Source organism: Micromonospora fiedleri, from assembly GCF_016774385.1.
GTDB lineage: Bacteria > Actinomycetota > Actinomycetes > Mycobacteriales > Micromonosporaceae > Micromonospora > Micromonospora gifhornensis.
This window is the reverse complement of the sequence record NZ_JAETXL010000009.1, coordinates 1-57671: the sequence shown is the minus strand read 5'-3', so window position 1 is coordinate 57671 and position 57671 is coordinate 1. Positions and strand designations below refer to the sequence as shown.

General features: G+C 69.2%; 45 protein-coding genes (1 of these 45 running past the window's edge). 20 read left to right on the top strand and 25 right to left on the bottom strand.

Annotation, left to right across the window (positions count from 1 at the left end; genetic code table 11):
- On the bottom strand, positions 1-103 hold the 5' portion of the coding sequence (locus JMF97_RS23705; RefSeq protein ID WP_203223519.1) for a dihydrolipoyl dehydrogenase family protein. Its footprint begins 1319 nt before the window's first position; the window shows 103 of its 1422 coding nt (coding positions 1-103); its start codon is at positions 101-103; its stop codon lies beyond the left edge, outside the window.
- Between the two features lie 229 nt (positions 104-332).
- A complete protein-coding gene (locus tag JMF97_RS23700; RefSeq protein WP_013733277.1) occupies positions 333-536 on the bottom strand; it encodes a cold-shock protein in 204 nt (67 codons plus the stop codon).
- Between the two features lie 444 nt (positions 537-980).
- Between JMF97_RS23700 and JMF97_RS23695 the strand changes: the two genes are divergently transcribed.
- Positions 981-1274 carry a hypothetical protein gene (locus tag JMF97_RS23695; protein WP_203223518.1) on the top strand — a complete coding sequence of 98 codons (294 nt, stop codon included), beginning with the start codon at positions 981-983 and terminating at the stop codon, positions 1272-1274.
- A gap of 163 nt (positions 1275-1437) precedes the next feature.
- The gene (locus JMF97_RS23690) at positions 1438-1989 is read left to right on the top strand and encodes a hypothetical protein (RefSeq protein ID WP_203223517.1); all 552 of its coding nucleotides are present in this window, start codon (positions 1438-1440) and stop codon (positions 1987-1989) included.
- Positions 1990-2029: 40 nt separating this feature from the next.
- On the opposite strand, the gene JMF97_RS23685 is transcribed toward JMF97_RS23690, so the two are convergent.
- Together JMF97_RS23685 and JMF97_RS23680 are read right to left on the bottom strand one after the other, a co-directional pair.
- Entirely contained in the window at positions 2030-3223 is a 1194-nt protein-coding gene (locus JMF97_RS23685) for an ARPP-2 domain-containing protein (RefSeq protein ID WP_203223516.1), read from the bottom strand.
- Positions 3220-4647, bottom strand: a complete 1428-nt coding sequence (locus JMF97_RS23680; protein WP_203223515.1) for a hypothetical protein — start codon at positions 4645-4647, stop codon at positions 3220-3222. The genes JMF97_RS23685 and JMF97_RS23680 overlap by 4 nt, the downstream gene beginning before the upstream one ends.
- 245 nt (positions 4648-4892) lie before the next feature.
- Here JMF97_RS23680 and JMF97_RS23675 point away from each other — a divergent pair, with 245 nt between their 5' ends.
- Together JMF97_RS23675 and JMF97_RS23670 are read left to right on the top strand one after the other, a co-directional pair.
- On the top strand, positions 4893-5486 hold the full coding sequence (locus tag JMF97_RS23675; protein WP_203223514.1) for an MOSC domain-containing protein: 594 nt from the start codon (positions 4893-4895) through the stop codon (positions 5484-5486).
- The gene (locus tag JMF97_RS23670) at positions 5425-6057 is read left to right on the top strand and encodes an RBBP9/YdeN family alpha/beta hydrolase (RefSeq protein ID WP_307817084.1); all 633 of its coding nucleotides are present in this window, start codon (positions 5425-5427) and stop codon (positions 6055-6057) included. The genes JMF97_RS23675 and JMF97_RS23670 overlap by 62 nt, the downstream gene beginning before the upstream one ends.
- Positions 6058-6196: 139 nt before the next feature.
- On the opposite strand, the gene JMF97_RS23665 is transcribed toward JMF97_RS23670, so the two are convergent.
- Together JMF97_RS23665 and JMF97_RS23660 are read right to left on the bottom strand one after the other, a co-directional pair.
- Positions 6197-7420 carry a serine hydrolase domain-containing protein gene (locus JMF97_RS23665; RefSeq protein ID WP_203223715.1) on the bottom strand — a complete coding sequence of 408 codons (1224 nt, stop codon included), beginning with the start codon at positions 7418-7420 and terminating at the stop codon, positions 6197-6199.
- A gap of 79 nt (positions 7421-7499) precedes the next feature.
- Entirely contained in the window at positions 7500-9152 is a 1653-nt protein-coding gene (locus JMF97_RS23660) for a sugar ABC transporter permease (protein ID WP_203223512.1), read from the bottom strand.
- Positions 9153-9444: 292 nt separating this feature from the next.
- On the opposite strand from JMF97_RS23660, the gene JMF97_RS23655 reads away from it, so the two are divergent.
- Positions 9445-10668, top strand: coding sequence for a DUF2786 domain-containing protein (locus JMF97_RS23655; protein ID WP_307817083.1), 1224 nt, complete (start codon positions 9445-9447; stop codon positions 10666-10668).
- 234 nt (positions 10669-10902) lie between these two features.
- Here the strand turns inward: JMF97_RS23655 and JMF97_RS23650 are convergent, their stop codons facing one another.
- The gene (locus tag JMF97_RS23650; RefSeq protein ID WP_203223511.1) at positions 10903-11373 is read right to left on the bottom strand and encodes a DUF6223 family protein; all 471 of its coding nucleotides are present in this window, start codon (positions 11371-11373) and stop codon (positions 10903-10905) included.
- A gap of 297 nt (positions 11374-11670) precedes the next feature.
- Between JMF97_RS23650 and JMF97_RS23645 the strand changes: the two genes are divergently transcribed.
- Complete coding sequence (locus JMF97_RS23645; protein WP_203223510.1) at positions 11671-12879, top strand: sensor histidine kinase; 1209 nt, start codon at positions 11671-11673, stop codon at positions 12877-12879.
- Positions 12876-13556 (top strand): response regulator, encoded by a 681-nt coding sequence (locus tag JMF97_RS23640; RefSeq protein WP_203223509.1) that lies wholly within the window; start codon positions 12876-12878, stop codon positions 13554-13556. The genes JMF97_RS23645 and JMF97_RS23640 overlap by 4 nt, the downstream gene beginning before the upstream one ends.
- On the opposite strand, the gene JMF97_RS23635 is transcribed toward JMF97_RS23640, so the two are convergent.
- The 3 genes from JMF97_RS23635 to JMF97_RS23625 form a co-directional block, all read right to left on the bottom strand.
- Positions 13540-14676 (bottom strand): Gfo/Idh/MocA family protein, encoded by a 1137-nt coding sequence (locus JMF97_RS23635; RefSeq protein WP_203223508.1) that lies wholly within the window; start codon positions 14674-14676, stop codon positions 13540-13542. The genes JMF97_RS23640 and JMF97_RS23635 overlap by 17 nt on opposite strands.
- Positions 14646-15356, bottom strand: coding sequence for a ThuA domain-containing protein (locus JMF97_RS23630; RefSeq protein WP_203223507.1), 711 nt, complete (start codon positions 15354-15356; stop codon positions 14646-14648). The genes JMF97_RS23635 and JMF97_RS23630 overlap by 31 nt, the downstream gene beginning before the upstream one ends.
- 265 nt (positions 15357-15621) lie before the next feature.
- Complete coding sequence (locus tag JMF97_RS23625; protein ID WP_203223506.1) at positions 15622-16320, bottom strand: alpha/beta fold hydrolase; 699 nt, start codon at positions 16318-16320, stop codon at positions 15622-15624.
- Positions 16321-16788: 468 nt separating this feature from the next.
- Between JMF97_RS23625 and JMF97_RS23620 the strand changes: the two genes are divergently transcribed.
- A complete protein-coding gene (locus JMF97_RS23620) occupies positions 16789-17022 on the top strand; it encodes an ATP-binding protein (RefSeq protein ID WP_307817082.1) in 234 nt (77 codons plus the stop codon).
- Positions 17023-17129: 107 nt separating this feature from the next.
- Here JMF97_RS23620 and JMF97_RS23615 read toward each other — a convergent pair whose 3' ends face one another.
- On the bottom strand, positions 17130-17594 hold the full coding sequence (locus tag JMF97_RS23615) for a hypothetical protein (protein WP_203223505.1): 465 nt from the start codon (positions 17592-17594) through the stop codon (positions 17130-17132).
- A gap of 474 nt (positions 17595-18068) precedes the next feature.
- Between JMF97_RS23615 and JMF97_RS23610 the strand changes: the two genes are divergently transcribed.
- Positions 18069-19727 (top strand): family 43 glycosylhydrolase, encoded by a 1659-nt coding sequence (locus tag JMF97_RS23610; RefSeq protein ID WP_203223504.1) that lies wholly within the window; start codon positions 18069-18071, stop codon positions 19725-19727.
- 104 nt (positions 19728-19831) lie between these two features.
- Here the strand turns inward: JMF97_RS23610 and JMF97_RS23605 are convergent, their stop codons facing one another.
- On the bottom strand, positions 19832-22732 hold the full coding sequence (locus JMF97_RS23605) for an immunoglobulin-like domain-containing protein (protein WP_203223503.1): 2901 nt from the start codon (positions 22730-22732) through the stop codon (positions 19832-19834).
- Between the two features lie 332 nt (positions 22733-23064).
- Here JMF97_RS23605 and JMF97_RS23600 point away from each other — a divergent pair, with 332 nt between their 5' ends.
- Positions 23065-24384, top strand: coding sequence for a serine/threonine-protein kinase (locus JMF97_RS23600; RefSeq protein ID WP_238360014.1), 1320 nt, complete (start codon positions 23065-23067; stop codon positions 24382-24384).
- On the opposite strand, the gene JMF97_RS23595 is transcribed toward JMF97_RS23600, so the two are convergent.
- Complete coding sequence (locus JMF97_RS23595) at positions 24323-24979, bottom strand: hypothetical protein (protein WP_307817080.1); 657 nt, start codon at positions 24977-24979, stop codon at positions 24323-24325. The two genes, JMF97_RS23600 and JMF97_RS23595, sit on opposite strands and share 62 nt — an antisense overlap.
- A gap of 362 nt (positions 24980-25341) precedes the next feature.
- On the opposite strand from JMF97_RS23595, the gene JMF97_RS23590 reads away from it, so the two are divergent.
- Positions 25342-27477 (top strand): N-6 DNA methylase, encoded by a 2136-nt coding sequence (locus tag JMF97_RS23590; RefSeq protein ID WP_307817078.1) that lies wholly within the window; start codon positions 25342-25344, stop codon positions 27475-27477.
- A gap of 103 nt (positions 27478-27580) precedes the next feature.
- Here JMF97_RS23590 and JMF97_RS23585 read toward each other — a convergent pair whose 3' ends face one another.
- From JMF97_RS23585 to JMF97_RS23570, 4 genes are all read right to left on the bottom strand, one after another.
- Positions 27581-28816, bottom strand: a complete 1236-nt coding sequence (locus JMF97_RS23585; RefSeq protein WP_203223502.1) for an RCC1 domain-containing protein — start codon at positions 28814-28816, stop codon at positions 27581-27583.
- A 407-nt stretch (positions 28817-29223) separates the two neighbouring features.
- On the bottom strand, positions 29224-30045 hold the full coding sequence (locus JMF97_RS23580; protein ID WP_203223501.1) for an alpha/beta fold hydrolase: 822 nt from the start codon (positions 30043-30045) through the stop codon (positions 29224-29226).
- Positions 30046-30061: 16 nt separating this feature from the next.
- Entirely contained in the window at positions 30062-30625 is a 564-nt protein-coding gene (locus tag JMF97_RS23575) for a DJ-1/PfpI family protein (RefSeq protein ID WP_102657526.1), read from the bottom strand.
- Positions 30626-30713: 88 nt separating this feature from the next.
- On the bottom strand, positions 30714-31457 hold the full coding sequence (locus tag JMF97_RS23570; protein ID WP_013733248.1) for a GntR family transcriptional regulator: 744 nt from the start codon (positions 31455-31457) through the stop codon (positions 30714-30716).
- A gap of 322 nt (positions 31458-31779) precedes the next feature.
- Between JMF97_RS23570 and JMF97_RS23565 the strand changes: the two genes are divergently transcribed.
- The 7 genes from JMF97_RS23565 to JMF97_RS23535 all read left to right on the top strand — a co-directional run bounded on the left by JMF97_RS23565 (position 31780) and on the right by JMF97_RS23535 (position 40055).
- Positions 31780-33195, top strand: coding sequence for a sugar ABC transporter substrate-binding protein (locus JMF97_RS23565; protein ID WP_238360012.1), 1416 nt, complete (start codon positions 31780-31782; stop codon positions 33193-33195).
- A 14-nt stretch (positions 33196-33209) separates the two neighbouring features.
- Positions 33210-34139, top strand: coding sequence for a carbohydrate ABC transporter permease (locus JMF97_RS23560; RefSeq protein WP_307817076.1), 930 nt, complete (start codon positions 33210-33212; stop codon positions 34137-34139).
- Positions 34139-35050, top strand: coding sequence for a carbohydrate ABC transporter permease (locus tag JMF97_RS23555; RefSeq protein ID WP_203223498.1), 912 nt, complete (start codon positions 34139-34141; stop codon positions 35048-35050). Before JMF97_RS23560 ends, JMF97_RS23555 begins: the two co-directional genes overlap by 1 nt.
- The gene (locus JMF97_RS23550; RefSeq protein WP_203223497.1) at positions 35050-36117 is read left to right on the top strand and encodes an ABC transporter ATP-binding protein; all 1068 of its coding nucleotides are present in this window, start codon (positions 35050-35052) and stop codon (positions 36115-36117) included. Before JMF97_RS23555 ends, JMF97_RS23550 begins: the two co-directional genes overlap by 1 nt.
- Complete coding sequence (locus JMF97_RS23545) at positions 36117-37193, top strand: ABC transporter ATP-binding protein (RefSeq protein ID WP_203223496.1); 1077 nt, start codon at positions 36117-36119, stop codon at positions 37191-37193. Before JMF97_RS23550 ends, JMF97_RS23545 begins: the two co-directional genes overlap by 1 nt.
- A 57-nt stretch (positions 37194-37250) precedes the next feature.
- A complete protein-coding gene (locus JMF97_RS23540; RefSeq protein WP_203223495.1) occupies positions 37251-38711 on the top strand; it encodes an NAD-dependent succinate-semialdehyde dehydrogenase in 1461 nt (486 codons plus the stop codon).
- A gap of 126 nt (positions 38712-38837) precedes the next feature.
- A complete protein-coding gene (locus JMF97_RS23535; RefSeq protein ID WP_203223494.1) occupies positions 38838-40055 on the top strand; it encodes an iron-containing alcohol dehydrogenase in 1218 nt (405 codons plus the stop codon).
- Between the two features lie 65 nt (positions 40056-40120).
- Here the strand turns inward: JMF97_RS23535 and JMF97_RS23530 are convergent, their stop codons facing one another.
- The 3 genes from JMF97_RS23530 to JMF97_RS23520 all read right to left on the bottom strand — a co-directional run bounded on the left by JMF97_RS23530 (position 40121) and on the right by JMF97_RS23520 (position 48706).
- Positions 40121-43396 carry a hypothetical protein gene (locus JMF97_RS23530; protein ID WP_203223493.1) on the bottom strand — a complete coding sequence of 1092 codons (3276 nt, stop codon included), beginning with the start codon at positions 43394-43396 and terminating at the stop codon, positions 40121-40123.
- A 181-nt stretch (positions 43397-43577) separates the two neighbouring features.
- Positions 43578-44348, bottom strand: coding sequence for a TIGR02452 family protein (locus JMF97_RS23525; RefSeq protein WP_203223492.1), 771 nt, complete (start codon positions 44346-44348; stop codon positions 43578-43580).
- A gap of 143 nt (positions 44349-44491) precedes the next feature.
- Positions 44492-48706, bottom strand: coding sequence for a HEAT repeat domain-containing protein (locus JMF97_RS23520; protein ID WP_203223491.1), 4215 nt, complete (start codon positions 48704-48706; stop codon positions 44492-44494).
- A 275-nt stretch (positions 48707-48981) separates the two neighbouring features.
- Here JMF97_RS23520 and JMF97_RS23515 point away from each other — a divergent pair, with 275 nt between their 5' ends.
- On the top strand, positions 48982-49938 hold the full coding sequence (locus JMF97_RS23515) for an SCO2521 family protein (RefSeq protein ID WP_203223490.1): 957 nt from the start codon (positions 48982-48984) through the stop codon (positions 49936-49938).
- A gap of 6 nt (positions 49939-49944) precedes the next feature.
- Here the strand turns inward: JMF97_RS23515 and JMF97_RS23510 are convergent, their stop codons facing one another.
- The 5 genes from JMF97_RS23510 to JMF97_RS23490 form a co-directional block, all read right to left on the bottom strand.
- Entirely contained in the window at positions 49945-50922 is a 978-nt protein-coding gene (locus JMF97_RS23510) for an SCO2522 family protein (RefSeq protein ID WP_238360011.1), read from the bottom strand.
- Entirely contained in the window at positions 50907-51836 is a 930-nt protein-coding gene (locus tag JMF97_RS23505; RefSeq protein ID WP_013733235.1) for an SCO2523 family variant P-loop protein, read from the bottom strand. The genes JMF97_RS23510 and JMF97_RS23505 overlap by 16 nt, the downstream gene beginning before the upstream one ends.
- A complete protein-coding gene (locus JMF97_RS23500; protein ID WP_203223489.1) occupies positions 51836-53677 on the bottom strand; it encodes an SCO2524 family protein in 1842 nt (613 codons plus the stop codon). The genes JMF97_RS23505 and JMF97_RS23500 overlap by 1 nt, the downstream gene beginning before the upstream one ends.
- 229 nt (positions 53678-53906) lie before the next feature.
- On the bottom strand, positions 53907-54623 hold the full coding sequence (locus JMF97_RS23495; RefSeq protein ID WP_203223488.1) for an SCO2525 family SAM-dependent methyltransferase: 717 nt from the start codon (positions 54621-54623) through the stop codon (positions 53907-53909).
- 388 nt (positions 54624-55011) lie between these two features.
- A complete protein-coding gene (locus JMF97_RS23490; protein ID WP_102657511.1) occupies positions 55012-55920 on the bottom strand; it encodes a hypothetical protein in 909 nt (302 codons plus the stop codon).
- 204 nt (positions 55921-56124) lie between these two features.
- Between JMF97_RS23490 and JMF97_RS23485 the strand changes: the two genes are divergently transcribed.
- Complete coding sequence (locus tag JMF97_RS23485; protein WP_102659786.1) at positions 56125-57522, top strand: IS1380 family transposase; 1398 nt, start codon at positions 56125-56127, stop codon at positions 57520-57522.
- The last annotated feature ends 149 nt before the right edge of the window (positions 57523-57671 follow it).

Here is a 57671-nt window from a genome sequence, read left to right as displayed (position 1 = left end):
CGACGATGGCGGCGGTCAGGCCACCCTGCACGACCCGGTCGGCGACGTTCTCCCCGACCGGTCCCGCGCCGATCACGACGACGTCGTACGCCAGCTCGGTCATGTCAGCTCCCCTTCGCAGCACGGCCGAGGCGGATCGCCGCGACGAGGAAGAAGATAGCGCCCGGGATGGCGTAGCCGACCGCATTGATCAACGACGGATCGCCCGCGGTAGCGTCGGCGATGAAGGATCCCGCGGCCAGGGTGGCAGGAACGAACCTGGACAGGTGACGCAGGAAACGCCGAACGGCGGCCTGCTGAACCAGTCAGGCCGCCGTTTGACGAAGCGTGAATCAGAGCGAGCGGATGTCCGACGCCTGCGGGCCCTTCGGGCCCTGGGTGATCTCGAACTGGACGCGCTGGTTCTCATCGAGGCTGCGGAAGCCGCTCGCCGAGATCGCCGAGAAATGGGCGAAAACGTCGGCGCCGCCGTCGTCCTGGCTGATGAAACCGAAGCCCTTGTCACCGTTGAACCACTTCACGGTACCAGTAGCCATGTCTGCTCCTTCGCAGGCTGTGGGAGACCGCACTGTGCGGTCTCGCGTGCCGCTGCGTTGATGACCCGCGTCGGGAACGACACGAAAAACGAAAAAAGCACCTGGACGGGTTTTGGTTAACCCATCAGGCGCCGAGACGTCAACGGAAATCAAAACTGCAACGAGGCAACCGTAGCACAGAATTTGACGACGTGCGGGCGACTGGCCGTTGGAGCCAGTGAGGTGGGGACGGCTGACGTGACGGTGGCACCGCGTGGTGCGCGTACAGTGGAGCGGTGGGTCACCGTTTGTGTCCGCGCCCACCGGCACTTCGGACGTGCCGACGGATAACGGCACGTTGCGGGCGGTGACCAGCGTTGTCGTGAGGCAACCCATCGGAGGTCTGGCTGACCTCCAGTCTCGGGTGCTGCTATTTCGGGCGGCCCTCCGGCACAGGAGCAGGACATGACTTTCGCACTGGCCCCATCGGCGGTCTCTTCACCGGAGCCGCGCAGGCCCATCAAGAATCTTCGCGAAAAAGGGGCGGAAAGCTTTCACTCTGTGCTCGCCAAGGTCCTGACCACGGCCCTGGAGAATGCCCTGGAATCAGGCGACCACCCGAGAGCGATCAGCATCATCAATCGCGGTTTCGCGGAAGGAAGCCCTCAGTTGGGCTGCGATCTCCTCTGCCGGGCGATCGCCGTCGTCGGAACCGCCCGGACCTGGACCGTGCAGCTCGCACCCCTACGTTCACCGTAAGTTCCCGGGTCAGAGCATCGACCTGGCGGCGAGGGATCTTCGGTCGGTGCACCGTCTACCTGACCTGCCGGAGCCGACAACGGGAAAGGCTTGACGCGGGAACACCGATCGAGCATCGTCGATCTGGAATCGACCTCAGGGATACTCGACACGGGGAGATCCGATGAAGACCTTCGTCACTCTCGCCTCTGCTGCCCTGCTCCTGCTGACCACGGCCAGCGCACCCCACCGCCCCCCGACAGCCGATGCGCCCTGCCGGGGGCAGATCCACCCGAACCCGGGCTTCGAGCGCGGCACCACCGGTTGGACCGCCGGCCCCCGCATCGTCGTACTCGGCGACACAGCCCGGCCCGCCCACACCGGCCGCGCGTACGCCACCTTCGCCGGGTTGGACGTCAACCGGACCGACCTGCTGCGTACCGACGTGACGGTGCCGGCGAACTGCGACCTGACGGTCCGGTTCTGGGTCCGGACCCTCACCACGGAGACCAGCCGCGGCGACTACCTGAACGTCGGGCTGGCGGTCACCGGGATCCCCCCGAAGACGAGGTTCTCGCTGGCCTTCGACGGCGGGTCGCAGTGGCGGGAGCACACCATGGCCACCGGGACGGCGACGACCGAGCGCACCGCGACGGTCAGCTTCCTCGCCAGCGAGACGGCCGGCAACGGTGTCACCGCCTTCGACGTCGACGACGTGACCTTCACATTGAGCTGACCAGGGACCGGCGGACCGGATCGCCGGCGCAGGCTGCCGATCACTGCCGCCGGTCGCCGGCCGTCGGCGCGCCCCGCGACTGCCGGGCGCGCCTGCGGCAGGCGTCGATGATGTCGGGGCGCAGCAGGTGGCCGAAACCGGCCCGGTCGAGACGCTGGACCACCCCGTCGCGGTCGGTACGCAGGACGGTGGCGGTGCTGTCGAGGTTCCAGTCGTGGGCGGCGAGCTGGGACAGCAGATGCCCGCGGCGGGTCTGCGCAGCCGACAGCCGGAACGTCTTGAGGTAGGCCAACCGGCCGGTCTCGTCGGTGATGACCTCGCCGATGTGGTTGTCGGTATCGGGGTCGAAGGCGGGCAGGAACCGGGCCAGGGTGAAGCGGCCCATCCGGTGCACCGGGGTGACGGTGAGCCGTCCGGCGGCGAGCAGCCCACCGGCCAGCAGGGCGTGGAAGCCCTGCCACTCGGCGTCCACCCGGGCGAGCTGGGCGCGCAGGTCGGCGACGCTGGTGATGGCCGTGTCGTCGAGCCGGACGGTGAAATCCGGTACGGCCGGATACAGGTGGGCGTAGTGGAACAGCAAATCGCCGTAGAAGTCCTGCAGCAGCGTGGGATGCAGGGCGCGGTAGTCGTCCGGGTGCGGGACGACGAACGCGGCGGTGAGCGCGTCGGCGACGTAGAGCACCATGCCGCACTGGTCGGGGTGGATCTCGAAGACGCGCAGCGCGTCGTCGAGGCCGGCGATGGCGGCACCGGTGTAGCCGGCCTCCACCCGGGGGGACAGGCCACGGGTGACGGCCTGGCGGGTCCATTCCTGCCAGGCGATGGGCGGGCCGCCGAACTGCAGCGCCAGGTAACCCTCCATGGCCAGGTGCAGCGGCAGGAAACGCAGCCGCTGCCGGTCCTCCCGGCGCGCCATGCGGCGGCGGAACACCAGCCGGATCCCCTCCGACACCTCGGTGTCGGCGCTGTCGCGCAGCTGGGTGCCGTAGGCGGCGGCCGGGGTGCTGTCGGTGGTCCAGGTGGCGACGAACGCGTGCGGGATGAACGAGATGTACGCCGTACGCGGTGCGGTCTGGACGATCGACAGGGCGTCGGGGGCGTGGAGCCGGGCGTGCAGGCGCAGGTCGGTGACGGGGTCGCGGCGCAGGAGTGGGACGAGGCGGATCGCGCCCCACGTCTGGGCGGGGCCGGCGGTCAGCCCGGTCAGGTCGATGCCCTCGATGACGGTGCTCACGACACTGCCTCCTGGTCGTCGAGGAACCGCTCGACCCGGTCGGCGAGGTGGCGGCGCAGCTCGTCGAAGCCGGCGCGGCCGGTGGCGAAGCGGGCCAGTTCGACGAGCGCGGCGGCGTCCTCGGCGTCGCGGACCCCGACGGTGGCCACCCCGTCGGCCAGGCGGCGTACGTCGAAGGTGTCGGCGTCGTAGACCGGGTTGAGGTGCACGATGCTGGTGTGCTGGTCGGGGTCGAGGCGGGTGCGCCAGATCCGCAGCACCTCGGCGGCCTGTCCGGGTGGGGCGTTGTCCCAGCCGTCGGAGACGATGACGAGCCGGTCGGGACGACGTTCGAGCGCGTCGAGGAGGCGCACGCCCAGCCCGGTGGCCCCGACGGGGTGGACCAGCAGCGGATCGCCACGGTGGTGCAGCCACAGCCCGGTGAAGTCGGCGGCGAGGGCCTCCAGCAGATAGTGGGTGGCCAGGGCGACGGCGAGTGGCCGGCGACGTTTGGTCCCGGAGCCGGCGGCGGAGTAGCTGTCGTCGAGGACGGCCACCACCCGGCCCCAGGTGCCCGCCTGCCGGCGGGCGGCGCGACGCGCGGCGGCCCGAAGCGCACCGGTCAGCTCGTCGCGACGCCGGAGCCGTTCCGGACGCGGCAGTGACAGCGCGTAGCTCGCCAGCCGGGTCAGGGGTGCCGTGGCGAGGTCCGTCGCGACGCCGTCGACCTTGTGCCGTACGGCGGCACCCTGCAACCGCAGCCGTTCACCGGCGGTGAGCCGGGGTGCGATGCCGGACAGGAACCGGGCCCGGTCGATGCCGTGCTGGGCGGCCAGTCCCTCGGCGACGGTGTACGGCAGCTCGTACAGGGCCCGCTGGTCGTAATGGGCGCGCCGCCACGCCTCCAGGATCGGTGTCTCGTAGCGCCTGGGTCGACGCCAGTCGAACAGCACCGTGCCGACCTCGCCGGGAAGTGGCAGGTGGGCGTGCCGGGCGGCGACGGACAACGAGCGGCGGTACTTGACCGCGTCGAAGGCCGGGTCGGGCCGGGCCGCCACCCAGTCACGGACGATGGCGCGGGTACGCCGGTTGTTGATTCCCAGCCGGCGCAGGTCGCGGAACACTCCGTACACCCGTTGTGGTGGCAGGGTCCGCAGCCGTGCCGCGATCAGTCGCCCCTCCCGCGCGCGCTGCTCGCGGCTGGCCTCCCCGGCGGTGCGCAGCAGGTTCGTCACGACCAGGGCGGCGTTGAGCTGGTTGACGTCCAGGGCGAGGGTCGCGGCGTACAGGTCGCGGTAGTTGCCCAGGACGTACTCGTGGAGGAAGTCCAACGACAGGCGCTGCGCGGCGGCGGTGGAGCGGAACTCGCGCTGGGCCGTCGAGGTGATCGCGGCGTTGACGAACATGACCACGTCCTCGCACGCGATCCGATCCGCCCGCGACATGACTGCGACTGCACCTTCTCTCGTCACCTGGGTGCCGGCCGGGGAATGGGGGCACGAACTGCGAAGCATCGCTTCAGAGGCGGGTTCCGGAAGTCGCACCGAAGTCCCGCGGCCGGCCCGGCCACGATACCGGTCACGATCAACTCGTCGCGGGGGCGTGGATTGGTGACGAGGTGCCTGCGGGCGGGGTCTCGGGTGGCGAAACTGTTTGGACGTCGTGGATGCGCATGAGGGACAGTCGAACGATGGAGAACTCTGTCGCCGTACGTCATCGCTCGATGGACGAGATCATGGCGGGGCTGCACCTGGTGCGGCAGTCACCCCGGGAGTCCGGCACCCTGGCGTTGGCCGTACGCCGGCCGGCCGTCGACGCCCGCGAGGTGCTGTCGGAGGCCGAACTGGACGCGGGCGTCGGGCTGCTCGGCGACAGCTGGGGTCAACGACCCAGCAAACGCACACCCGATCGGTCACCGCACCCCGACATGCAGCTCAACGTCATCAACTCCCGGTTCATCGAGCTGATCGCCGGCGCCGATCGCGACGCCTGGGCGCTGGCCGGGGATCAGCTCTACGTCGATCTGGACCTGAGCGTCGAGGCGCTGCCGGCCGGTACGCGCCTGGCGATCGGCGACCGGGCGGTCATCGAGGTGACCGACCAGCCGCACAACGGTTGCGCCAAGTTCGCCGCCCGGTTCGGACGCGACGCCCACAAGGTCGTGTGGACGGAGGAAGGTCAGCGACTGCGGTTGCGCGGCCTCAACGCCCGGGTGGTCGTCGGTGCGACGATCCGGGTGGGCGACGCCATCCGGCAGCTCCCGCCCGGGCAGCTGCTGCCATGACCTCGGGAAACGGCTGCCGAGCGTGACGCGTCACCTGGTTGTGCCCGGTCGAGGTGTGCCGGCGCCCGACCACTGGTCGCGCAGGTGGGTCAGGGACCGTCCGGAGTTCCAGTGGGCGCCGGAACCGCCCGGGCCGCCGTACGTCGCCGCCGAACGGGTCGCCGCGCTGCACGCTGCCATCAGCGCTGATCCGGAGCCGGTGATCCTGGTGGCGCACAGCGCGGGATGTCTGACCGTCGCCGTCTGGGCCCGCCGGCACATCGGTCCCGTCCGGGCCGCTCTGCTTGTCACACCGCCGTACCTGGATCCGGACTGGAGACCCGGCCCGGGCGAGAGCGTCGATGTCGTCATCGACCACGTGCCACGCGAGCCCCTGCCCTTCCGCTCGATCCTGGTCGCCAGCCGCACCGATCCGAACGCCACCTTCGCGCAGTTCGAGGCGTACGCGCGGGACTGGGGTTCGGAGCTGTTCGACGCGGGCGCGGTCGGGCACCTGGATTCCAAGACCGGGTTCGGTCCGTGGCCCGACGGCGAGGAACTGCTCCGGTCGCTGGCCGCGGTGCCGGGCTGACCCGGGTCGGTCGGGCTGCTCGACGAGGTGGAGCGGCGCAGCCGACGTATCTCACCGCCGAGCTGGCCGACGGCCGACTGGACGCCGTCACCCTGCACGAGGTGACGCCGTCCAGCCGCCCGCAACGCCGTCAGTCGCCCTAGGGCGCCGCCACCGGCGCGTCGTTGCCCGGCATCCGGGTCACGCTCGGCAGTTGCGGCACCGCTTCCGCTGACCGGCTGCTCACGTCGCTGGTCGGGCACATCGCGGTGAGCAGGAAGGTCTGCCAGGCGATGTCGAACGGGTGCGGGTCGGGAAGACCGACCTGGTAGTGGCTGATGTTGATACCGGAGGACACCTGGCGGGTGCCGTCGCGGCGGTGCAGCGAGTAGGTCAGGTGACCGAACACCGCACCGTCGTGCCCCACGAACTCGCCGCACGGGGTGGGCAGCGAGTAGATGCCGAGACCGTAGGTGCCGGCCTCGGGCAGCCCCGGCAGCATCGGCACCCCGTCGAGCATCTGCTTGAGGGTGGCGGGGCTGAGCAGGTCTCCGTCGAGCAGCGCGCGGAAGAAGGTGTTCAGGTCCGCCATGGTGGAGATCATCTCGCCGGCCGTCCAACCCCAGCTCATGTTGAACTCGCTGAGGTCACGTGCGCCGAACGGGGCGAAATAGGCGCCGCTGTGCGGACCACGGATCGTCGGATCGGTGCCCGGGAAGCTCGTCCCGGTGAGCTTGAGCGGCCGCAGGATGCGCCGCTGCACCTCGGCCGGGGCGTCGTTGCCGGTGACCGCCTCGATCAGCAGTCCGGCCAGGACGTAGTTGGTGTTGGAGTAGCTGAACGTCGCACCGGGCGCGCCGGTCGGCGGCATGGCCAGGCCGGTGGCGACCAGGTCCGCCGGGGCGTACGTGGTGACCTGCATCTGGTTGATCGACGCGTACGAGTCGATCATGGCGTTGGTGTAGTTGCCGATGCCGCTGGTGTGGTTCAGCAGCATCCGGACGGTGACCTGGTCGCCGCGCTCCCCCGGCACGGTGTCGGGGAGCCATGTGCCGATCGGGTCGTCGAGGCCCAACCGTCCCTCGTCGACGAGTTGCAGCACGGTGGTGGCGACGAAGGTCTTGGTGATGCTGCCGATGCGGTGGCGCATCTGTGGCTGCATCGGTCGAGGTTTGGTCAGATACGCCTGGCCGGCGGCGCCTCGCCAGTCGTGCCGACCCTCGCGCACCTCGGTCAGGACGCCGGGCACGCCGGCTTCGGGTACTGCGGTGAGCGCGGCGCGTAACTCGGCGCGGTCCGGCCTGTCGGCGGACGGTCCGGGCTGCGCTGCGGCGGATGCGGGTACGACAGCGATCGTGGCCGCCAGCATCACGCCGGCGGCCACGATCTTCCGTGTCCGAAGAGTACTGAACATAGCTACATGGTCGTCGTGTCCCCGGAGAAACGCACCCTTCGCCGGGAAATCATCGCCCGACTCGTACGGCCAACCGGTCGAGGTACTTCACCTGCAGCCACCCGAACGCGACCAGGAAGATCAGCATCATCGGTAGCGGCAGAACCGCGCCGAGCGCCAACTCGTCGCTGGCCATTCCCCATCGGGCGTACACCATGAGGGCCTCCAGCGGCGCCGGTCGAAGCGTCGGGGTCGACGCCACGAGCGTCGGCCAGAGCACCTGTCCGGCGGTGACCAGCCAGGTGACCAGCCCGACCAGCACGATCATTGGCGCCGCCGGGGCGAGCATGGCGCGCCCGAACCCGGCGCCCGCCCGCCACCGGGGTTCCAGCCCACGGAACAGCACGGTGAACAGGAACAACGCGGGAATGCTGACCCAGCCCGGCGGCACCAGCCCGAGGAAGGTGTTGAGCTGGTCGAAGTCGCGGGCCCGCAGGTAGGACTCGATGGCCAGCGGCCCGGTGCCGACGAACAGCCACGGCGCGAAGGGCAGCAGGAGCAGCTCGCTGAACCGACCGAGGGGACGCAGTCCCCCGATGGCGAAGCCGGCGGCCGCCGCTACCGCGACCGTGACCACCGCCGACAGCAGGGTCGGCAGCCAGGTCGCCGTCAGCATGCCGCTCAGGTCGGGGGACGGCATCGGCACGGTCTCGTTGGTGAACCGCAGGCTGCGGCGCAGCCACGGCCAGGCCACCCACAGCATGACGGCGACCACGATCGCCCCCGCGACCGCCAGCCCGATCCGGGCCTGCCGGTCACCGGTCGACTCGAGGGCCGGAGCGGACTCGGTGACCGGACCGGACTTGCTGACCGCGCCGTACGGCTGCTCGCCGTGGGTGACAGCCTTGTCGACCACCTCGATGCGGACCCTGGTGAGCAGCAGCAGGGCCGTCGCGGCCAGGCCCAGCAGGGCCAGCGGGAGCAGCAGCAGCACCGCTGCGGCGGAGCCGCCGCCCAGGTTCATCTGCTGCAGGGACTGCAGGACCACGTACGTCAGGGGGGTACGGCTGTTGCCCGTGATCAGCGTCGGGGTGAAGGTCTGGAGGGTGGCCGCGATGATGCCGAGCACCAGCAGACCGGCGACGGTCAGCGCGGCCGGCAGGGCGTCGCGGCGGTGCGGCCGGCCGCGGAGGGTGCTGAGGAAGGCCGTGGTGGCGACCGCCACGACCAGTCCGGCGCCAGTGACCGCGGTGAACTCCACCAGGGTCGCGAGGGGACGGTCCAGCATCGTGCCGGGTTCCATCCGGTCGAGGCGCCAGCCGATGAGCAGCGCCACGGGCGCGTACCCGGCGACCGGGAGCACGACCAGGGCCCGCAGCGCCAGCCGGGCCGGGCGTCCGGCGCGGTCGGCGAGCAGCGCCAGCACCGGGGCGACCAGCAGGGCCAACAGCAACGGCACCAGCGCCAGGAGCAGGGCCGAGCCCAGGTCACCGAGGAATCCCCGGGTGAAGAGTTGCTCGTAGTTGGCAGCACCCACACCCTCCGCCGGGCCGAGCAGTTGATCACGCTGCGTCGAGCGCCACACGGCCTGCACGGTGGGGAGCAGGTACGACCAGGCGAGAGCGAGTAGGGCGGGAAGCAGCAGGACGAATCCGATACCGATCCGGGTACCGCTACTCGGTCCGGTACGGCCTGCCGTCATCGTGGGTGCTGCCAGGCTCATGGTGCTCCTCGTCTCGTCGGACTCCTTGGCCGGGCCTGACGATAGGGGCAGCGATCAAGCCTTCGCCACCTGACGAACGGGTGCAGTTCATCGATGTCGCCGCCGTTGAGTACGGGTACGTCGGCATAGCTGAGTACGGATACTCAGTGCGGGCAGATCGCGCCGCTCGGGGGCGTCTCCGGGCGGCGGGCGACAGCGCCGTCGGGTGTTGTCGCGCTCGGGGTGAAGTGACCACCGTCGCTGATCCGGCCACTGGCCGGAAGGCCCGGCCCGGACTCCGTAGCCTGGGCTGGTGACATCGGTGCGGGAGCGGATCAGGGCGGTTCTCGCCGGGGCGATCGACTACGAATCAGGGCTGGACGCCCTGGCCGTGACGCGGTCGACCGAGGTCGATCCGGAGCTGGTGGCCGCGAAGGACGAGGCGTGCGCGCGGCTGTGGCGGGGCGGGTGGCAGCCGGCCGAGGTGCACCGGGTGGTCGCCCGACGGGGTCAGCCACGCCAGGCCGAACTGGTGACCGACGCGGTCGCCGCGCACCTGCGACAGTTTCCCCGCGACGCCGTCGACGGGCGGTGGCTGGCGCAGGCGGACGCTCTCGGCGCGCAGGTCTGGTGGACCGGCGACGCGACGTACGTCGACGAGCTTGCCGCCCGCTGGCGGCTCGACCGGGTGGCCGTACTCGATCTGCTGTTGGGTCTGCTCGTCATCCTGGCCGCGCTCCCGCCGATCGAGGTGCTCGTGCCCCCGCCCGGGTCCGCTCCCCCGCCGGTCGGCGGGTCGGGCGGTGCCGGGTCTTCCCGGATCGACGCCCGACTGCTGGACCGGGTACGCGCCCTGCTCGCCAAGGCCGAGTCCACGACCTTCCCGGCCGAGGCGGAGACGTACACCGCCAAGGCCCAGGAGTTGGTCACCCGGCACAGCCTGGACGAGGCCCTGCTGGCCGCCCGGGGCGGTGACGCGACGCCGGTGGTGCCGTACGCGCGGCGCATCGGCGTGGATCATCCGCACGAGCGGGAGAAGGCGTCCCTGCTGGATGTCGTCGCCCGAGCCAACCGCTGCCACACGGTGTCGTCACCGGACCTGGCGTTCAGCACCGTCTTCGGTTTCGACACCGACATCGACGCGGTCGACCTGCTCTACACCTCCCTGCTGGTGCAGGCGCACCGAGCGATGGCCCGGGCCGAGCCACCGGGCGGCAAGGCCGGCCGGAACCGCCTGAAAGCGTTCCGGCAGTCCTTCCTGGTGGCGTTCGCCGTCCGGATCGACGAACGGCTGACCGACGCGGCACAGCGCGCGTTGGCCCAGGTCACCGCCGGGAGCGGCGGAACGGGGGTGAGCGACCCGGCCGACCTGCTGCCGGTGCTCGCCTCCCGCGACGAGCAGATCCGCGAGACCATGCGGCAGGTCTTCCCGCACACCGTGCGCGCCCGGGCCAGCCGGGTCGACAGCCACGAGGGCTGGGAGTCCGGCCGCCAGGCCGCCGACCGCGCCACCCTACCGACCGACACCCAGCCGTGACGCGCGCCGTTTCGCGCGCCGTTTCGCCGAAACGGTGGTTTCCCGCCGCCCCGCATTCCGCCGTTACGGCGAAACGGAGTCGATCACAGGCCTGCCGCAGCGAAGGACCGCCGATGACAGGGCGCTACGACGGCATCCACACCAGGACCTACCCCGACGGGTACGACATCAGCCGACTCGGCCCACCGGACACTCCCGCGCCCGAGCCGCCCACCCGATGAGCGGTGCTGCCGTTCACCGCGACCCCTGCGACTCACCGGCACGCCGGGAGCGCGCCATGGCCAGCCCGCCGAGTCCCAGGCTTGCCACACCCACCACCAGGGCCACGACGCCGCCGACGATTCCGTAGCCGGTGCCGGGTCCACCCTCGGCGGCGGCCACCACGTATCCGCCGAGGACCACCCCGATCAGCCCCGCCACCAGGGCGATGGTGGCCCCGAGCTGCCCGGTGCCGGTGCCGATGCGGCTGCGGGGGCGGGTCACGGCCAGCCCGCCGACGACCACACCAGCCAGCGCTGCCAGTGCGCCCACCAGGCCCACGAGTCGCCCGCTGGTCAGGTCGTACGCGTCGATGGCTGCCGCCGGTCCGTCGGCGGCGGCCGGGCCGCCGAGCCCGGTCGCGCCGAGCAGTACGGCGAGTGCGACGACTCCGATCACGGCGGCAGCGGTGACGGTCAGCACCTGTCGAATCCTCGATGAGCTCATGTCGTTCTCCTGATCAGCTTGACGGCGATACGGATGTTGTCCGGGTCCGGTGGCCGGGGCGTACCGCCCGGTGGTCGTGCTGGTGCGGCGCCACCGCAGTCGGTGTGTGGCCGACGCAGTCGGCTCCGGGGGACGTTCCGATCGTCGCGGCGGTGCGGGTGCCGTGGCCTCCGGCGACGGATGGCACCGGCTACGCAGGTGGGCGTAGCCGGTTCGGGGCTTGCTACGCCGGTCGTCGTAGCCGGTCGCGCGGTTGTGCGCAGTGATGACCATGCGTGCCGGCGGTAGGTTCACGGAATGGAACACCGAGCCGGGTCGCGTCCCCTGCGGATGGTGGCGCATGACGTGGTGCTCGCGCTCTTCGTCACCGTGATGCAGGTGCAGGGCACGGTCGCCAAGGTCGCCGTCGAGGGTGCGCCACGGCCGCTCACCGACTTCGGGAACCTCGGATACGCGCTGCTGGTGGTCAGTGGTCTGGTCCTGGTCGTGCGCCGCCGGTGGCCGGTGGCCGTGTTCGTCACCGCGGCGCTGGCCAGCCTGGTGTACTACGGTCTCGACTTCCCGGACGCGCCCGGGTGGCTGGGGTTGTTCGTCGCCCTGTACACGCTGGCCGCCTATGGTGACGGACGTCGGTCGTTGGTGATCACCGGTGTGGGTGTCACGGTGCTCGCCGTCGGGTGGTTGGTCGCGGCGGCGGACATCGAGCCGCGGGCCGCCATCGGGTGGGTGTTCTTCCGCATCGGCGCGTCGGTGATGAGCGCGGCGCTCGGTGAATCCGTCCGGTCCCGGCGGGTCATCGCCGCCGACGCCCAGCGGCGTGCGGAGCTGGCCGAACGCAGCCGTGAGGAGGCAGCGCGGGCGCGGGTCGACGCCGAGCGGCTGCGGATCGCCCGGGAGGTGCACGACACCGTGGCGCACGCCATCGCCATCATCAACGTCCAGTCCGGAGTCACCGCGCACGTGTTGGACAAGAGACCGGAGCAGGCCCGGGAGGCGTTGCGGGCCATCGAGCTGACCAGCGCCCGGGCGCTGCGGGAGATGCGGACCATTCTCGGCGTACTGCGTGACGACCACGACGGTCGGGTGCCGCAGGCGGGCCTGGAGCAGGTCGACGAGCTTGCCGCCAAGGCCCGCGAGGCCGGACTCGACGTCACGGTCGAGGCGGCCTCACCCGTTTCGTCGTTGCCGAGCGCGGTGGACAGTGCCGCCTACCGCATCCTTCAGGAGGCGTTCACCAACGTGATCCGTCATGTCGGTCCGACGCGGGTGACGGTCGTGTTGAGCGCCGAGGTCGACGCCCTGGAGGTTCGGGTGACCGACGAGGGCCGCCGCACCCCTCCGCCGGGTGACGGTACGGACATGGCGGCCGAGCCTGGGCGCGGGATCGTGGGCATGCGTGAGCGTTGCCAGCTGCTCGGCGGGGAACTCGACGCCGCGCCGACGCCGCGCGGAGGTTTCGAGGTCCGGGCCCGGCTGCCCCTCGCACCGGACGGGTCACGCCGGTGAACACGGCAGAGTCGCAGATCAAGGTGCTGCTCGCCGACGACGAGAAGCTGGTGCGTTCCGGGTTCAAGCTGCTGCTCGACCTGGAGGACGACATCACCGTGGTCGGTGAGGCGACGAACGGCGCCGAAGCCGTGGAGGCTGCCCGCCGCGCCCGCCCGGACGTCGTCGTGATGGACATCCGGATGCCGAAGCTGGACGGTATCGGGGCCACGACCCAGATCAGCCGGATGCGTGGGCTGGAGCGGGTACGGATCCTCATCCTCACCACCTACGACACCGACGCCAACGTCTTCGACGCTCTACAGGCCGGTGCCAGTGGCTTCCTGCTCAAGGACGCCGGACCGGCCGAACTCCTGCACGCCATCCGGGTGGTCGCCGCAGGGGAGGCGCTGCTCGCACCACGGATCACCCGACGTCTCATCGGCCAGTTCACGGCACGGCGAACGGCCGCCGACTCGGGCCGGGAGCGGCTCGCGGTGCTCACCGACCGGGAACGGGAGGTGCTGGCGCTGGTGGGGCGGGGTCTGAACAACGACGAGATCGGTGGCGAGTTGTTCCTCAGCCCGGCGACCGCGCGTACCCATGTCAGCCGGGCGATGGCGAAGCTGGGTGCCCGTGACCGGGCCCAACTTGTCGTCATCGCCTACCAGACCGGGCTGGTCAGCCCCGACATGTGACCGCCTGTCGACGTTCGGGGGCGGAGAGCCAGTCCTCGGTCGGGGTGAGCGGGACGGGTGTGGGGCGCTCGACCGTCGTCGTCAGTTCGATCCGTCGGCCCTCGGTGGCCGACCGGAGCACGGCGGTCATGATGTCGAGTACGTGCAGCGCCATGTCACCGCTGGCCCGTGGTGGGCGTGTCTCGTCGGCCCGGATCAGGTCGATCAGGCCGACCCCTCGGGAGCCGGCGACGTAGCCGGCCTGCGGTGCGAGGGCACGCCACTCGGGGTCGCCGAGCGCGCGACGGCGGACGGTGCCGTCGAAGTTGTTGGGATCGGGTACGGCGAGGGTGCCGGCATCCCCGTGCACCTCGATCGGTGCGGCTGTCGTGGCGACGCCGTCGAAGCTGGTCGTGAGCGTGGTCAGGACACCGCCGACGTGTTCCAGCACCCCTGTCACGTGGGTCGGCACCTCGACCGGGATCCGCTGCCCGAGGCGGGGGCCCGAGCCGATGGTCCGGGAGTCACGCAGTTGGCTGGCGGCCCCGATCACCGCCCGGACCGGCCCGAGCAGGTGGACCAGCGCCGAGATGTAGTAGGGCCCCATGTCCAGCAGTGGGCCGCCGCCGGGGGCGTAGTAGAAGTCGGGATGCGGGTGCCAGCGCTCGTGTCCGGGGGTGACCATGACGGCCGATGCGGCAAGTGGGCGGCCGATCAGTCCAGCGTCGATCGCCGCTCGGGCGGTCTGCGTACCGGTGCCCAGGACGGTGTCCGGCGCGCACCCGATGCGTACGCCGGCCGACGCCGCCCGGTCGATGATCGACCGGCCCTGCGGGAAGGTGGCGGTGAGGGGTTTCTCGACGAAGACGTTGCGGCCGGCGTCGATCGCCGCGCCCGAGACCTCGGCGTGCGCCGCCGGGATGGTCAGGTTGAGCACCGTCGTCACGTCGGGGTGGTGGAGCAGCCGCTCGACACTGAGCGCCTCGGCGTCGGGAATCGTGGCGGCGGCAGCGACGGCCCGCGCCGCGTCGATGTCGGCCACCGCGACGATGCGCACGGCGGGATGGTCGGCGAGGGTGCTGAGGTACGCGCGGGAGATGAACCCGAGACCTACGATGCCGACGCCGTGCGGGTCGCCCACACCATTCCCCTTTCGATGACGGCCCGCACGCACGGGTGTTCCAGCACGTCGAGGCTGTGTCCGGGGGTGGTCACGACGATCCGCCCGGCGCCCCAGTGTCGGGTCCAGATCGCCGGTGAGGTGACCGGCCGGTGCCACGGCTGCCATTCCCGGGTCGGGTGGGTGGTGGTGGCCAGGACGTCGATCAGGTCGTCGTGCAGCACCCAGTACTGCTCGGTGACCAGGTCGAAGTCCTCGATCCCGGCGGTGATCGGGTGCTGCCGCCCCTGGTCGGTGATGGTGATCGAGTGGGGCAGAAAGGCGTCCTGTTCTCCGCCGCGCCGATCGCACGGCGGGACGCTCGGATGGGTGGCGAACTGGCCGCCCACCAGGTGCAGGTAGTCCGAGCAGGCGCGGAAGGAGTCGACGATGCCGCCGTGCCAGCCGGTGAACCCCGTTCCGGCGGCGACCGCCGCGGCCAGGCCGGCCACCTGGTCGCCGGTGATCTGCGACATCGTCATGCACTGCACGATGAGGTCGGTGTCGGCCAGTGCGGTGGCGTCGGCGTAGATCTCCGTCGACCCCTCCACCCGTACCGTGTATCCGTTGCCTTCGAGGAACGGGATGAACAGGTCCGTCGCCTCGACCGGCCGGTGTCCCTCCCAGCCGCCTCGGACCACCAGGGCTCTGCGCCGCGTCACACCCGCTCCTTCCCCGCTGCATCGCTGTCGCCCGGCCGACGCCCCGCGCCGTCCGGCCATCGACAACCGTACCCGCCGCCTCTGACGGCGCTACCCCGTACGGTGGTGGCGCCTTGCGGGGGCCGCGGTGGCGTCGTCGGCGCCTTGGAGGCCGCCGAGTCCCGCGACGAAGAGCCCGGGCGTGACGGACATGCGGTCGCACTCCGAGCTGCTCGGGGCCGGCGCACGTCGCGTGTGAGCCGGCCCGGGGTGACGTGGTCCGGGGTCAGCCGGCGTGCTGTGCGGCGGTCACGATGACGTCGGCGACGACGGCGGGCTGCGTCATGAACACGGCGTGGCTGGCCGGGACGTTGGTGATCTCGGCGCCGATGCGCTTGGCCATGTGCTGCAGCATCGCCTGGTCGAAGGCCTTGTCGTCGGTGGCGATGACGGCCCAGCTCGGCTTGTCGCGCCAGGCGGCGTGCTTGACCGGCGTCCCGAAGGCCGACATGTTGATCGGCACCTGCGTGTCGCGGAGGAAGGCGGCGTCGGCATCGCTGGCGTCGGCGGCGAAGCCGGCCTGGAACGTGTCGTGGTTGAGGAAGCCGTAGCCGTCGTTGCCGACGTCGATGATGAAGTCGGGCGTCGGGGCGAATCCCTCGTACTGCATGGTGGTGTTCTCGCCGGCGTCGGGTGCCAGTGCCGAGACGTAGACGAGTCCGGCGACCGTCGGGTGTAGGCCCGCTTCGGTGATGACGGTGCCACCCCAGGAGTGGGCGACGAGGATCGTCGGGCCGTCCTGCAGGTCGAGCACGCGGGTGGTCGCGGCGACGTCGTCCTCCAGTGAGGTGAGCGGGTTCTGCACGATCGTGACCCGGTAGCCGCGGGCCGTGAGGTTGTCGTACACGCCCCGCCAGCCGGAGCCGTCGGCGAACGCGCCGTGCACCAGTACGACGTTCTTGATTTCCTGCCCGGTGGTGTTCATGAGGTTTGTCCTTTCGTTGCCGCGCCGGCGTGGCTGGAACGGATCGGGTGAGTCGGCGATCGTGGCGGGCCGCGGCGCTGGTGAACCGTCGACGTCCCGGCCGGCTCCATGCTCGGCCGGCACAGGTCGACGTCGAATCAGTCATTTGCCTGCCGATCCGGCGGGGCGGCTGCCCGTGGGAAGCGCGGTCACGGGCCGCGGCAGCCCCGACCGCCCCTGCCCGGCAATGACAACAGGCCGGACACCGCACCGTCGATGGTCGGTCGCTTGTAGGTCATTCGACCGATGTCGCCGCCCCGCCGCGGACCGACCGGTGGGTGGTGGGTCGCCTTGCGCCGCAGACCTGACGACGGTGCGGCCGCCACGAGAGGGTGGTTGCGCCTGAACACCGAAGAGAGATCATCACGCATGCTCGACGCCTCGCCCGAGGGCGACGGACCCCGTCGACGGTTTCCACTCCGCAACTGCGTGGGTCGTGATCGGGAACTGGTGGCGCTTCGCAGCGCGGTGTCCCGGCCGCCGGCGATCGTGCTGGTGGAGGGCGAGGCGGGGATCGGGAAGAGCCGGCTGCTGCGGGAGTGGCTGGCCGCGCCGGATGAGCGCAGCGCCCTGGTGTCGGTGTGCCCGCCGCTTCGCGAGTCGCTGACGTTGGGGCAGATCGTCGACGCGTTCCGTGGGATCGACCGGGATCCGCGCCTGTGAGGTAGCCGTCCAGGGTCGCCAGTAGGGGTCAGGGCCTCCGCGGAACGGTTCCGCCGTGGAGGCCCTGACCCGCGACCGTGTGCGGGTCTGGGCGGTCACCGGGTCGGTCAGTCGTTGCTGGGGCTGGAGATCCCTCGTGTCGCGAACGACGCTGCCACCTCGTCGAAGATCCGCGCGGCACGCTCCGGTTGCGCGGCGGCGTCCGACAGCGGCAGTTGCACCTGGGGGTCGTATCCGGGTAGGCCCGTGGCCGTCTGAACAGCTGCGCCGAGGTGGTACATCGCCGTGACGACCGCGCGCGCCTCGGCGCCCCGGTACCAGTACGGCACCGTGATCGCCGCCTCTGCGGCGTAGTAGGTGACCTGGATGCCCGTCGGGTCATGGGTCAACTCGTAGTTGTGGGTCCCCTCGAAGACGGACACCTCACCGAGCAGCTGCCGTGCTGCCGCCAGCAGTCGGGCCCACGCGTCGTCGCTGGGACGCTCGTCGCTGTCGGTCTCCCCTGCGGTGTCGAGCACGTCGTCCCAGGACTGGTCGTCGCCGCGGGGCACGAAGATCAGATCGTAGCTCATGACGGAGGACCGTATCCCCGCCTGTCTGCCCGTGGTGGACTGTCGGCGTGGCGGGCATGACCGGGCAGACGCGCCGCAATCGCCACAAAGGTCAACACCCCACTCAGATGACATTGACGCTCTTGACATTCTCCAGATTGCATAGTTAACATTGCCGAAATCTTGTTAACGCTAACAGCTCGTCTAATCCGAGGAAACAGCATCGGATACTACCGAGCACAATGCTCGCGCACCCGCGAACCGGCCCTGCGGGATCCCTCTCGATTACCTTTGAAGGTCGCCTCACCACCGACTAGTCACACCACAGGCCGGTCAACCAGAAAATCGGACTCTTCCGCTCGCTGTTAGCGCTAACTCCATCGAACGGAAGGTTGGGGAATCATGGCTGACGAAAGGGCCGGGAAGCGACGTCGAGGCATAGCGGCTATTGGCCTCGCTCTCGCGGTAGGCGTAGGGATAGGCCAACTGACACCGGTGGCGCCGGCAGCAGCGGAAAAGCCCGAGAAGCCGGGGGCGCAGGGCGTCGGGCCCAGGACGCAGCTCGCCAAGGTGCCGCTGAGCGGCGTCGACATGACACAGACGTACGTGAACCCGATCAACCTGCCGGGGATGGCGGTACGCAACATCGTCGGGACGATGCCGCCCACGGACGCGAATGTCGCAAACACCTCGCAGATTCCCGCCAGCTTGAACCTGCCGACGTGGACGGCTGCGTCCGGACGCACCCTGTCGAGCCGATCCAGCGTCGGATTCACCAGGATCTCGGAGAACTCAGCGCGCACCGGGGCGGACTGGTCCGCGGTGAACGTCGACGGGACCATCTACCTCTACGCCTCCGGCGCCATGCAGAACGCGCCGAACAACAACCGCACCGTCTGGTCCACCACCGACTACCTGACCTGGACGCCGCACGAGATGAACCTGGGTCTCGTGGCGCCCACGGTCGTGCAGGTCGGCGACACCTTCTACATGGCCGGCAACAACACGCCGGTCTACCGAGCGGACTCCCCCACCGGCCCGTGGACCAGCATGGGCAGCTTCCTGCGCCCCAACGGCCAGGTCCTGAGCGTCGGTGACGTGCAGTTCTTCCTCGACACCGACGGCCGGCTGTACCTGACGTACAACATCGGCTCGCCGATCATGGGTGCCGAACTGGACCCGAACAACCCTCGCCAGCTCATCAGCGACCCGGTGGTGCTCTGGACCTTCGACCCACGCCAGGAGTGGCAGCACATCGGCGACAACAAGGCCACCTACACGCACGGGTACGTGGAGGGTTCGCAGCTGTTCAAGCTCGGCGACACGTACTACCTGCAGGTCGCGTCCGGCGGGACGGAGTTCACCACGTACGCGACAGGGGTCATGACGTCGGACCGGCCGCTGTCCGGGTTCAAGGAGACGCAGCGCAACCCGATCGGCGCCGGGAACAACCACCCCAGCTCGGTGTATCCGAACGCCGGGCACGGCAGCTTCGTGGTCGACGACTCCGGCAACCTGGTGTTCTTCTACACCTACGTCATCGCCTACGAGGAGTTCTTCGAGCGACGCCTGGGGATGGACGTCTGCACCGTGATCCCCAACGGCCCGCAGCAGGGGGCGATCGACTGCGAGTTGTCCAACACGCCGCAGCTGGCCCCGGGCAGGAAGATCTCGGGCCGCGACGACGTCGGGCTCTACAATGTGGCCACCAACAGCCAGGCGTACTGGTCGAGCAGCTACGCGCCCGGGCGCAACCCGTACTACGGCAGCGACCGGTCGCTGTCGACCTGGTGGGAGCCGGCCGACAACGACAACGCGCCCACCTACATCCGGGGTTTCGGCACGGTGTTCCACATCTCCGCAGCCCAGATCCAGTGGAAGGAACTCGGGCGTACGTTCACCAAGGACAACGCCGTGCAGTACACCCTGGAGTACAAGGACATCCCCACCAACACGTGGCGGACGCTCGTCGACCGGAGCACGAACACCACCGCGTACACGGCTGACTACGTCACCTTCGACCGAGTGCTGACCAACGCGGTCCGGCTGAAGATCCTGGGTACGACCGAGAACGTGAAGGTCGGCGTCCACGAGCTCAACGTGTTCGGGGAGAACTACCACCTGGTCGCCTCCAAGGGGATGCTCACCCCGTAATCCGGTCACCCGGGGGCGGTACGTAAAGGGAGCGGGCGAGATCGGTTGATCTCGCCCGCTCCTTCCGGTGGCGGATCAGCGCCGCCTCGGCGTACCTGTGCCGGTTACCGCACCGTCAGGTTCTGGTAGGTGTCGGCGTGGCCCTGGTAGGTCGGGTTGCCGGAGTAGGCGACGTGGACCCGGTAATTCCCGCGCTTCAGACCGGCGGTCTGGAGCGTGACGACGGCCTTGCCGTCGACAAGTGCCACCACCTGCTCGGTGCCGCCGAAGGTGACCGTGACCTCACCGGTCGGGGTCGACGCGTCCTTCTTCGGCCCACCCTTCGGCTCGACCGACACGTTCAACGTGAACGTGTCGCCCCGGACCACCGACGCCGGCGCGGCCTTCGCGTGGACCTTGACGGCCTTCACGCCGGCCGGCACCTGCACCGACGCCGTACCCTCCGACGCCTTCAGGTAGTCGACGCCGAGGTACTCGGCCTTGACCGACCGGGTGCCCGCAGGCAGCCCCGTCGGCAGCGCGACCGTGGCCGCGCCGTCGGTCAGGTAGGCGACCTCCGACCACGAGCCGACGCTGAACCGCACCTGACCGCCGGTCTCGAACCCGTCGGCCGCGGTGACCGTGGCGGTGGCCGTGGTCGTCTGGGCCCCGCTCGCGTACGGCTCGACCGACACCTCGGTGGTGGTCGTGACGTCGCTGTTCGGGATCCCGCGGATGTCGTTCCACTCGCGCAGGGTCAGCGGAATCACCGTGCCGTGACGCGGCCGGACGACACCGGCGTTGGTCATCGTGATCGGCTTGGCGTTCCAGGTCGGCGCCTCGATGTCCTCGTGGCAGGCGGCCTGGTAGCCACCACCGTTGGTGTACCGGTCACCCCAGAGGTAGAACTGGCCGGAACAGGCGGTGTCACCGGGGTTGGCCTTGAAGATGACCGGCCCCTCGTAGCCCTGGTTGGCGACCCACGTCGTACGTCCCAGCGCCGGAGCGAGCAGGGTCCAGTTGTTGATGTTGCTGTCCAGGAAGTCGGTGTGCTTCTCCGAGAAGATGTCCGAGCCCTGGTTGCCGGCCTCGTTCTTGGTCACCCGGTAGTAGTGGTCACCGACCTTGATGGCGGTCGTGTCGATCCGCGACAGCGGGGCCGGGTCCTGCCAGACCTGGGGAGCGGAGAACGTCTGGAAGTCGCGCGTCGTGGCGTACCACATCTGCGCGTTGCCCTGACCCGTACGGTTCACCGGGTTGTTCCACAGCGACTGCGCCCAGAAGACGACGTAGGCGCCGATCTCGTCGACCCACAACGACTCGGGGGCGAAGGCGTTGCCCGCGTCGTCGGGGGCGACCTTCACGTGCCGCTGCGGAGTCCAGTTGACCAGGTCGTGCGACTCGAACACCTCGATGTACTGGGTGTCGTTGATCGCGTAACCGCCCTGGTCGTACCAGTTCAGGTCGGTGGCGATCATGTAGAACGTGTCGCCGTCGGGCGAGCGGACGATGTGCGGGTCACGAAGGCCCTGGTCGCCCAGCTGGGAGATGAGCGACGGCCGGCCCCCGGTCAGACCGGTCCAGTCCAGCGCGGTGTTGCCGTTGGAGGTGGCGAACATGATCTGCTCACCGTCGGCGATCCCCTCGCCCTTGAAGTACCCCATGAAGTACCGCTCGTACTCCTCGGAGCGGGGCATGGCGGTGATGGTCACCGGGAACGACTTGGTCTTCGACGCCGACCCCTTGGTGATGGTCGCGGTCAGGGTGGCCTCGACATTCGCACGGCCGAAGGCGGGACGGGTCACCTCACCGGTGCCGGTGACGAGGTCGGTGGTCGATGTCCAGGTGATCGTGGACCCGAACTCGCCGGTCGCCGGGAGGTTGATGTTCCCGCGTACGTCGTCGGTGGCGTACAGGGTCAGGTCGAGCGTGTCACGGTCGACCGCCTGCGCGTTGTCGAACTCGGCCTTCACCACGACAGGGATGTCCCGCGTGGCGACCTCCGTAGCGCCCTTGCGGACCGTCGCGGTGAGGAAGGCTGTCGCGTCGGGCTGACCCTGCGCGGGTCGGGTGATCCGGCCGGTCACCGGCACCTTGCGGGCGCTGTTGAGCGCCGGCGGGGTGTAGACCGCGACGACAGACGGGTCCGAACTCGTCCAGGTGATGGCCGAGCCCGCCGCGGAGCCCACCTTGGGCAGCACGATGTCGCGTACGATCGCGCTGGTCAGCCCGAGGTCGATGGCGGCGGCGTCCGCGCGGACGCCGTCGGAGACGGTCCGCTGCGCCAGGGCGAGCGTCTCGTCGGCGCTCACCGCCCGGTCGTAGATGCGGAAGTCCCGGATCGTGCCGCGGAACGAGTAGTGGCCCGAGTTCTGCGAGCGGGCGAGGAAGTTGCAGGTGGTCCCCGCGGCGTTCACCGACGGCGGCGTGGTCAGGTTCGTCTGCGTCGCGTGCAGCACGCCGTCGAGGTAGAGCCGACCGGTCCAGCTGGTGCCGTTCGGGTTCAGCGACTGGGTGTACGTGACGTGCGTCCACGCCCCCTCGGTCATCCGGACCCGGTTCTGCTGCAGGTTCGCCGAGCCCACCGCGACACGGAAGCGCTGGGTGTTCGACGCGAAGATGGCGCCCTGGCCGCCGGTGTCGACGTCACACGACCCGGACTTCGCGCCGAAGCTCCACATCTGGTGCTCGCCGACGTTCGCCGGGTCGATCCACACGTCGTAGTCGACGGTGAGGTTCGACATGCCGGCGGTGAGGTTGTTCGGCAGCTTCACGTACGCGCCTTCGAGGGCGCCCTCGTACGAGTCGGGATTGAACCTGACTCCGTTCCCGGTCAACGTCGCCTTCTGCGGATTGACGAGCGTGGCGTTCGCCGCCGAGCCGGCGCTACCGGAGTTGACGAGCGTCGTTCCGCTTGTCTCGTCGAGGGCGAAGCGGTGCACCAGGCCCTCGTTGAGCTGGTCGTCGGCCGCGTACGAGGGGGTGGCCGCGAACGAGGTCGAGAGAAGCGCACCCAGGGCAAGCACCGCGATGGTTCTGCCCTTGCGATTCAGCCTGGGACGTGACCTTGGCTGTCTCGATCTCAATGGGTCCTCCTTCGTGGTGGTGGACTCTCTGGAGTGGACGAGAGTGATGTTGTTAACGCTAACTTCGGCGTACTGCCAGGTCAACGAGACGCTGCGTGACGGCCGAGGCTCGTGAATCCGGGTCAGCGGTCGTCCGGCGTCATCGCGCTCGACCGGGCTCACGCCGAGCCGCCCGATCGGCCTGAGTACGGCCCCATTGCATGTTCACGGCCCAGCACGTACGCGTGAGCTGGGCTGCACGTGGTGACGGGGGCTGTCAGGTCGCGGTCGAGATGACCGCTATGCTGGGCTTCGTGGTGCCCGGCACGAGCCTCAAAGATCGCTACCGGCTGGGCCGGTTTCCCTTGGCACACAAGGGAATGGGCGAGGTCTGGTCCGCACATGACGCTCTGCTCGACCGCCCTGTCATCGTGAAGTTCGTCAGTCCGGCCATGTCGGACCGGGACGTCGTACGCCGATTCCGCCGCGAGGCGTTGCTGACCGCTCGACTCGACCACCCCGGCGTGCCGGCCGTCTACGACCTGGGCGAGCACGCCGGCCAGCCCTACGTGGTGCTTCAGAAGATCGACGGGATCACGCTCACGGATCTGCTGGCGGAGCAGGGTCCCCTGCCGATCTCATGGGTGGCTGCCATCGGCGCACAGGTCAGCAGCGTTCTCCTCGCGGCACAGCAGATCCACCTGGTGCATCGCGACATCAAGCCGAGCAACATCATGCTGGACACCCATGGCGCGGCGAAGGTGCTCGACTTCGGCTTGGCGGTGATCCGCGACGACGAACGCTATTCGAAGATCACGCAGACCGGGCAGAGCATGGGCACGGTCGGCTACATGTCGCCCGAGCAGATCCTCGGCGAGCACACCGACCACCGCACCGACCTGTACGGACTGGGAGCCACCCTCTTCGACCTGCTCACCGGCCATCCACCATTCGACGGCGTCACCACGATGACCACTGTGCGCCATCAGATCGCCGATCCCCCGCCACGCCCCACCCAGCGGCGACCGGACATTCCCCGTGCGGTCGACGATCTGGTGCACTCGCTCCTGGCGGTCGATCCCGACGAGCGCCCGGACACCGCTGCGGAGGTCTACGCGCTCCTGGCACCACTTGCCCGCGAGTTGCCACCGATACCCGGCGTCCTGACCGACACCGTCGAGGCGGTGCAGGCGTACGCCGCGATCGTGGGACGAGTACCCCGCCCGGCCCTGCTCACGTCACCGACGACGAGCGCCCTCGCGGCGTCCGACCTGGAGCAGTCCCTCGAAGATGCTGAACACCTGCACGCGGCAGGCGAATTCCGTGCCGCCGCACGACGGTGGCGGCACCTGGCCACGCAGCACGAACAGTTGCACGGCGAGAACCATCCCCTGGTCTTCGACCTCCGGCTCCGGGCCGCCCGAGCGCACATACCGCTCGGCGAGCCTGGCCGCGCCTCGCGCCAGCTCGACGCTTTGTTGCAGGAGCGCCTGCGTGCGGCCGGGCCGGAGGATGCCGTGGTGCTGGAGCTGCGCCGAGAGATCGCACACCTCATGGCGCAGCGGCAGAGGTTGCCGCGCTCCCGGTCAGACGGACCAGCCGCGGATCGCTGAACGCCGGCGGCAGCAGCACCGCCTTCTGCTCAGGGAAGCGACCGGGGTCGCAGCGGAAGATCCGGGCACAGTTCTGCCCACGCGTCTCGGTGGCCAGTGCACGCCCGGCCAGTGACGAGTACATGCTGCTGTGCTTCAGCCAGGCCGCTTCCTCACCGTGGCGGTCGAAGCCACGGCCGCTGGCCGCGTGCCCGAACACGTCGTGCACCGCACGGAACATGTCGTTCTCGCCGTCGCTGAGATACGGATGGGCATTGCCGCTGGCTGCGCTGGCCCACACCATCAACCGGCGCTGCCGGACGTCGTCGACCATCGCCGCCACGTTCGGATATGGGTCGACGTCGACGATGTGCACCGATATGCCGAGGCCTCCGAACTCCGCCCGGCCGATCAGGAAGTGGTACTGCTGCACTGTTTCGCGGCAGAACGCGGCGTACGCGGGATAGGCCCGCTCGTCCCGGCTCGGGGCCGCCATGTAGGCGTCGGCGATAGCCGCGCCGACGACGGGGTCAAGGCGCACTCGCCGGTACACATGAGCGGCCGGGGTGCGTGCTTCCTTGCAGTACCGCGCCACGCCCTCGCTGACGTAGGCCACTGGCGGAAAGCACGAAGACGAGACAGTGGACGCCGCGGATGCGAGCAAGGGTGCTCATGGTCCTCCTTCAGTCGGTGGGATGGGCTAGGTGCTGGTCAGCGAACTGACGAGGGTGGCTGCGGCTCGCGCACCGCGCGGTCGACGCCCCGCGTCGGGTGCTGCTCACGACGAAGCAGATCACCCAGGATCCGAATTTCGGACCGCCGACGGTCCTGGTGGACCTTCGCGAACTTTCCGATGGTGGTGCTGTGTCCACGGCGGGGCATGACTCCTCCAGAAGGCTCTGAACTTCAGATCGCCCACGGACCATACCTCGCTGTGAACTCGATACACAAGAATTCTCGATGTGCTAACGTTCACGCGTGACCCCTGAGTCGAGCGCGACCGCCAACGCGGCAACACTGACCGCCAGCGGCATCGCGCGACTGGCCAATGTGGGCCGAGCGGCGGTCAGCAACTGGCGACGCCGGTACGCCGACTTCCCAACTCCCGTCGGCGGCACCCCGACCAGCCCATCGTTCGACGCACAGGAGGTCGAGCACTGGCTACGCCGCCATGGTCGACTGCACCAGACCAGCATCGAACAACAGGCCTGGCGGCACATCGAGAGCTACCAGCCCGCCGCGCACATCAGCGACGTCCTCGGCATCGTCGGCGCCCACCTCCTCGCCCGAGCAGCACGGCCCGATGACTCCGGCGACAACCCGCCGACCCCGCGACAGCTCGTCGCTCGCCTCCGCGCGCTCGACGCCACGCTGGCCACGATGGTCTCCGACGTGTTGCCGAGGCAGTGGACCGCGCAGCTCACCGCGCTCCTGCGCTCGGCCGACCAACTCAGCTCGGCACGTGGCGCCGAGTCCGCCTTCGAATACCTGCACAGCCAGTACGTGAGCTCCGCCCAATCGGTGTCCGGACTCGCCGGCACACCGGAGAGCGTGGCTGACGTGATGGTGACTGTCGCCGGCGTCGGCACCCACACCTTCGACTTCACCAGCGGCACAGGGTCGATCCTGCGCATGGCCGCCGACCGGGCGCTACGAACCGGTGCCACCACCCGATGCTTCGCCCAGGAGATCAACCCTCAGTACGCCCTGATCACGTCGTTGCGGCTATGGTTCGTGCACCTGCGGGCCCAGCAGGCCGGACATCGCACCCCACCGCCGGTCGTGCACGTCGGCGACAGCCTGCTCGCCGACGCCCTGCCCGACCTACGCGCCGACCTCGTCGTCGCGAACTTCCCCTTCGGCATCCACGACTGGGGACACGACCGCCTCGCCTACGACCCCCGCTGGGCCTACGGCCTACCCCCACGCACCGAACCCGAACTCGCCTGGGTGCAACACGCCCTGGCGCACCTCTCCCCCAACGGCACCGCCGTCGTGCTCATGCCCCCCGCTACCGCGTCACGTCCCGCCGGCCGACGCATACGTGCCGAGCTGATCCGTCGTCACGCGCTACGCGCGATCATCGCCCTGCCCGCCGGACTGATGCCGCCGACGAACATCGGACTGCACATCTGGGTCCTCACCCAACCCGATCCACAGCACCCGCACGTCGGCGAACTCCTCTTCGTCGACGCCACCGCCAGCACCGGTGAAGACCTCACCGACACCATCGGCGCCGCCTGGGCCGCCTACCAATCCCACCACTACGCGCAAGCACCCGGCGTCCACCGCACCATCGCCGCCATCGATCTACTCGATGACGAAGTCGACCTGACACCGCAGCGTCACGTACCACAACCCACCGAACTCACCGCCGAACCGGCGCGGATCATCGCCAACCTCAGCGACTTCGACCACCTGCTCGAACAGCTACGACACAGCCTGCCCGCCGTACACCAGACAGACACCGCGCCGCTGCGCCAAGCCCCACACGCCGACATTGCCGACCTCATCCGATCCGGCAGCATCTCCGTGCACCGGACCGCGACCCGCAGACGAGCCGCCAACGCCACCGTCAATACGCGCGTACTGACCGCCGCCGACATCATGTCCGGCGGCCCCGCCACCGGCTACACCGTCCGCGCCACAGACGAACCCCCAGGACCCCGAGTACGCGCCGATGACATCCTCATCTCCGTCATCGGCCACAGAATCAACGCCCGAGTCGCCACCTCAGAACAGCTCGATGCCGAACTCGGGCCAGGCACTCAACTGATCCGCGTCGACACCACCCGCTTCGACCCGTGGTTCATCGCCGGCGTCATCTCCCGCACCGACAACCTCCGCATCGCCGGCAGGGCAGCCAGCACCATCAACGGCGCCGCTCGCATCGACATCAAACGACTCACCATTCCCGTGATGCCGCTGAGCCAACAGCAGGACTACGGACAAGCCTTCCGTAAACTCGCCGAATTCCGGACCGCCCTCGACCGGATAACAGGATCCGGCGCCGTCCTGGCACGGGACATCGTCGACGGCCTCACGACAGGCACTCTCGGCCTCACGCCGTCCGTCACTGCGCTACGAGCCACCGACACTGACGCGACTGGGTAACTCACGACCAACCACGCCCAAGACAACGGGGATGCCGTCGGTCCGCGCCGCTGCCGATGGGCGGCGGCGCGGGCCGACGGCTCAGGTCACCCGCCGATGCGGGTCAGGCCGGCAGGACCACCTGTCCCGGGGTCGTCCGGCCGGTGGTGGTGCCGTCACCGAGTTGCCCGAGGAAGTTGTCGCCCCAGCACCACAGGGTTCCGTCGGTGCGGGCCGCGCAGCCGTGGTGCGACACCGCCAGACTTCCCGTCCAGGTCGTCGCGGTGCCGACCCGGGTCGGGGCCGACCGGTGGGTGGTGGTGCCGTCACCGACCTGCCCATAGGTGTTCCTGCCCCAGCACCACAGGCTGCCGTCGGTACGGGCCGCGCAGGACGAGTCGATGCTCGTCTCGACCCGCGCCCAGGTGGTGGCGGTACCGATCTGCAGTGGCGTGGTCTGGTAGCCGCTGCCCCCGCCCACCTGGCCGTACCCGTTCTCGCCCCAGCACCACAGGGTCCCGTCGGTGCGGACCGCACAGGTGTGGACGTACCCGGTCGTCACTGCGGACCACGTGGTCGCGGTGCCCACCTGGGTCGGGGTCGTCTTGTAACTCAGGATGCCGAGACCGAGCTGCCCGTCGGAACTGCTGCCCCAGCACCACAGGGTTCCGTCGGTGCGGACGGCACAGCTGTGCGCGTACCCGGTGGCGACCCTCGCCCAGGTGGTCGCCGTGCCAACCTGCAGGGGGGTGGACGACATCAGGGGGGTCATACCGACGCCGAGCTGGGTGTGAGTGTTCAGGCCCCAGCACCACAGGGTGCCGGTGGTCCGGACCGCGCAGGTGTGGTTGTTGCTGGTGCTGACGCTGGCCCAGGTGGTGGCGTCGCCGATCCGGACCGGAGTGGTCCGGCTCGTGGTGGTCCCGTCCCCGAGCTGCCCGTTGTTGTTGGCACCCCAGCACCACAGCGTTCCGTCCGTGCGCACCGCGCAGGTGTTGCTCCTACCGGCGTCGACCTGCGCCCAGGTGGTGGCGTCGCCGATCCGGACCGGAGTGGTCCGGCTCGTGGTGGTCCCGTCGCCGAGCTGGCCGTTGAAGTTGTTGCCCCAGCACCAGAGCGTCCCGTCGGTGCGGGTCACACAGGTGTGCAGATCACCCGTGGCGACCTGGGACACCGCCGCGGCGTCGACCGAGACGCTCGACGTGCCCCGGTCGGCGAGGCTGCCGCCCGCCGCGGCCGCGCCCGCCGTAAGGCCGACGGCGAGCACGGTGATTCCCACGACGGCCGTCGCCGCGGCAACGGCGGTTCGGGCTGCCCGCCGCCACCGTGTCCGCAGCCGGCCCTCCTGATGTTCCTTCACGTCTTGTTCTCCCAAGGCATCGTCGGTTGTGCAGAGTGGAGGCGGCGCTGCCTCGGTAGGTCGTCAGCGACCTGTCACTTCATATCGATCAGCACGGTTGGCAAACGCGACGAACTCGATCCCGAATTACGGATACGGTTCGGCGGCATGGCTCGTCGGCATGCTGCGAGTGCGATCGACTGACCGTGGCAGGCGGGTCGTTGCCCAGACGTCCCATGCCCTCAGCCGATACAAGAGGGTCGGGTGTTCCCGCGCGGCTGGCTCGCAGCAATCTTGCCGCAAACCAAAGACAACCGTCAATGTTGCTGCGCCCCAACCTCGAAGGACCACCCGATGACTGACCTGTTCGACCTCGCCGCCCTCCACCACCCGAATACGAATCGGAAGCCAGGGGCCTACCGCAGTGATTAGTGACAGTGGTCCGGGCGGAGGAAGCAGGACAGCAGGTGCCTGAACTCGTCCGGATGCTCGATCGCCGGCACGTGCCCGCATCGGCCGAACACGTGCAGACGGACATCGGGCAGGTGTGCGAGGAGCGGCTGGGCTGCTGTCGCGAGCGGGGTGACCCGGTCCTCGGCGCCGTGTACGAGCAGCACGGGCGCGCGGATCGCGGCCAGCGTCTGCGCCGGGAGGGTGAGGTCGTCGGCCCATCGTGCCCGGGGTGGCGGGAACAGCGAGGCGAATGCCTCCGCCCCCGCTCGCATGGCGGCGGCGCGGGCGTCGACGGCCGCATCGGTCACGAGCGCCTGGTCGAGGACGAGGCGACTCAGCATGTCTCGTGCGCCGAGCTCGCCGGCGGGGGCGGCCCAGATCGCGTCGAGGTCGGCGGAGAGCGGTGCCCCGGGGGCGCCCATCGTCGCGACCGCCACGACCCGGGTGACCTGCCGGGGGCGGGCGGCCGCCAGTGCCAGCGCCACGGCGCCGCCCATGGAGTGACCCACCACGGCGTAGTGCTCGATGCCGAGGGCGTCCATGAGGCCTGCGGCCTGTTCCGTCCACAGCCGGAGCCCGCCCCTGGCGCCCGCCGGGACAGGTGTACGGCCGAATCCGGCCTGGTCAGGAGCGACAACGTGCCAGGTCGAGCCCAGCGCCTGCGCGGTGGCCGCCCAGGCTCCGGACCCGGTCGTGCCGGGTCCGGAGCCGTGCAGCATCAGCACCGCAGGCCCGGTACCGCTCTCCATGAGGTGGACGGGAGAGTCGTCGACGGTGACGGTCCGATGCGGCGTCACCGGGAGATGCCAGTGCTCACGCGGGGTTGACGGACTTCGAGAAGACTTCCATCATGGCCCGGCCGAACTGCGGCATGTCGGGCCAGCCGCGGCAGGAGACGAGGTTGCCGTCGACGACGTCGGGAGCGTCGATGACCGTCGCGCCCGCGTTCTCCATGTCGCCGGTGATGGGTGGGAAGCAGGCGGTCTTCCGACCCTTCAGCAGCCCGTACACCGCTGGCACCTGGGCGCCGTGGCAGACCAGTGCGATGGGGAGGTTGCGGGCGAAGAAGTGTTCGGTGATGCGCCGGACGTCGGCGTCGACCCGGATCCACTCGGGGGCTCGTCCGCCGGGGATGATGAGGGCGTCGTAGCGTTCGACGTCGACCTCGGCCCAGGGCACGTCGACCGGCAGCTTCCGGCCGTTCTTCTCCACGTAGGCGTCGGAGTTGGGGTCGAACTCGTGGATGACCAGTTGGACGTCACGCATCGTCCGGGACGAGACGTCGACGTCCCAACCGCCTTCCTGCACGCGGTAGTAGGGGTACATGGTGTCAAGTTCTTCGGCGGCGTCGCCGGTCAGGAGCAGCGCTCTGGGCACCTGCTTCTCCTCGCATCTGGGGACGGGCGAGATAGATCCAATACGATCCGATCCGATCGGTTCAGCATTACCCGGCCCCGTCCGCCCGTCAAGCCTCTACCGCCACCGGGTCCGTCTGCTCGAGTTCGTCGAACAGTCGTCGAAAACGCTCGCCGGAACGCAGGATGTGCCGGCGCATCGCGTAGGCGGCGGCGTCGGGGTCTCGTGCGGCGATCGCGGCCACGACGTCCTCGTGCTCGGCCATGGCCAGGTGGGTGACCTGGGCGTCGCGGTGCAGCCGGAAGAGGTGCACGTGGCTGTGCAGGCGGGCGAGCGTCTCGCGGATGACCTGGTTCTCCGCGCTCAGGGCGACGAGGTCGTGGAAGGCGGCGTCGCGTAGACCGAAGGCGCCGTAGGCCGCCGGCCCGTCTCCCCCCTCCAGTTCGGCCATCTCCCCCAGCATTCGTCGCAGGCCGGCCACCTGCGCCAACGTTGCGCGTTCGGCGGATCTGCGGGCCGCTGCCGGTTCGAGGAGCAGGCGGACCTCGAGCATGTCCTCGAACCGACTACGGGTGATCTGAGGGGGAATGCGGTAGCCGGCGTGGGGTACGCGTACGACCAGGCCCTCGGACTCCATGCGGTTCAGGGCGTCCCGGATCGGTGTCTGCGAGACTCCCAGCTCGCGGGCCAGGACGTCGATCGTGACCCGGGAGCCGGGCTCGATCCGCAGCGACATCAGCTGTCCGAGCAGCGTGTCGTACACCTCGTCGGCCAGCCGGCCGCCCGCTCTTCCCGACGATCCTCCGCCCGTCACGACCCTGCGGCCCCGCGCGATCATCGCTTCGTCGTCCATCGTGGCGTGAGGTCCTTCCTTGCGTTCTTCCGGAAGCCATTGACATCAGTTACACCGCTGCGACATGCTGACGCCCCACCGGATCGTATAGGAAACGTGGCGACTGATCGCCAGTGTGCACCCCGCAGGGCACCATCCACCACCGCCCTGCTCGATCACCTGAAGCTCCCCTCAGCATGCGCGACGCCGGTCCGCCGGTCGCCCTCGGGCGACGGCCCGGCGCCACGTGCGGAACAACCCAGCACCTGCTCGGCGAAGCACATAGCGAGGTTCTCGAAGTCCGAACCAGAAAGCAGGCAGGAAGATGCGGCATTCACAGCGAATGGATCGATTGTCCGCTCCCCGGCGGAAGGTGCAGCTGGCGACGGCGGCCCTGCTGCTGATGGCCACGACCGTGGCGGCGTGCGGCGATGGCGGGGACGAGGGCGCGACGGCGAGCGCGCCGAAGGCGCCGGCGACCATCCCGGAGCTCACCAAGGACCCGCTGACCCTCAGTTTCATCTGGTTCGACTGGCCGCCCGCCCAGGCCCTCGAAGACTTCGCGAACGCGGAGTACACAAAGGAACGGTCGAACGTCACCATCAAGGTCAACACCGTGCCGAACGCGAACTGGCACGACGCGATGTTCACCCAGTTCGCCGCGCGCAAGACCGACTTCGACATCGCGATCCTGGACTCGCAGCACATCGGCGAGGCCGTGACGAACGGCAACATCCTCGACATCACCGACTTCGTCAAGAACAACATCGACGTCGACGCCTACAACCCGTACCTGCTGGCGGCGTACGGCCAGTTCCCGCAGGCGGAGACCGGCCAGCGCGACGAGAACGCCAGCCTGTACGGGCTGCCGCTGCTCGGCGACACCTGGACGATGATCTACCGCAAGGACCTGATCGGCGACAAGCCGCCGCAGACCTGGGACGAGATGATCTCGGTCGCCGGGAAGTGTCAGGCGGACAACCCCGGCGTCAGCGGGCTGGCTTTCCACCAGGCCAACGGCTCCGACGCCGCGGCCGTCACCTACAACACGGTCAACGGTGTCTACGGCGGCAACCTCTGGGACCCCAAGACCCGCAAGATCGACGGCATTCTCAACGACGCCGCAGGCCATGAGGCGATGGACGTCCTGGTCAACAAGATGAAGCCGCTGACCGCAAGGGGCTCCGGCAACTGGTTCATCGACGAGGTGAACGCGGCGGTCGCCCAGGGCAAGGCCTGCATCGCGTTCAACTGGATCGCCGCGAGCGGCGGCCTGCTCGACCCGAAGGAGTCGACGCTCGGCACCACCCGCGAGCAGATCCTCGACAAGCTGGGTTTCGCCACCCTGCCGAGCCAGAAGACCAACCTTGTCCCGCTCGGCGGCATGGGGATGCACGTGTCGGCCTACTCCGCCGAGGCGAACCAGGTCGAGGCCCTGAACTTCATGAAGTGGTTCCAGCGGGCCGACGTCCAGAAGAAGTGGGCCGCGGCCGGTGGCGTTCCGTCGCGTACGGACGCGCTGGCCTCGCCCGAGTTCCTCAATGCCGGGCCGTTCAACCAGGTGTACGCCGACTCGGTGCCCCGGATGCGGGACATGTGGAACGTGCCCGAGTACGCGCGCCTGGTCGACATCGAGAACACGAACGTCAACGCGGCTCTCAACGGTGCGAAGAACCCGAAGGCCGCCCTCGACGACATCGCCAAGGAACAGCAGAGCGTGCTCGACTCCAGCAGCCGTAAGGGCGGCGGCGGACTGTGAGTGCCCCCGTACCTGTGACGACCGATGCCGGGCAGGTGGCGGCGGCGCCGTCACCTGCACCGGGTCGGTCCCGCCGGCTGAGCGACCGCGGGCTGGCGGTGGCGTTCATCTCCCCCGCGTTGCTGCTGTTGCTCGCGATGTCGGTGTTCCCGCTGCTGTGGGCGCTGTACCTGTCGTTCACCGACTACTCAGCCACCCGTGGCGGGCGCGCCTATTTCGTCGGGTTCGGCAACTACACCGCCATCCTGACGTCGGCACAGGTCCACCAGCGGGCCCTGACCACGTTGATCTACGTGGTCGGTGCGGTCACCCTGCAGACGGTGCTCGGTTTCACCATCGCGTACCTGATCTCCCGGCGTACGCACGGGCGCGGGCTGCTGACCACGTTGTTCCTGGTCCCGATGATGCTGTCGCCGGTCGTGGTCGGGCTGTTCTGGCGGTTCATGCTCGACGCCCAGTTCGGCGTGATCAACAGCATGCTCGGGTCGCTCGGCCTGGGGCAGGTGGAGTGGCTGACCCGGCAGCGTACGGCGTTGATCTCCCTGATCGTGGTCGACACCTGGCAGTGGACACCGTTCATCATGCTCATCGCGCTGGCAGGGCTCACCGCGGTGCCCAAGTACCTGTACGAGGCCGCCTCGATCGACCGGGCATCCGAGTGGTTCCGGTTCCGCACCATCACGCTTCCGCTGGTGTGGCCGCTGCTGCTGATCGCCGTGCTGTTCCGGGCCATCGAGGCCTTCCGGCTGTTCGACCTCGTCTACATCCTCACCAACGGCGGACCGGGTGTCTCCACCGAGACGTTGTCGTTCCACGTCTACAAGGTCGCGTTCCTGGGCTTCAACACCGGAACCGCCTCGGCGTACGGGATTCTCATGGTCCTCGTCGTCATCGTCCTCTCGCAGATCTACCTGCGCTACCTGAACAGACTCAAGGAGGGCTGATGGCCGTCTCCGTCGACGAGGCCGTGTCCACAGGTCCTGCCCGGGATCGCCGGCCCCCCGCGCGGCGCCGGGGCGGCCGGGGCCGCTCGGTGCTGGAGGTCGCGCTGCTGACCGTGCTGGCCGTGGTGATGCTCTTCCCGGTGCTGTGGATGATCGAGACGTCCATCAAGGAAAACCGGGACGTCTACGCCGTCCCCGCCGAGTTCTTCGGCTTCACGGTCACCATGGACCATTTCAAGGACGTGTTCGTCGGTCCCGACGGCGGTCGCTCGGACCTGTCCGTCGCGTTCCTCAACTCCGTACTGGTCGCCGGGGCCTCCACGGCACTGGCCACCCTGCTGGGGGTGCCGGCGGCCTGGGCCTACTCACGGTTCGCGGTGAAGGCCAAGAAGGACCAGCTGTTCTTCATCCTGTCCACCCGCTTCATGCCGCCCGTGGTGGTCGTGATCCCGATCTTCCTCATGTACCGGCAGGTCGGACTCATCGACACCAAACTCGGCCTGATCCTGATCTACGCCGCGTACAACCTGCCGTTCACGATCTGGATGATGAAGGGGTTCGTCGACGAGGTGCCCGCGGAGTACGAGGACGCCGCCATGCTCGACGGCTACACCCGGCTGCAGGCGTTCCGCCGGTACACCCTTCCGCTGCTCGTGCCCGGCATCGCCGCGACGGCGGTCTTCGCGCTCATCTTCTCGTGGAACGAGTTCGTGTTCGCCATCTTCCTCACCTCCAGCGACAGCGTGCGTACCGCCCCACCCGCCATCGCCGGCCTGATCGGCGGCACCACTGTGGACTGGGGTCTGGTGGCTGCCGCCTCCGTGGTGTTCGCCCTACCGGTGCTCCTCTTCGCCTACCTGGTCCGCAAGCACCTCATCGCCGGTGTGACCCTCGGGGCGGTGCGACGCTGATGGCCGGCATCGAGGTGACCGCCCTGCACAAGCGCTACCCGGACGGCACGGTCGCCGTCGAACACATCGACCTGTCCATCGGCCACGGCGAACTGTTCGTGATGCTCGGCCCGTCGGGTTGCGGCAAGACGACCACGCTGCGGGCCATCGCCGGCCTGGAACGGCAGACGACCGGCGACATTCACATCGGCGACACGCTTGTCAACGACCTGCCGCCGGCCGAGCGGGACATCGCCATGGTGTTCCAGTTCTACGCCCTCTACCCGCACCTGAAGACCCGCGACAACCTGGCGTTCCCCCTGCGGGCCGAAGGGCTGCCCAAGTCGGAGGTGCTCAAGCGGGTCGACGAGGCCGCCCGGCTGATGCGGCTCGGTCCACTGATGGACCGGCGACCGCGCCAACTGTCCGGCGGGGAGCAGCAGCGCGTCGCGCTGGCTCGCGCCCTGGTGCGGCGACCGCGCGCATTCCTGATGGACGAGCCGCTGACCAACCTGGACGCGGAGCTGAGGGCGGACATGCGTACGGAGATCAAACACCTCCAGGGCGAGTTGGGGGCGACGATGGTCTACGTCACCCACGACCAGGTCGAGGCGATGTCGCTCGGGCACCGGATCGCCATCCTCAACAAGGGCCGCGTCGAGCAGATCGGCACCCCGCTGGAGGTGTACGACCGTCCGGCGAGTCTCTTCTGCGCCGCGTTCATCGGCTCCCCGCCGATGAACCTGATCGAGGTGGAGGTGGCCGACGGGGCGCTGCGCGCCCAGGGCGGGCTGGTCCTCACGCCACCGCCCGGCCTGTCCCGCGACCGTGACCTGGTCGCCGGTGTGCGGCCGGAGGCGCTGGAGGTCACCGCACCGGGGGCGGAGCGTTCGGTTCCGGCCCGCGTGGTCTCGGCCGAGTGGCTGGGCGACGAGATCATCTACGTCGTCGATCACAGCGGTCAGCGCGACGTCCGCGTGCGGATGCCACCGACCGTCCGTTTCGCCGCTGACGAACCGGTCGGGCTCCGGCACACCGGCGCGACCCCGGCGGTCTACGACCTGCGTACGGAAGAGCTGGTGGCCTGATGGGAACCGTGGCAGCGCACGGGCTGAGCAAGTCCTTCGGCAAGGTCCAGGCCCTGGACGGGGTGACCCTGGACGTGCCGGACGGCTCCTTCTTCGTCGTCCTCGGCCCCTCCGGGGCAGGCAAGACGACGACGCTGCGGGCGATCGCCGGCCTGGAGAAGCTTGACGCCGGGTCGGTGCACCTGGACGGCCGGGACGCGACCGGTGACGCCCCGGCCGCACGCGACTTGGCCATGGTCTTCCAGAGCTACGCCCTCTACCCGCGACACACGGTGTACGAGAACATCGCGTCGCCGCTGCGGGCACGCCGCTGTTCTGCAGGCGAGATCGCCGCTGCCGTCGAGCAGATGTCGCGTCTGCTGCACATCGAACGTCTGCTGCAACGTCGTCCCGCGCAGTTGTCCGGCGGTGAGATGCAGCGGGTCGCCCTGGCCCGGGCGCTGGTCCGTAGCCCACGCGCGTTCCTCATGGACGAGCCGCTGACGAATCTCGACCTCAAGCTCCGCGTCGAGATGCGTACCGAACTCACCCGCATCCACCGCAGCCTCGGAGCAACCTTCATCTACGTGACCAACGACCAGGTCGAGGCCCTGTCCATGGCCGACCAGGTCGCGGTCCTCAAGGAGGGAAAGGTGCAGCAGGTCGGCACACCGACCGAGGTGTACGAGCGTCCCGCCAACCAGTGGGTCGCCGGATTCGTCGGAAGCCCTCCGATCAGCCTGCTCTCCTGCCACGCCGAGGGAGACCGCCTGGTCGGCGCGGAAGGGTGGACGCTGCCGAGGCCCCACTGGAGCACGGCGGAGGAGGGTCGTCCGCTGCTGCTGGGCCTGCGCGCGGAGGATCTGTCCGTCGAGCAACGGGGGCACGCGTCGTTGCCGGGAGAGCTCTACGGGCTTGAGCCGCTCGGCGACCGGACGGTGGTCGACGTCCAGGTGGGGACGACGATCGTCAAGGTCAAGGCACGACCCACCGTCACCGGTACGCCGGGCGAACGGCTGCAGGTCACGGTCGACCTGGACCGCGCGCACCTGTTCGACGCGGACACCGGCCTGTCGGTGTCCGAGGCGGGGCGGTGACCGCGCCGGACGGATCCGTGCAATCGCCCTACCACGACGATCACAGGAGGCGACGCCATGAGTGACCCGACGAAGGTCCTGGCCCCCGAGCACCGGCGGCTGCGCATCGGCGACGCCTGGCGCGATGCCGCAAGCGGGGCCACCTTTGCCGTCGAGGACCCGGCCACCGGCAAGAGCATCGCCGAGGTGGCGGACGCCGGAGTCGTCGACGGGCTCGCTGCTCTGGACGCGGCGAGCAGGGCGGCGGCCCAGTGGGCGGCGACCCCGCCACGGAAACGGTCAGAGTTGCTGACCGCGACGTACCGGGCGCTGACCGAGCGGTCCGAGGAGGTCGCCCGGCTGATAACCCTGGAGATGGGCAAGCCGCTCGCCGAAGCCCGGGCAGAGGTGGCGTACGGCGCCGAGTTCTTCCGATGGTTCGCCGAGGAGGCGGTACGCGTCGAGGGCCGCTACAGCACCGCTCCCCCAGGCGGGTACCGCATCCTCACCGTGCCGAAGCCGGTCGGCCCGTGCGTCTTCGTGACGCCCTGGAACTTCCCGCTGGCCATGGGCGCCCGCAAGATCGCTCCGGCGCTGGCCGCAGGCTGCACGACCATCACCAAGCCGGCAGCCCAGACACCACTGACCATGCTGTTGCTGGCCCGCATCATGCAGGAGGTCGGCGTACCCCCGGGGGTGGTCAACGTGGTGACCACCAAGCGTTCCGGCGAGGTGGTCTCCGCGCTGCTGGCCGACAGTCGGACCCGCAAGCTGTCGTTCACCGGGTCGACCGAGGTCGGGCGCGTGCTGCTCCGACAGGCAGCGGATAACGTGCTGCGCACCTCCATGGAACTGGGCGGCAACGCTGCCCTGATCGTGTGTGCCGACGCCGACCTGGACGTCGCCCTCGACGGCGCCATGGTGGCCAAGATGCGCAACATCGGGCAGTCCTGCGTCGCCGCCAACCGGATCTACGTCGAGGAACCCGTACGCGAGGAATTCACGGCACGCTTCGCCGAGCGGATGGCCGCGCTGTCGGTGGGCCATGGTCTCGACGACGGCGTGGACGTCGGAGCGTTGATCGACGCCGCCTCGGTCACCACGATCGACGAACTCGTGGCCGACGCCGTCGACCGCGGCGCCCGGGTCCTGGTGGGCGGCAAGCGTCCGGACGGGCCGGGCCACTTCTACCCACCCACGGTCCTCACCGACGTGCCCGACGACGCGCGGATGCTGGCGGCCGAGATCTTCGGCCCGGTGGCGCCGATCATCTCGTTCACCTCCGACGACGAGGTGACAGCCAAGGCCAACGACACCGAGTACGGCCTGGTCGGCTACGTCTTCACCCGTGACCTGCAACGGGCACTGCGCTTCACCGAACGGCTGCAAACAGGGATGCTCGGCATCAACCGCGGTCTGATCTCGGACCCGTCAGCCCCCTTCGGTGGTGTGAAGCAGTCCGGGATCGGCAGGGAAGGGTCACACGAGGGCATCCTCGAGTACCTCGACCTCACGTACGCCGCGATCGACCTCCCGTGACCGACCTGCCGCCCCGGACGCCCGGCGTGTGCCTGCGCCACCCGGGCGGTCCACTGTCCCCGGTCGCGCAGGTGACCTGGACGTCCGCCCCGCCAATCGCCGCCGACGTTCCGGAGAGGCACCGACATGCTTGAGACCGTCCGCGGACCACGCCAACTGATCGTGGGCGAAGGGGTCGCGCAGAACATCCCCCGAGTGGTGGCCGAGAGCGGCTCACGCGTCCTCGTCGTGACCGACCAGGTGCTGCTGAGACAGCCGGGCGTGACCGACATCCTGGCCGCCGTACGGCAAAAGGCCGAGATCGTCGAGGTGTTCTCCGACGCGACCGCAGACGTGCCACTCACCGACGTCGCCCTGGCCGTCTCGGCCGCCGCCGAGGTGGACGCCGACGTGATCCTCGCCATCGGCGGCGGCACGGTCATCGACCTCGCCAAAATCGTCGGCGTCATCCGCCGCCACGGCGGAACGCCGCGCGACTACTACGGCGAGTCCAGAGTGCCGGGGCCGACGATTCCTCTCGTCGCGGTCCCGACGACGTCGGGCACCGGCTCCGAACTCACCCCTGTCTCGGTGTTGACCGACCCGGACCGCGCCCTCAAGGTCGGGGTCTCCAGCGTCCACATCGTGCCCGACTTCGCCATCGTCGACCCCGAACTCACCTACACCTGCCCGGCGACCGTCACCGCCCACTCCGGCATCGACGCGTTCTGCCACGCGGTGGAGAGCTACACCGCCCGACCCCGGGCCCACGGACCACGCGACCCCGTGGAACAGGTGTTCCTCGGCCGCAACCCGGTCACCGACCACTACGCGCTCCAGGCCGCACGGCGCATCGCCCGTAGCCTGCGCCGTGCCGTCAGCAACGGAGGCGACACGCAGGCACGCGCCGACATGTCCTACGGGTCCATGCTCGCCGGACTCGCCTTCTCCCACGCGGGCAACGCGGCCCCGCACGCCCTCCAGTACCCCATCGGCGCCGCCACGCACACGCCGCACGGCCTGGGCGTCGGGCTGCTACTGCCCTACGCCCTGGACGCAGCCCGGGACGCCATCGGCGACCGGCTGGCCGTCCTCGCCGGGGTGTGCGGGCTCGACGTGACCGACGCCTCGGATGCCGAGGCCACAGACACGTTCCTCACCTGGCTCGACGGGCTCCTCGCCGACATCGGCATCCCGCCCACCTTGGCGGACATCGGCGTGGCCCGCGCCGACCTGCCCCGCTTCGCGGAGATGGCCAGCGGCGTCACCCGCTTGATCCAGAACCATCCCGGCCCGACCGACACCGCCAGCCTGACCGCGATCCTCGAAGCGGCCTGGACCGGCGACCGAACCCGACGGTCCTGAGCCCGCGCGGAGATGGTGACCGGGCGACCGGTGCCCCGATAACGGTGGGGACACGGCTACCCCGGTCAGCTCATGTCGATGGCGTATGCCTCTGCGCGCACGTCGAGGTCCGGGTGCTGGCGTAGCCGGATCAGCAGGTCTCGCCATGGCGTTTTCCATCCGAAGCCGGCGCCGTGACGGACCAGCGATACCGCGAACAGGCCACCGGCAAGGTCGCCGCGCTCTGCCAGGTCGACGATGGTGGTGGCGAGAGCGTCGGTGTCGGGCCACTCGTGCAGGCTGCGCAGGCGGACGCCGACGCGTTCGGCGGTGCGGACCGCGAGGACGGGTCGGCCTTCGCACAGGTCGGCGATCTCGTCGAGATTGTCGAGTCGGTGAAGGTCGACCAGCAGCGCGGTCGCCGTGCCGGTGAAGCCGGGTCGGGTGGCGAGCCAGCGTGCTGATTCGACAAGTGTGCTGCGGTCGGCACTGGGCGGCTGGTGGCCGGATCGGACGGCCGCACCCCGGGCGAGAAGTTCGATGCGGCGTCGGTGCGGGCGGTCACCCGTGGCGGGGTCGCCAGGATGGTTGTCGTCGGCATCCCGGGCGACGAGGCGTGTCAGCGCATCACGGAGTACGTCGTCGCCGCCGGCCTTGAGCAGATCGGCGACCTCGCTGGACGTGGTCGTCTCGTCAAGGTCGATGAGGCGGTGCACGACGAGGTCGGCGACTCCGGTCAGCCACGGTGACCAGGCCCCGAGTTGGACGAACGCGGCACGTCGGATCTCACGGTCGGTGGCCCGACAGGCGTCGACGACGAGCGCGCCGTAGGCCGGGCGGTGTCGGTGCGGGATCGTGTCCGGGTACGCGTCGAGGACGGCGCGGCGCTCCTCCCGGCTACCGTCGACGGCGGCCCGCAGGATGGTCCAGCTCGCGTCGGTGTGTAGCCGCTGCCGGGCGGCGGACACGATCGCCGCGCGCACGTCGCGGTGCGCGTCCGGGCGTCGGTGGACGTCGAGCAGGGTTGTCAGCGTCTGCGGCGGCCCGTAGCGGGCCAGCAGCCGAGCTGCCTCCTTCCGGCTGGTGATCTTCACCGCGCCGGTGAGCACCTCGCTGAGCAGCCGCACCAGCAGCGACGGTGCGACGTGCCGGGCGGCCCGGCCTGCCGCGTACAGCGCGACCCGAGCCCGGTCGCTGTCGGCGTACCGCAGCAGGAGCCGCAGTGCCTCGTCGGGCCGGTCGGTCCAGACCAGCGCGCCCAGCGCTGCCTCGGCAATCGCCACCTCAGGGGCGTCGACGTGACGCAACACCAACTCCCGTCCCGCACCCGGAACGCGGGCAGCGGTCCAGATCGCCGCCGCCCGGAACCACACCTTCTGCCCTGTGTCGGCGATGACGAGTTCCTGCAGGTGCACGAAGCGGGCCTGTTGGCGGGGCAGCCAACGCTCCGGGTGCACCGCCCGGACGGGCACCCACGGCGTTCCCGCCTCGATGAACCGGCCGCGGGGACGGTGGTCCAGCGCCTGGTCGAGCAGGTCGGTGCGGACGGTGCAGATCGTCGTCCACACCTCGTCGATCGTCACCGCCGACGGATCGGTCGCGACTACCTCGGCGACGCGGCCCGCACGCGTACGTGGATCGTCCAGCCACAATCCGATTGCGGTACGGGCCACCGAGGGCAGCGTGTGCGGGCCGATCGCGCGACGCAGCAGGTCCTGCAGTTGCGGCACGCGCCAGGCTCGTTTGCCGAACGCGTAGCTGAGCGCGAAGAGCGGCCCGTACCGGCCCCGGTCGATGCCGGCCGTGACCCAGTCGTGCAGCCGCTGGAAGACCAGCGTCTCCTGCCCTCGCCGCAGCACCGTGTCGAAGCGGCGCAGCACCGGCACGTGGGCACCGGTGCTCACCAGGTCGATCGTGAGTAGCGCCCACTCCCACAGCGGCGGCACGGCGACGTGGTGTTGCAGCACGTCGACGGCGAGGCTACTCAGTGCTGTCGTGGTGGCGGCGGAGGCGTCACGGGCGTCGACCGCGTCGGTGCTCAGCTGCGTGAGACCGGCTGCCGTGTCCGCGGTGAGCAGTGGCGCCACCCTCGCCAGTGCGGTGAGCGCGGCGGCCCGGACCGGATCCTGCTCGTTACGCAGCCGACTGAGCCGCACAACCACCTCCGCCACCGCCTGTGGGTCACGGGAGCGGCGGGCGGCCTGCAAGAGCAGCGTGTAGCTGTGCGCCCGCTCGTCGGCGTCGCCCGAACGCAGCGCGTTCTCCAGCGCCGCGGACGCCTGCGGCCAGTTCAGGTACGCCGACCAGGTCCGTACGTCGGCCTCCCGTTCGCGGATCTTCGGCAGGCCCAGCACCCGGTTCGCCTCACGCACCCGGACCGCGGCTGGCAGCACCTCCATGATCTCGGCGCTCGGTATCCACGCCGCCGTGTCGACCTCGGCCAGGGCACGGTCGTACAGCTCCCCACGCCGGGCCGGCGCGACAGCATCGAGCAGTGCCGCCAGAGCCCGGCTGCGGTCGTGGAGCCGACTGGCCAGCGACACCAACTCGTCGGTGGGCAGCACCGCCAGCCGCCGCAGCACAGCCGGCGGAAGCGCGGAACGCCGCAGCCACGCAGCCCGGCCAGGCGCGGTGAGCAGCCGGATAACCCGGCTGGCGTCGTACGCCGCGAGCACCCCGTACGCGGTGAGAGGGCCGGGTAGCCACTCCTCAGGCGCGTACCGTTCGAGCAGGTCGAGTGCCTGCGCCGGGTCGCACCTCAGCACCGCAGCAGCGGCCTCGACCCAGATTCTTTGCCGCAGTTCGGGTCGGGCTGCGGCGAGCCGCTCGCGGACCCGGTCCAGCAGCGGGCCGGAGTGCCACCGGACAAGCCGCTCCAGGCGCGTCGCGTGCTCCAGGTCGGGCAGCAACGCCCGCACCGTCGCGGTGCCGCATGCCGGCAACAAGGCGGCGGCTTCTTCATCACCGAACTGGGCACGGATCTCGCCGATCAGCGCATCGGCGATGTCCGGTGCGGGCCGGCGGCGAAGATCCCGATAGACACGCCGTCGCTCTACCGCCGGCCGATCGGTGACCTCACCGATCGGGAGACCCATACGCAGCGCCGAGGTGAGCGCGGCACCCCTGATCGATGGCTGGGGATCACGCAGCGCCGCGACGACGCCATCGCTGTCCCCCGCCACCCGCGCCGCGACGAAAGCGAGGTGCCGCTCGTAGGGGCCCCGCTCGCGGAGGTCGGCACACACCTGCACCCGGTCAGGGGCAGTCTGCGCCCACTGCGCGAGACGGTTCATCCGTTTGCGGTAGGGCAACGGATCGAGCGAGTTCAGCAGGTCATGGGTGGCAGTGAGCACAGCGTGCATTCTGCCCTCCACCCCATCCGCGAGGAGATCGATATATCGTCCCGTTCGGCGGCAGCCAGCCGTCGTCAGCAAGGATCTGCCGGATCTCGATGGAGCCGAGATGCCTGCGGACGGCGTCGGGTAGCAGCGCCGCCGCAGTCCGCCTGTTGAGGGCGTGCGTCCGCGCTCCCAGCCGCCGATTTCACGGCAGTTCCGGAAAGCGCTCCACGAAGGTGCGATACACCGGTGTGCCCGGCAGACCATCGCGGATGGCAAACACCACGCGGTCGAATCGGTCGACCATCTCCAACGCGTCGGCGAACGCACCGGCCACCGCGGCGGGGTCGTTGCGGAACACGCCGCACCCCCACGCACCCAACACCAGCGTCCGATGCCCGTGCGCAGCCGCGGCCTGCAGCACCCGCCGGGCGCGCCGGACCAGCACCGCCGGTACGTCCGTCGCGTGCTCGGGCTGGTTGCGGAGGATCGCGCCAAGGTTCGGCGCCGCAGCGGTCAGGAACGATGTGGTGTACGACTGGTCGAGCAGGTTGCCCTTGTCGTCACGGAACACCGGCACGTTCGGGGAGTAGATGACGCGGTCGCTGTACCGCAGATCCCGCTGTCCTCGATGGAACGTGTAGAACTCTGGTGCCGCAAGCAGACACGGGTACAGCGCCGATGCGCGGGCGATGCTCTCCTCCTGCGCTTTCGCCCCGCCCAGGAATCCGCCACCCGGGTTCTTCGCCGACGCGAACACCAGACAGGCCGCCCCAGGCCCCAGCCGGTAAGCCGCCTGCAACGTCGACTCGTACGTCACCTCCACCTCACCCGCGCCAGGCGCCGCGCTTTCCACCGCGAGGACCTCGTTCGGCAGGTGATGGCGCGTGCCGGCGACTGCGGCACGTACCGCCTCGCCGATGACGACCTCATCACCGGCGGCGTTGCGATAGCGTCCCGACTCGGCGATCGCCACCGTCTAGCGAGCGATCTCACGAAGTCGGCCGCTCACCGGCACACTCGGTGAGTCGGAAGGTGAAGGGTCCGCACAGCCAGCAGGCTAGGCAGGTAGCGCGGCTGACGACAAGCGGTTTCCCGGGCCCTGCACGAGGCCGTGGATCACGGAAAGTCGTCGGGCGTGATGTCGGGCAGCGTGGCGAGCAGTTGCCCGGCCAGGCGCCGTACGGTGTCGTCGTCCCGCTGGCGGCCGAGCCGTATGAGCAGCTCTCGAGTCCGGGTGTCTCGGTAGTGGTGTCGGGTCAGCGCCAGCAATGCGGTCCGGCGGATTTCCCAGTCGTTGTCAGCGGCCAGCCGGAGCAGCAGCTCCGGCACTCCGGCCCGGCCGGCCAGGGTCGCGCCGAGTTGTTCCACCGCTCGGCGCCGGACCTCCAGGGCCGGGTCGTCGCGGACCAGTCCGACGAGCAGCACCTGAACCTCGGGGTCGGTGCCGAAGTGTTCGCCGAGCGCGGCGGCGATGCGGGCACGGATCGCCGGGTCCTGGTCGGACAGGCGGCGCATCAGTCGCAGTGTCACCGCCATGGAGGCGCTCCCCTGCTCGGTGAGGCAGCAGACCGCGGCGTCGAACACGGTCGGGTCGGTGTCTGACTCGACGCATTCCAGCAGCGTGTCGGTCACCACGTCGGGACTGCCGTGACGGCAGAGCGTCCGCACGGCGGCCAACCGGATGCCGACGTAGCTGTCCCGGCGGGCTCGCCGGCACAGTGTTTCGACAAGGCTGTCGGTCTCGCCGTGCCGGGCGAGCGCGTCGGCGGCCGCGCGCAGCACGTTCGGGTCGGGATCTCGGCTGACCTGTTCGGCCAGGCACTCCCGTACGGCGGGGTCGGGTGGGTCGGCGAGACGGGCCAGGCTTCGGGTGACCCGCAGTCGGACGAGCGCGTCGCGCTCTTCGAAGGCTCGGCTGATGAGCAGGTCGCGGGTGGCACGGCCGAACAGTTGTCGGCCGGTGAGCAGGTCGACGGCGGCGAGTCGGACGCTGGCGGTCGGGTCGCGTCGGGCGCTGGCTAGTAGTAGTTCTTCGGTACGCGGGTCCGGGTGGGTCTCGGCCAGGGCGCGTACCGCGGCGAGGCGTACGGTGGCGTCCTCGTCGGCGCGAGCCGCCCGCGCCACCACGGTCCAGCTGGCGTCGTCGGTGCTGTCCCGGTCGATCAGTGCGGTCACGGCGGCAGCCCGCACGGAGGCGTCCTCGTCCTGTTCGATCTGATCGATCAGCCGGGCCCGGCAGCGGCCGTCCGGGTCAGGCACGAGCGTCAACCGCTGTACGGCGGTGGCGCGGAGCCGGGCGGAGCTGTCTGAGCCGGCCAGCTTCAGCAACAGCTCGGTCTCCTCCGGGCCGGCCCGGCCCGGCAGCAGTCTGGTCGCCAGGCAGCGCCGCACCTCGTCCGGGGAGTCGCCGGTCATTCGCTGTAGCGCGCGACTGCGGGCGGTCTCGGCGTGTTCGGGCAGGGCCAGCAGGGCTGTCAGCGCCTCCTGCACGACTGCGGGATCGGAGTCCGTGGCCAGCAGTCGCTGGAGGGTGCCGGGTGCGTGCGGTAGGTCGGTGCAGCGCGCGGTGAGCACGGCGACCGCCGCCCGTCGTACCGTGGCGGCGTTGTCCTCGGTGGCCCGGAGCAGGACGTGGCGGATGTTGTCGCTGAGTTCCGCCCGACCGCCGAGAGACTGTACGGCCAGCGCGCGGACCGCGGGGTCGGGCGAGTCGGTGAGGTCGCGTAGCTCGTGGATGAGGTCGGCATCGGCGCCGAAGTGAGTGATCAGGGCCCGTACGGCGGCCTGCCGAACGGCGGTGGAGACCTCGGCTCCGGCCTGTGTGATCAGGATGTCCCGGTAGCGGTGACGGTCGCCGTCGGTGGCGTTCAGCCGGCCGGCGGCTTCGGCGAGCCCGGCGACCAGGGCGAGGTGGGCTTGCCGCTCGCGGCCGTGCTGGAGCTCCCGGACCAGCAGTTCCTCCAGGTGTTCCTCGGTGGTGGACAGCGCTGCGGCGATCCGGGTGGCAAAGGTGGAGCCGGAGCGCCAGCTGGTGCGTACGCCGCGGCGGCGGTACCAGTTCAGGAAGGTGTGCCGGCCGGGCCAGTTCGGCCCGAGTGCCCGCACCGACGAGAGCAGTTCCTGTTCGGTGAGCTCGGTCAGGTTGGGGTCGTCGGCGGAGATGCCGTGTTCGACAAGCAGGACGATCTGGCACAGCACGGCGTTACCCGCAGCGGTCAGTTCGGCGGGCTGTGGGGTTTCGGCCACGCATTGTGCGGCCAGCACCAGGTTCCAGGGCGGGGCGGTCAGGTTCAGCGGCGGCCAGGGTTGGGTGGTCTCGGTGGCGAGCAGGGTGATCAGGTCGTTGGCGATCCGGGCGGGTAGGGCACCGGCGACGAGGCGCAGCACCTCTCGCCAGGACGGGTCGGCCCAGTGTTCGCGGAAGAGGGCGCGGAGCCGGTCGAGGTCCCAGGCACCGGGGTCGTTTTCGAACCTGTCCACGATCTCCTCGGCGCAGAAGAATTCCAGGAACGCGCGGTGCACGAACCCGAACAGTCGCAGTCCGTATCGTTCCAGGATGAAGCTTCGGTGACGCAGTTTTTCGATCATCGAGTAGGCCATGGCGAGCGCCCGCTCGTTCTCGAAACCGTAGAACGCGACGAGGTGGTCCCGGAAGACGCGGCCCAGTTCGTCGGAGTCGATGTAGTTGCCTGCTGGTCCCGATTCCCGGAACTGCATGTGGAATGCCAGGTGACGCAGTAGTCGACGCTTCGCCTGCAGGTCCAGCGACGGGACGTCGCCGTGGCTCTCCCGCAGTTGTTTGGTCACGTCCCACTCGGAGATGAGGACGTCGGTGACGTGTGCGTACAGTCGGCGTCGGTTGCGGGGCAGGGGGTGGCTACGGCCGACGATCGTCATGAGCATCAGCAGGAGTGGGTTGCCGGCGATCTCGTGCATCGCTCGGGAGTTGCGCAGCATGTCGAGAAGCTGTCGTCGTTGCCGTTGTGCTTCGACAGCTGGGGTGGACATCACGTAGCGGTACCAGTTGTCGAGGAACTGGGTGATTTGTTCGTCGTCGAGGTCTTCGAGGGTGAAGTGGTCGAACCCGGCGTTGGCGAACGTGTGTCGCTGGTAGCCGGCCGCCCGTGAGGTGACCACTGACAGCACTCCCGGGTACTCGTTGGCGAAGGTGGCGATCTGTGCGGCCACCTCTTCGCGCTGAGCCGGGTCGAACACCTCGTCGAGTCCGTCGAAGAGGAAGAGGGCTTGGCCGCCTTGGCGCAGGTATGACTCCAGCACCTCCTGGTCGATTCCGGTCAGTCCCTGTTGGTGGCGGTGTCCGACGTAGTCGAGTAAGCCGTCGCAGCGGCCGTCGCCGCGGTGCGCGGCGTAGGAGCGAAGCTCGATCAGCACGGGCAGGTACTGGTTGAGCGCCGCGAGTCGCGGTTCGTCGCAGGCTCCGGCCAGTGCCAGTGCCAGGTACTGCGCGGCCGCTGACTTGCCGGAGCCTGGGTCGCCGAGCAGGACGATCGTTTGGCGGCCGGGGTCGCAGACCACGTCGAACAGCGAGAGCGCGTCCTTGGCCGCGTACTCCTCCCAGAGTCGTTCGAGCTCTTCCGGGTTCACCACGCCGGGTAGGCCGCTGGTGTCGCCGTCGGATGTGGTGCCGGCCCATCGCCACCAGGCCAGTGGCATCTCCGGGCGGGCTTCCTCGTGTACTCGGGGCTCGACGAACAATTTCGGCAGTCCGACGGTGAGGTAGCCGATGGTGGGACGTGGTGAGACGGCGTCGACCGGGACGGCTTGATATCTGAGCGCCAGTTGCTTGTGGTAGTGGCTGCGTACGGCTTCGGGTAGGTGGGTGTCCGGATCGGCGGGTCCACGTGCGGGAGAGCGTCCACTGCGTACGTCGGCCAGCGCCGCGGTGACCTTGGCGGTGAGGTCGTCGACGCTGGTGAAGAAGGCGCACAGGTGTCGTTCCTTGAGTTCGCGGCGCAGTTCGACGATTCGCTCGCCGTCGGCACCCCGGTCGACCTGGTCGACCGGCCAGGGGGTCTCCTCGGCGAGGAGGAAGACCAGGCAGGGTTTTCCGGCCGCGAGTGCCTCGCGGTACTCCAGTTCGGTGATGGAGGATTCCTGACCGGGCGGGCGAAATCCGTAGCGCCAGGCAAAAAGTCCGATGTAGAGGTCGCAGCGGCGTACGTCGGCCAGGCAGCGGTCGAGCGGTGGTCGGACGTCAGCACCGTACGCTTCCATGGCGACGTCCTCGATCTCCAGACGGCGTGCCACTGCGTGTACGGCAGCGCGATATTCCAGCAGGTCTTTCTGAGTGGCCGAAAGGTAGACCTTCATAAACGGCAACTCCAGGGGTAGCTGGCGTCCGCACTATCGAAAATATCAGTCGTCGTCACGTTCGTGCGGCCGGCGACGCTCCGCCGCCATAGGATTCCCGCCGATGTCGGGCCTATGATGCCCCCAGGGCAGACGCCGACCCGCGGGTCGATTCCGTTTTCGCCGGGTCCCGTTACCTCAATGGGGTCGGTGTCCGCGCAGGTCACGGCGAGGTTAATCAGCGGGGGTCGCATTCCGCAGGATGATTGCGGGCGGACGGCGATGCGGAGGAAGCCATGATCACTTTCGGTGAGGTGCACACCAACCTGCTTCAACACAGCACGGCGCTGGTTCAGGAGCAGAGTTCGCAGGTGCTCAGCCTGGTCGAAGGCGAGGCCGTGCTGACATCCCGCCGTCCGTCGCTCTATGCGGTCTCGCCCGATGTGCGCACCGGCGTGGACTGCTGGCTGCCCAGCGCCAGGCGGAGGAGGTTACGGGGGGTGGGCGCGGTGGTCACCCGGGCCATCATCACCGGTGGCCGAATCGTGCAGGCGTCGTCGGTCATCCAGGTCGTCGCCGGAGAACGTCGCCAGCCCTGGTCGCACTATCTGGCCAACCCGGGCGTCCTGGAGACGGTCGGCAAGCTGGACAGCGCCGACCTGACCTCGGGGTTCCTGCACGGCCACGACACGGACGTGCTGAACCTGGAGGCGATCACCGGGCGGGTGCTCGACGGGGTGCAGATGTCCGACCTGCTGGACCGGCGTCCGCCGCTGCGTGCGGCGCGTACCCGGCTGCGCTGGACCGCGCAGGTGGGCCAGCAGCCGGACCGGGAGGTTTCGGCCGTCGTCACCGTGGACTCCCCGACCCTGCGTACGGTCGAACTGGTGCTCGCCCCCCAGGACGTGCCGGCGGCCGTGGCCGGTCTCTGCGAGGACCTCGCGTTGCACGACTGGCTGCTGACCACGCTCTCCTCCCTGATGGAGGCCGTTGTCACCCGGTCGGGCAACGGGCAGGAGCATGTCGAGCGATTGCGTCCGGTGTTGGAGCACCTGCTGCACCTGTGGTTGCCGGGCGCGCGGGTCGACCCGCGACTGCGGCCGATCTGGGACCGGTTGGAGCAGGTGCCCGGATTCAGCCGCCAGTGGAACTCGTCGGTGAACTGGATCCGCGATCAGGTCAGTGTGGGCAACCTGGCGCTACTGCGTGACCTGGCGGGCCGCATGTCGGTCGACCAGCCATGTGGGCGCTGAGCACACTCACCCACCGATGAACACGTAACTCAGCCGGTCGACGAGCTCGCTGGGCAGGTCCAGCCCTTCACCACCAGCGCGCCGGGTGACCTGTTGCGCGACCGCCGGCGGTACCGCCACCTGACCGAGAATGGTCCGTACCGCCAGCTCGACCGGCAGGTACTGGGTGTCCATGAGGGTCAGTGTGCGGTACGCGCAGAACGGCGCGGCAGTCGGGTTGAGCTGGACGATCGCCGGCAACTCGTCCCAGTCGGCGGGCAGCTCGCCGGTGAGCCGGCTCGGTTGCATCAGGGTCTGCCCGCGGTGTCGCAGCACGCCCAGCCGGGCCATCTGCCAGACCGATGCGAGCAGCGCGCACGCCCACTCCCGGGTCTTCGGTTCGTCGGACCACAGCTCTATGTCGACGAAGATCGAGTGCCGGGGGTCACCGGACTGCACCGGCGGGGACCAGGGACGAGGCAGGGTCATCGCCGGCGCGTCCACGTACCCGGGCGAGCGCATGCCGTTGGACAGCCACCCGGATTCACTGAGCGGGGGCCGGCTTCCGGTGGTGTGCCGAGGTGGCTCCACCACGAGGGTGTCGACCACCATCTGGGCGAGTTCGACGCCGCCGTGACGGGCGAAGCTGGATTCCCGAGCCACGTAGTCCAACACCAGGCCCAGCTCTGCCGCGGCGCTCTGCACCTGTGGGATCACCTCGCGGGGTGAGCCGAATCGGTGGAAGTAGTCGTCCACCATGAAGCAGGTGCTGATCCGCGGCTGGCGCGGGGCCGACAGTCCCTGGCGGGCAAGTGCCGGGATCGCCGGTGACCAGTCGGCGATGCGCGCGAACCTGCGCCGCAGATCCTGGCAGCCGCTGCCGAAGTCGTCCGCGTAGAAGTGACCCAACTCGACCGACAGATGTGAGTACGCCACGCTCTCTGTCCGACGCACCGCAGCTGCCTCCTGGAACCTGACATCCACGTCGATCACACGGTTTCCCATGCGGTCTCGTCGAAGAGCTTTTCGGTCAGCTCCACGATGGCGTCCACCGTCTTCACATTCGCAATCTTGGCTTGTACGTCATGGTCCGAGATGAGCTGTTCGCGCCACTGCAACAGCGGGTCCAGCGGCACCGCGCCGAGCAGCGTCGTGCGTCCGACACCTCGGCGGCGGGCCAGTTCCGACAGTTCCGTGTCGCACTTGCGCAGGAATGCCTGCTGCGCGAGGTCGAGGTGGCCGACCTCGGGGCCGCGGGAGTCGATCACTGCTGTGCGGATGAAACGCAGCGACTCCCTCAGCCGCTCCGGCTCGTGGCCGTACTCTTTGGCCATGGCGAGGATGCCACCCGCCTCAAAGGCGAGATCAGCCGCCGCGGTGACGTGCTGAGGAGTCCAGCGATGGAAGACCAACCAGCGCGCGACCACCTTGCGTAGCGCGGGGGTCGCGGTGGCAGCCAGCACCATCTGACTGGCGTACGACCGGCCGGCGCTGAGGTCCACGAGGGTCAGGTCGAACTCCTCTTCCAGTCGGAGGAAGAGCTCGGCGCAGCGTTTGGCGATGTCGTTGGTGAAACCGAACTCACTGCCGTTGCGCTGGCCGGGTAGGAGCACCAACGGACCCGAACCGATCGGTCGCTGGCGCAGGCTGGCCCGTTCCGAGCTACCCCACACGTCCAACTGCTCGGGAAACGGGATTTCTCCGCGCAGGTAGCGGTGCAGGCCTCCGTTGTTGGGTCCGGCGCCCTCCACCCCGTTGACGGCGTCCGGGATCTGAAACGTGATGCCGGCGGTAGGCGAGCCGAAGTCGTAGTCCAGGTAACAGGTGGGACGGCCGGACAGGGCGCTGCGGTAGGCGATGTTCGCGGCGGTCACCGAACGACCGGTGCCACCCTTGTGCGACGTGACGAAGACCAGCATCAGATCCCCTCGCTGGCTTTCTGCTGCCCGGTAGTGACGTCGTTGAGCAGGAGCAGCAGCGTGTTCGCCAGGGCGGCCGCCGTGCCCGGGCGTTCGTCCACCAGCAGTTGCGCCTGGCGCAGGCTCGCCCGGATGCTGCGCATGCTGCGTTGCATCGCCTCGCCGGCGAACGTGCCGCGCATCAACTCCCGGTCGAACAGGTATTCCGCTTCGTCGATCAGATCCTGCGCGTACCCGGAGAGCCGGGCTGCGCGCGGGAAGGGCCGATCCCAGAGCAGCTGACCGGCGTTGACCAGCGCCTGTACGACCCGCGCGGTCAGATACCAGGAGGGCGCCTCCGGCCTGGGAGCCAGCCCGGGGAAAGCGCCGCCGGCATGGTCCCACAGCCCTCGGTGCCGGCCGTCGGGAATGCGGCGCAGCACCAGGTGGTCCCACACCTCGTCGGCCAACTCGAGCAGTTCGCTGCGCCGCCGGGCGTTGCTCAGCAGACCGGCGACGGTGATCGCCCGCTGCAGCAGCACGGTGGAGAACTCGTTCACGACCCACGTCATGATCGGCTTGGACGTGTCGTCGTTGAGGGTGACCCGCTTACCGGGAGTGTGCACAAGCAGCGCTGACTCGCCGGGCGTTGCGCGTCGGGTGACGCGGGCACGCTGGGCCAGTTCCACCAGGACCGCGGCGATGCGGCCGAGTTCCTCGTCGCCGCCGCGTCCGACCGCGAGCAGTCCCTTGACTGCCAGCGACGTCGCTTGGAGGGTGTAGTAGTCGGTGCGGTCGCCGTCGGTCGTGCGCCACGGGATGTCCTCGATGGGCCATCGCCGACGGTTGCCGAAGGTCGCCACCGTCGCCCAGTAGGTCCGGGTCAGCTCCCAGCGTAGCTGCAGCGCCCGGGACAACCGCTGTTGTTCCTCGTTGAGCAGGCCGAGCAGGCGGGTACGTTCGGAGTTCAGGTCTTCGATGGCATCCATCGCGATGACCGTGAAGTAGAGGTAGGGGGCATTCTCGGCCGAGCCTTCGCGTTGCCGGCCGATCGACTCGCTGGTGGGGACTTCCTCGGCGCCGGCGATGATGCCCCACGACCAGCCGCATTCGAAGAGCATGTCGCTGTTGTCGAGGTCTTCGGTGACCCGGCCCGACCCGATGACCACGCTGCGCAGACTGGCCATGGTGTCTCGCAACTGCTCGCGCAGCGCCGCGACGAGTTCCCGGCGCGGTAGCTCGTCCTGGTTGACCATGTCGCACAGTCGTCGGCCGTACTCGTCGGTGGAGGTGAAGACGAAGGTGCTGAAGCTGCGCAGCAGGCCCACCATGGCGGCGGTGAGCCGAATGCTGGCCATCGTCTCCAACTCGTCCAGTTGCGCGAGCAGTTCCCGTCGCTGGGTGGCACTGCGGTAGACCTTGACGAAACCGATGGTCGCCAGCGTGAGGGTGACGGAGACGGCGAACGAGTCGACGATGTCCTGGGACCGTTGTTCCTCGGTGAGCTCCGGGCCGCCCTCGACGGGGGTGAGGTAGCCGCCGCCGCCGAAGACGGGCGTGCCGTCCTCGGCGGTGTACCGCCGGAAGTAATCGATCATGACGGTGACCAGCCGGCGGGGTATTTCGATCGCACCGCCGAGGGAGTTGAGGGCCTCGATCACCTCGTCGTCGGCGCGGTCGGGGTCGTCGAGCGACAGCGCAGGGATCTTCGATGCGGGCAGGAGCAGGGTCAGCAGTTGCTCGGCATCATTTATGGAATTGCTACCGCTTCGGCCGCCCCAGTGCCATTCGCCTTTTTCCCAGCAGCTCCGCACCGTGGCCCGCCAGATGTCGAGGATCTCCTGGCGCGGCTGTATCCGCATGATCCACCGCCGTCTGCATGTAGTCGCCGACTCGGAATTGCTGGTGTTGCTGTGCGCACGGTGATCCACGATGACCGGCACGGATGTGCAGTGTCATGGTAACGGGCCGGTCGAGTGTCACCGGAGACGCTCTGCCACCCGCATGTCAGCGAGCCGCAGGACATGGTGCAGGGTTCCACGCGGCAGGCCGGGGCATCCGGTCGGGGGCTTCCATGACAGTCGCCGGCGCCTATCCGCGGGTGCGGCCGGTGGTCAGCAGCATGCTCTGGTATCCGTCGCGCAACGGCGGTCGAGGGCGCTCCTCGTGGACGGTCACGTCGTACGCGCCGGCCGCGATGCCAGCCACCACCTCGGCGCGGTGCAACGCCACGGCCGGAAACGAGCGCAGGCCGACGCGGTATCCGACGGATCCGAGCATGACGGCCACGGCGAAGGGTGCGCCGGGACGCAGCGCCCGCAGGAACCGGGCGACGGCGTGTTCGGCCTCCGCCCGGTCGGCCGAGATGGAGCAGGCCACGAAAAACATCGTGCCCGCGTCCCAGGTGTGCTGCGGCAGGTCGAAGACGCTGGTCCGGCAGACCTGGCCGACCTGAGCCAGGCGCTGTCGCGGATCCGACAGCGCCGCGTACGCCGGATGCTCGACGCAGACCTGCCAGTACGGATCCCAGAGTTCGTCGTAGCCGTCGACCTGCGTACGCAGCCAGCGCACGTTCGACGTGGACAATTCACACAAATCGATGGCACGCGCGAACGGCAGGAGCGTCAGGGCCGGATAGAGGTTGGCGCCCGATCCGACGTCGACACAACGCGCGTCGGTCAGCTTCGCTGCGGCGAAGAAGTCCCGGGTTCGGCGGAGCAGCTCCCGGTCGTCGGAGCGCAGGTCCGCGTAGTTGTGCCGGACATAGGCCTGCGGGTCGAACCTGTCCCACTCGACCTCGGTATTCACCGGCCCCGGGGACTGCATCGGCACGGATGACGCGGAATCGCCACGACCGCCGGCCTCCGGGGTCAACGCCATGGACGTGCCTCCATCGGTCTCAGCGGATCACACTGGGTTCTCGCTCCGGCGCGCTCGGTGCACTGGCCATTGTGTATCGAACCTGTTACCTGCCCGCAAGTGACGGCACGTCACCACGGACAGCGCCAGAGGAGCGCTCGAGTGAACTCGATGGAGGCCCGCCAGTGCGTGCGCATGCACATCCACATCGATTGACGTGGTGCGATTGCTTCACGGCGTCGCGGCCCACACGGACACCGGGTTCTTCCCAAGGCCAGCACGAGCCGGCCCGGTGCGCTCCACCAGGCTCAAGCGCTGGTTGGCGGCCGGCTTTCCATCATGTCCGCGGCCCCACGGAAGCCAGGTCCTGGGAAAACGGGAGAAGCCGGTGGAACTTGCCGGCATAGCTCGCGATATCGGCAGCATTCTGCGAGAAGTGATTGTCGTCGTCATGGTCCGACATCGACACGGTCCGGTGCATGATCCTTCCGTCGATGACAACAAATGACTCGCGAAGCGACTTCTGTATCCGGCGGTTCTGCACCCATTTGACGTTGATCCCGAGATTTGCCTCAATTTCCATGAGGTCGTAGAGTTTCGGTGTCACGTTCTCGGAGATGAAGATGCGGGAGATTCGGACACCGCGGTCGGCGATGAGCGAGCGCTGGATCTCCAGATACTCGCGGTAAAGCGGCAACTGCCACCACACGTCCTCAACCTCGGCCGGGCTCGTGCCGAGCACCTCGGTTGTGGCGGAGCGCATCAGATCCAGCAGCACGTTGGAGTACGTGAAGTCGAGTTGCAGACGGCCATCGGCGAGGCCGGACAGGTCGTCCAGAGTGTTTCGTACCCGCGCCACGGCCTGCTCCACGAGGATGTGATCGAGGTTCTCCGCGCGGCTGGCCTGCCCGATCTTCGCCAGCCGCTTGACCTCGGGGTCGAACAATCCGAGGTTGGCGCCTCTGCTGATGAAATCGTACGTCTCGGTAACCGAGCGCAGGGCAGACTCAGTTCGCGTCCAGCCCTGGTCCAGTTCGCGGTGCGCGCGGGCCTGCTCTTCCTTGATCTCGTTGAGTTTCTGCATCATCCCGAACAACAGGCTCGTGGCCACGCCCGTGAGACCCAGGGCAACGCTCATCGGCCCGCTGATGCCAGCCAGCAACGTGGCGACGATTGCGACGAGAGAGACCAGCGTGCCCAGAACCGAGATTGCCCAGTCAGCCGTGAACCTCTTGAGGTCGCGCATTCGATGACCACCCTAAACCCCGACCAAGGAGTGATGTCGTTGGCGCAATCTCGGCGGAATCATCCACCAAGGAACTCATCCTAGCCTCGGCCCTTCGTTAAGGGCTGTCCACAGGGTGGGCAGGAAACGAAGAAGTGCCTTCTGATCAGGGAAAATAGGGCTTGTCGAAGGTCCCATGTTCCTGTCACGGAAGGCACTTGCTGGGTGAAGGCTACCGCAACACGTCCGAAGATCATGGTGACTGGTGACGGGCGGGGCGTGGTCGGTCATGCCGGTGCCCGGCTGCTGGCTGATCTGGCCGATACGACTGGGCTGAGCAGTGCGTTCAGCGATGCTCTCGCTGGTCTGCGGCAACGGCAGGGTGGGCACTGCCCGGGCCGGATCGCCGTGGATGTGGCCGTGATGCTCGCCGATGGCGGCGAGGCCATCGCTGATCTGGCGGTGCTGCGTGACCAGTCCGCCTTGTTCGGGCCGGTCGCCTCCGACCCGACGGCATGGCGGCTGTTGTCGCAGCTGGACGAGCCGATGCTGGCGCAGCTACGTGCCGCGCGGGCCCGTGCCCGCGAGGTCGCCTGGGCTCAGCATGCCGAAGTCCGCGGCGACCTGCCGCAGGTGTGTGTGGCCGGCCGGCAGGTCGACGGCCTGGTCCTGGACATCGACGCGTCGATCGTGATCTGTCACTCCGAGAAGGAGTCGGCGACCCGCACCTGGAAGAAGACCTTCGGCTATCACCCGTTGCTGTGCTTCCTGGACAACACCGGTGAAGCCCTCGCCGGGTTGCTGCGCGAGGGCCGGGCCGGCTCGAACACCACCGCCGACCATGTCACCGTCCTGGACCAGGCCTTGGCGCAGATCCCCGACGCCTGCCGGCACGGCACCCCGATCCTGCTGCGCGCCGATTCGGCCGGCAGTAGTCACGGCTTCCTCGCCCACATCCGGGCTCTGCGGGAGCAGCACGTGGACATCCGGTTCTCCGTCGGCGCCGCGATCACTGAGCCGGTCCGCGAGGCGATCCGCGCCGCGACCGACTGGGTCCCCGCCATCGACACCAGCGGTGAACTGCGGGAACACGCCGAGGTCTGCGAGATCACCGGCCTCATCGACGCCGCCGGTTGGCCCGCAGGGACCCGGTTCCTGGTCCGCCGGGAACGCCCGCACCCCGGCGCGCAACTGTCGCTGTTCGACACCGTCGAAGGCTGGCGGCATCAGGTCGTCGCCACTGACACCCCCGCCGGCAACGGCGGAATCCAGCACCTGGAAGCCCGCCACCGCGCCCACGCCCGCGTCGAGGACCGCATCCGCACCGGCAAGGACACCGGCTTCGGCCGGTTCCCGTCCCGACACTTCGCGATCAACCAGGCCTGGCTTCAGCTGGCCCTGACCGGCATCGACCTGATCGCCTGGACCCAAACCCTGCTCCTGGACGGCGACCTCACCCGCGCCGAACCCAAGAAACTGCGCTACCGCCTGCTGCACGTCGCCGCCCGGATCACCCGCACCGCCCGCCGGACCCGCCTCGCCATCGCCACCGACTGGCCCTGGACCGAAGCCCTGACCAGCGCATTCAGCCGACTCGCCGCACTACCACGACCCGCCAGCTGACCCCGAAGCCTCACGCCTCGACCCGCAGCACGGAGGAACCCGGCCCAGCGTCGGGCCATCAGCATGCCAGCAAACCGACCGACCAACCCCGAACCAACATCATCGACCAACAGCTATGAACGACTGCCCAGATGAAAGACCGAGGCTAG

Excerpts from the sequence above, each read along its gene's own strand:
- JMF97_RS23700 (WP_013733277.1), bottom strand. The coding sequence starts at position 536 with ATGGCTACTGGTACCGTGAAGTGGTTCAACGGTGACAAGGGCTTCGGT.
- JMF97_RS23695 (WP_203223518.1), top strand. The coding sequence starts at position 981 with ATGACTTTCGCACTGGCCCCATCGGCGGTCTCTTCACCGGAGCCGCGC.
- JMF97_RS23690 (WP_203223517.1), top strand. The coding sequence starts at position 1,438 with ATGAAGACCTTCGTCACTCTCGCCTCTGCTGCCCTGCTCCTGCTGACC.
- JMF97_RS23680 (WP_203223515.1), bottom strand. The coding sequence starts at position 4,647 with ATGTCGCGGGCGGATCGGATCGCGTGCGAGGACGTGGTCATGTTCGTC.
- JMF97_RS23675 (WP_203223514.1), top strand. The coding sequence starts at position 4,893 with ATGGAGAACTCTGTCGCCGTACGTCATCGCTCGATGGACGAGATCATG.
- JMF97_RS23660 (WP_203223512.1), bottom strand. The coding sequence starts at position 9,152 with ATGAGCCTGGCAGCACCCACGATGACGGCAGGCCGTACCGGACCGAGT.
- JMF97_RS23650 (WP_203223511.1), bottom strand. The coding sequence starts at position 11,373 with ATGAGCTCATCGAGGATTCGACAGGTGCTGACCGTCACCGCTGCCGCC.
- JMF97_RS23645 (WP_203223510.1), top strand. The coding sequence starts at position 11,671 with ATGGAACACCGAGCCGGGTCGCGTCCCCTGCGGATGGTGGCGCATGAC.
- JMF97_RS23625 (WP_203223506.1), bottom strand. The coding sequence starts at position 16,320 with ATGAACACCACCGGGCAGGAAATCAAGAACGTCGTACTGGTGCACGGC.
- JMF97_RS23615 (WP_203223505.1), bottom strand. The coding sequence starts at position 17,594 with ATGAGCTACGATCTGATCTTCGTGCCCCGCGGCGACGACCAGTCCTGG.
- JMF97_RS23600 (WP_238360014.1), top strand. The coding sequence starts at position 23,065 with ATGACCGCTATGCTGGGCTTCGTGGTGCCCGGCACGAGCCTCAAAGAT.
- JMF97_RS23570 (WP_013733248.1), bottom strand. The coding sequence starts at position 31,457 with ATGGACGACGAAGCGATGATCGCGCGGGGCCGCAGGGTCGTGACGGGC.
- JMF97_RS23565 (WP_238360012.1), top strand. The coding sequence starts at position 31,780 with ATGGATCGATTGTCCGCTCCCCGGCGGAAGGTGCAGCTGGCGACGGCG.
- JMF97_RS23555 (WP_203223498.1), top strand. The coding sequence starts at position 34,139 with ATGGCCGTCTCCGTCGACGAGGCCGTGTCCACAGGTCCTGCCCGGGAT.
- JMF97_RS23550 (WP_203223497.1), top strand. The coding sequence starts at position 35,050 with ATGGCCGGCATCGAGGTGACCGCCCTGCACAAGCGCTACCCGGACGGC.
- JMF97_RS23545 (WP_203223496.1), top strand. The coding sequence starts at position 36,117 with ATGGGAACCGTGGCAGCGCACGGGCTGAGCAAGTCCTTCGGCAAGGTC.
- JMF97_RS23540 (WP_203223495.1), top strand. The coding sequence starts at position 37,251 with ATGAGTGACCCGACGAAGGTCCTGGCCCCCGAGCACCGGCGGCTGCGC.
- JMF97_RS23535 (WP_203223494.1), top strand. The coding sequence starts at position 38,838 with ATGCTTGAGACCGTCCGCGGACCACGCCAACTGATCGTGGGCGAAGGG.
- JMF97_RS23530 (WP_203223493.1), bottom strand. The coding sequence starts at position 43,396 with ATGCACGCTGTGCTCACTGCCACCCATGACCTGCTGAACTCGCTCGAT.
- JMF97_RS23520 (WP_203223491.1), bottom strand. The coding sequence starts at position 48,706 with ATGAAGGTCTACCTTTCGGCCACTCAGAAAGACCTGCTGGAATATCGC.
- JMF97_RS23515 (WP_203223490.1), top strand. The coding sequence starts at position 48,982 with ATGATCACTTTCGGTGAGGTGCACACCAACCTGCTTCAACACAGCACG.
- JMF97_RS23510 (WP_238360011.1), bottom strand. The coding sequence starts at position 50,922 with ATGGGAAACCGTGTGATCGACGTGGATGTCAGGTTCCAGGAGGCAGCT.
- JMF97_RS23505 (WP_013733235.1), bottom strand. The coding sequence starts at position 51,836 with ATGCTGGTCTTCGTCACGTCGCACAAGGGTGGCACCGGTCGTTCGGTG.
- JMF97_RS23500 (WP_203223489.1), bottom strand. The coding sequence starts at position 53,677 with ATGCGGATACAGCCGCGCCAGGAGATCCTCGACATCTGGCGGGCCACG.
- JMF97_RS23490 (WP_102657511.1), bottom strand. The coding sequence starts at position 55,920 with ATGCGCGACCTCAAGAGGTTCACGGCTGACTGGGCAATCTCGGTTCTG.